Source organism: Streptomyces sp. NPDC058671, assembly GCF_042716475.1.
Lineage (GTDB): Bacteria > Actinomycetota > Actinomycetes > Streptomycetales > Streptomycetaceae > Streptomyces.
Map to the genome: position 1 here is coordinate 56,099 of NZ_JBHXSA010000009.1, position 56,020 is coordinate 112,118.

Consider the following 56,020-nt stretch of genomic DNA (forward strand, 5'->3'; position numbering starts at 1 on the left):
CGCGACCTCGCCGCCTGGCAGGGCGACGGCGGCATGCGCGCCCCCGACGGCCGCTGGCTCGCCCGTACGAACGCCGAGGCCGCCGCCGCGCGCTTCGGCGGGCCGCTGGTCCTCCTCCACCGCGCGACCCTCGTCGACATCCTCACCTCCGCCCTCCCCGAGGGAACCGTCCGCACCGCGGCCGCGGCCTCCCTCGTCGACCCCGGCGACGACCACCGCCCCGCCCGCGTCGCTACCCCCCACGGCGAGACCGAGGCCGAACTCGTCGTCGGCGCCGACGGCATCCGCTCGGCGCTGCGACACGCGCTCTTCCCCGAGCACCCCGGCACCCGGTACGCGGGCTGCACCACCTGGCGGGTCGTCGTACCCGCCCCCGCGCGGCCCTTCGCCCCGCACGAGACCTGGGGAGCCGGACGACTCTGGGGCACCCAGCCCCTCAAGGACGGCCGGATCTACGCGTACGCCATGGCCACCGCCCCCGCCGGCGGCCGCGCCCCCGACGACGAGAAGGCCGAACTCCTGCGCCTCTTCGGCGACTGGCACCACCCCGTCCCCGAGATCCTCGCCGCCGTCGACCCCGCCCAGGTCCTGCGCCACGACGTCCACCACCTGCCCGACCCGCTGCCGGCCTTCCACCGCGGCCGGGTCGCCCTCCTGGGCGACGCGGCGCACGCGATGATGCCGAGCCTCGGCCAGGGCGGGAACCAGGCCATCGAGGACGCCGTCGTCCTCGCCCACCACGCCCGCTCCGCACCCGGCCACGCCCTCGCCGCCTACACCGCCGACCGCCTGCCGCGCACCACCGCCATCGTCCGCAAAGCCGCCCGGACCGGAGCGGTCACGATGCTCTCGGCCCGTCCCGCCGTCGCCCTGCGCTCCACGCTCGTCGGCGCCGTCGCCCGCTTCGGGCCCGGCCTCGTCCTGCGCGGCTTCGACGGCATCGCCGACTGGCACCCGCCGGTGGCCCACGCCCCCCGCGTAAGCTGACCAGCGCGAACGACCCGCGCGAGCGGGCCGCTGGACACGACAAGGGAGACCCCGTGAAGGTTGGCTGCATCGGACTCGGCGACATCGCGCAGAAGGCGTACCTCCCCGTCCTCGCCACCCTCCCCGGGGTCGAACTCCACCTCCAGACCCGCACCGCCACCACCCTCGACCGGGTCGCCGACACCCTCCACCTGCCGGACGCCCAGCGCCACCGCGACCTCGACTCGCTGCTCGCCGCCGGACTCGACGCGGCCTTCGTCCACGCGCCGACCGCCGTCCACGCCGAGATCGTCGGCCGCCTCCTCGAAGCGGGCGTCCCCACGTACGTCGACAAGCCCCTCGCCTACGAGTACGCCGAGTCCGAGCGGCTCGTGGAACTCGCCGAGAAGCGGTCGGTCTCCCTCACCGTCGGCTTCAACCGGCGCCTCGCGCCCTCCTACGCCCAGTGCGTCGAGCACCCGCGCGAGCTGATCCTGCTGCAGAAGAACCGGGTGGGCCTGCCCGAGGACCCCCGCACGCTCGTCCTCGACGACTTCATCCACGTCGTCGACACCCTGCGGTTCCTGCTCCCGGGCGAGGTCGAGCACGTCGACGTACGGGCCCGGGTCCGCGACGGGCTCATGCACCACGTCGTGCTCCAGCTCTCCGGCGACGGCTTCACCGCCATCGGCATGATGAACCGGATGAACGGCTCCACCGAGGAGATCCTGGAGGTCTCGGGCCAGGACACCAAGCGCCAGGTCCTCAACCTGGCCGACGTCGTCGACCACAAGGGCCAGCCCACCCTGCGACGGCGCGGCGACTGGGTGCCGGTGGCCCGCCAGCGCGGCATCGAGCAGGCCGTCCTCGTCTTCCTCGACGCCGTACGCGATGGGCGGGTCCTCAGCGCCCGGGACGCCCTCCTCACCCACGACCTGTGCGAGCGCGTCGTACGCGAGGCCCTGGCCCAGGCCTCCTGAAGGCCCGCGCGCCCTCGGCGGCGCACACCGCCCCCACCACGACGAGCGCACCGTACGACGGCCAGTCGCCCCACCGGACGTAGCCCGTCGTCGTCACCGCGCGCGGCAGTTCGCGGACGGCGACGGCGCTCGCGTCCGTACCGAGGACAGGCCCGATCCGGCGCCCGTCCGGACCGTACGCGGCACTGACACCGGTGAGCGTCGCGTGGACGATTGGCCGGCCCGTCTCCGCCGCCCGCAGCGCGGCCAGGGAGGCGTGCTGCGCCGGCGCCCAGCTCTCCTGGAAGGTGCTGGTCGCCGACTGGACGACCAGCAGCCCGGCACCGTCCCTCACGAGGCGCCGGCTCATGTCGGGGAAGGCGGACTCGAAACAGATCAGCGGCCCGACCCGCAGGCCCCGGGCCGCGTCGGAGCCGGACGCGGGCAGCGTCATCACGACCGGCGCCGTACCCCGCCGCCGGTCCTCCCGCGCCGCCTTGCCGACCGAGGTGACCCAGCCCAGGACCTCACGTGCCGGGACGTACTCGCCGAAGGGCACGAGCCGCATCTTGTCGTAGCGCTCTCCCGCGAGCCCCGCGGGCACGACCAGGACGGCGCTCTTGAAGATGCCCGGCCGGTCGGCGCGGCGGGCGTCCACGTTCACCAGGAGCGGCGCGTCGACCGCCCGCGCCAGGGCGGCCAGCCGGGCGGCGAGTTCGGGACGCCCCGCCGGATCGACGCCCACACCGCTCTCGCCCCAGACGACGAGGTCGAGCCGCTGCCCCGCGAGCGACCGGGTCAGCTCCTCGGCCCGGGCCAGCCGCCGCTCCGGAGCGTCAGGACCGCCGTACACCCCCGGCTGTACCAGGGCCACCCGCACCGTCCCGCGCTCGCCCGGCGCACCGACGCCCCAGGCGGCCGTGCCCGCGACCAGCGCGCAGACCGTGAGCCCCGCGACCCCGACGGCCCGCCGCCCCGGCACCGTGACGAGCAGGACCACGGCGGTGTTGACCGCCACCACGAGCAGGCTCACCAGCCAGACCCCGCCGACCGAGGCGAGCCGCAGCGCCGCAGGCACCTCCCACTGGCTCGCCCCGAGCAGCCCCCACGGACCGCCGAGACCCTCCCAGGAACGGACCAGCTCGATCAGCAGCCAGCCGGACGGCACCGCGAGCAGCGCCGCGGCGGCCCGTGAAGACGAGGGCGCGCCGCCGAGCAGCGACCGTACGAGCCGGCCCCACGGCAGCCACAGCACACCCACCAGCGCGGCGAGCGGCAGCAGGAAGACGTGCAGGCTGGGCAGCAGCCAATGGTGGACGGCGAGCACGAAACCGGCACCGCCCAGCCAGCCGTCGAGGCCGGCACGGCGCGCCCCCGGAGCCGTACGGATCAGGAGCAGCCACGGGACGAGCGAGAGATACGCCCACCACCACAGGCCGGGGGCCGGGAAGGCCAGCGCGGGCAGCGCACCACAGCCGACGGCGCACAGGGAACGGGCGACCCCGCGCCGCCGTCGCGCCCGGTCGTGGTCCGAGCCACCGCGCGGCCGGGCCGGGCCCCGGCGCGGCCCGGAACCCTCACCCTCGGTCCGGGTCCGGCCGCGCTCCCGTTCCCGCGCCCGCTCCCGGCTCCCGAACGGAATCCGCATGGCATGCCTCCCGCCCTCGCCTTCAGTGTCGGGCGTGACGGAGCGGGGCGCGGCCCACGGGACCCGGGAGTTCGGCCCGGCCCGAAGGATCCACGGCGCGGGCGGGCTCACGGGTGCCGGCGCCAGCGTTCGTCGACGACGACCGAGCGCAGACGCCAGCCTTCGGCGGTCCGCAGGGCCGTGAACGCGTAGCGCCCGCCGCAGACGAAGTCCTCGCCGGAGGCGAACCGCATGGGGTTGACGTAGTCGGCACGGACGTCGGCCGCGTCACCCGCTTCCGGATACCCGGGCGGCTCCCGGAAGCTGACCCGCCGGTTCACGATGAGGTGCTGGCGTACGGGAAAGAGCGTCATCGTCTCCGCGAGCCAGCCGGCCACCTCGGCGGCCGGCCCCTCGATCCCGCCCGACCCCCGGTAGTCGGCCCGGCCGTCCGGGACGAACAGCTCCCGGTACGCGCTCCAGTCGGCGTCGTCCACGGCTGCCGCGTACCCGGTGATCAGGTCGTCGACGGCGATTCGGTCCATCACGGTCGCGAGGTCCACGCGCTGCGTCATCGGCTCAGTGTCGGGCAGCGGGCGCTCGGGGCCAAGAGGCGTGCGGGGTCCGCGCGGCCGTGGCGGGGAAGCGGGACGGCACCGGGGCGCGGGAGCCCTGGGCTGACGTTCGGTCAGTCGGCGGACTCGCCCGCGTGGGGGCTCAGGACGTCCGTGCCGACCAGGAAGAAGAGCAGGATGCCGAGGAGGATGCGGTAGATCACGAAGGGCATGAAGCTCTTGGTGGTGATGAACTTCATGAACCACGCGATCACCGCGTAGCCGACGACGAAGGCGATGATCGTGGCGAAGATCGTCGGCCCCCAGGAGACATGGCCCTCACCCGCGTCCTTCAGCTCGAAGACGCCGGAGGCGAGGACCGCCGGGATCGCGAGGAGGAAGGAGTAGCGGGCGGCCGCCTCGCGGGTGTAGCCCATGAGCAGGCCGCCCGAGATCGTCGCGCCCGAGCGCGAGACGCCCGGGATGAGGGCCATCGCCTGGCAGAGGCCGAAGATCAGGCCGTCCTTCACGCCGAGCTCTTTGAGCGTCTTGCGCTCGCGGACCACCCGGTGACGGCCGCCGGCCTCGTCGCGCGCGGCCAGCCGGTCCGCGATGCCGAGGACGACGCCCATGACGATCAGCGTGGTGGCGATCAGCCGCAGGTCGCGGAAGGGGCCCTCGATCTGGTCCTTGAACGTGACGCCGAGGACACCGATCGGGATCGAGCCCACGATCACCAGCCAGCCCATCTGGGCGTCGTGGTCCGAGCGCATCGCCTTGTTCGTGAGGGAGCGGGACCAGGCCGAGACGATCCGGGCGATGTCCTTGCGGAAGTAGATCAGGACCGCTGTCTCCGTGCCGATCTGGGTGATCGCGGTGAAGGCCGCGCCCGGGTCGTGCCAGCCGGCGAACGCCGCGGTGAGCCGGAGGTGCGCGCTGGAGGAGATGGGAAGGAACTCCGTCAGCCCCTGGACGAGTCCGAGGATGAACGATTCGAACCAACTCATGGGGCTAGGGCCGTCCCGTTATGTACGTGTGCGGTCAGAAGGTCGTGCGCAGCGTACCGTCCCGAGGTGAATCGCCCGTGCTCAGGCCTCCTGAGGGTCCGTCGGACCCGCCTGCCGTCCGACAGCCCGGTGTCCGGAGGTGCGCGCCGAAGATCTCGCCGTCGCCAGGGCGCCGCCCCGAGGGACCCCCTGTCGAGGCGCTCTGCCCGATCGTCAGCGGGCGATGCCCACCGGCTCGGGCTCCGGCGCGCCGTCCGGCGCCGTGGAGGGAACCGGGTTCCGCGCGGGGGCCCGCAGGGCGTGGCGCTTGCGCCAGGCCACCACCGCCGCGGCCAGACCGGACAGGACGATGAAGCCCGCGGAGAAGAGGAAGGCCGGCGAGCCCGGCTCACCGGCCTGGGCACCCGCCACCACGTACGCCGCCGTGTTCGGCACCGAGCCCATCGCCGTCGCGAGGAGGAACGGCGCGTACCCCATCCGGGAGACCGCGGCGCAGTAGTTGGCCGCCGCGAACGGCACCCCGGGGAACAACCGGATCGCCAGCATCGAACGGAATCCGTGCCGGCTCAGCTGGCCGTCCGCCGCCGTCAGCCAGCGGCCCCGCACCAGCGGCCGCAGCGCGTCCTGCCCGAGGAGCCGCCCGAGGGTGAACGCGATCCCGGCGCCCAGGACCGTCCCCGCGATCGCCGACGTCAGACCCGCGGCGGAACCGAACAGCGCGCCCGCCGCCAGATTGAGCACCGGCCGCGGCACGAACGCCGCCGTGCACACCCCGTACCCGAGGCCGAAGAGCAGCACCGCCCCGGCGCCGCTCGTCCGTGGCGGCCAGCCCGATGAGAGGAACCGCTGCGGCTCGTACAACACCACGAGGGCCGCCGCCGTGAGCAGCAGCAGGGCGAGCAGGGAGAGCCGCGCGCGGGGCGAGAGCAGAACCCGGGAGCAGCGGACGGCGAGGGAGCCCGGCGGCCGGGGCACGGGAGCGAGCATTCGGGGAGACTAACGGACGCGTCCGTATGATCGCCGTAATGTGCGTCATGTCCGTCCGGACCGGGGAGCCCGGCGATCCGTGCGGCATGTCCGTCCGGTCCGGGGAGTTCGGTGGCCCGTGTGGCATGTCCGGCCGGGGACTCGGCACCCGCGCCGTCCTGTTCCGTTCGGATCCGGAGCTGGACGCCCCACGGCAGGGAGACCCATGACCGACATCACGCCGCCGGACGACGGCCTCGCCGACGGGCCCCGCAGCGCCCTCGCCGACACCGTGCTCGCTCGGCTCACCAGCGTCTACCCGCCCGCCGGAAACCCTTTCCGGGCGCAGGAGATGGTCGCGTACATGAAGGGCGTCGCCCCCTTCCTCGGCGTGCGCACCCCCGAGCGCCGGGCCCTGTCCCGTACCGTCCTCGACGGCGTCCCGGTCCCCGACGAGGACGACTGCGCCGCCGTCGCCCTGCGCTGTTTCGCACTGCCCGAGCGCGAGTACCACTACTTCGCCGTCGACTACCTCCGCCGCCATGTGAGGCGCTGCTCCTCCGGTTTCCTGCCCGTGGCCTGCCGGCTCGTCACCACCGTCCCGTGGTGGGACACCGTCGACCACCTCGCCGCCCATGTCGTCGGCGGTCTCGTCGCGGCCGACCCGGCCCTGGGCGACCGCATGGACGAGTGGATCGAGGACGAGGACCCGTGGGTGGCGCGCACCGCGCTCCTCCACCAGCTCCGCTTCAAGGGGGCCACGGACGCCGACCGGCTCTTCGCCCACTGTCTGCGCCGGGCGCCGGACACCGACTTCTTCCTCCGCAAGGCCATCGGCTGGGCCCTGCGCGAATACGCCAAGACCGCCCCCGACGAGGTCCGCGCCTTCGTCACCGCGCACACCACCCGTCTCGCTCCCCTCTCCACCCGCGAGGCCCTCAAGCACCTCTGAGCCCTCAAGCACCTCCGAGCCCCCAAGCACCTCCGAGCCGCCGGCCCCGGCAGGCCGGCCGACTCGCTCCGTCCCCACCCCCGGCACAATGACCACGTGAACGAGCAGATCCCCGTCATCCGCGAGGTCGACCAGGGCACCGCGCGCCTCATGCCCGATGTGGACCGGGAGCGGGCCTGGCTCCTGACGGTCGACGGCGCGCCCCAGTCGTACGTCGACCTCGACGACCCGGCGTACCTGGAGTTCGAGTACGCGCGCCGGCTCGCCCACGTCGTCGACGGCGCCGCCGCCGACGGGACGCCGCTCGACGTCCTGCACCTGGGCGGCGGGGCGCTCTCCCTGCCCCGGTACGTCGCCGCCACCCGGCCCGGGTCACGCCAGGACGTCGTGGAGGCGGACCGGGGACTGCTCGCGCTCGTCGCGGAACACCTGCCGCTGCCCCCGGGCTCCGGGATCACCGTGCACGCCGCCGACGCCAGGCGGTGGCTGGAGACGGCCCCCGCGGCCTCGGCCGACCTGGTCGTCGGAGACGTCTTCGGCGGCTCGCGGGTGCCCGCCCACCTCACGTCCGTCGAGTACGCGCGCGAGGTCCGGCGCGTCCTGCGAGCCGACGGGATCTACGCCGCCAACCTGGCCGACGGGGCGCCCTTCGCGTTCCTCCGCTCCCAGCTCGCCACCTTCGCCGCCGTCTTCCCCGAGCTCGCCCTGGTCGCCGAACCGTCCGTACTGCGGGGCCGCCGCTTCGGGAACGCGGTCCTGGTCGCCTCCGGCCGGGAGATCGACGTCGCGCACCTCGCGCGCCGGGCCGCGGCCGACGCCTTCCCCGCGCGCGTGGAGCACGGGAAGACGCTCGTCCGGCTCACGGGAGCCGCGGAACCGGTCCTCGACGCGGGAGCCGTACCCTCACCCGTCCCGCCGGACGGCGCCTTCGGGATCGGCTGAGGCGGACCCGGAACCGGAACCTGGCGCAGGCGCGGGCACATGGGCCGGGCCCGGTACGGGCGCGGGGACAGGAGCCGGGCCCGGGATCTCCTTCGTGTGCGGACGCCGGGTCAGATTCCGTACGTCCGGCACCACCAGGACCAGGGCCGTGACGAGGACCATGAGCGCCGCCGCGCCCCACAGCGCCTCGCTCCGGCCGAACGCGCTCTCCGCCGGGCCCGCCAGCGCCGTCGTCAGCGGCAGCAGGGCGGTCGAGCCGAACCAGTCGTAGGCCGAGACCCGGGACAGCTTCTCCTCCGGGATCTCCTGGTGCAGGGCCGTCATCCACGAGACGCCGAAGACCTCGATGGCAACGCCGCTCACGAACATGGCGGTCGCGAGCCCCACCGCGTCGAGGGGGACGGCGAGCGCCGCCGACGGCAGGGCGATCGGGAACACGCACAGCGTCCCGACGAACAGCATCCGCCGCGGCCTCCACCGCGCCATCAGGACGGCGCCCGCGAGGGTCCCCACGCCGTACGCGGCGAGCGCGAGACCCCAGGGTCGCGCGCCGCCCAGGTCGGCGCGGGCGACCAGCGGCCCGTACACCGACTCGACGGCCCCGATCAGCCCCACCACCACGGAGAACTGGGCGACGATCGACCAGAGCCAGGGCCGGCCGACGAACTCGTGCCAGCCCTCCCGGAGATCGGCGAAGAGGCCGCCGCCCGGAGCCCGCTCGGGGATGCCGCTCACGTCGAGGAAGGCGCGCAGCCCGGCCGCGACGGCGAAGGCGACCGCGTCGATCAGCAGCACCCAGCCGGGTCCGACGAAGGCGACGAGGGCGCCGCCGAGCGCGGCGCCGCCGATGGTCGCGCTGTGCATGGCCATCCGGTAGACGGCGAAGGCACGGCTCGCCTGTTCGCCGCTGACGCTGGACAGCAGCATGCCCTCCGCCGCAGGGTTGAAGAACGCCTGGCCGGTGCCGCAGAGCGCGGTGAGCACCATCATCTGCCAGATGCGGGCCTCGCCGGCGAGGACGAGGGCGGCGAAGACGGCCTGTGAGACGCAGTTGAGGGCGTTGGCGGCGACCATCACCCGGTGCCGGGGCACCCGGTCGGCGACGGCGCCGCCGATCAGCAGGAAGAGGACGAGCGGCAGGAAGCGCGCCATCGCCACGAGCCCCACGTCGCCCGCGCCTCCGTCGGCTTCGAAGACCGCCCACGTCGTGGCGATCAGGGCGCCGTGCGTGCCGAGGTTGGTCACGATCGTGGCGGCGGTGAGGAGGACGTAGTTGCGGCCGGCCCACTCGGGGCGGCGGGAACCGAGCGGGGTGCGGCGGGCGGCGGCGGGACTGGTCACCCCGGGACTATCCCCGCTGACCTGCCCCGATGCCAAGCCGTTATCGGTGGACCCGACCCGCTGCCCGAGCCCCGACCCGGCTGCCGGGCCCGTCGGCATCCACGCCGCTCCCTGGCTGCCCGGCCCGAGTCGCCGTCCGGTTCGGCGGACCGGTCCCTCGGCCGGTCCGCCGAACCGGCGGGTCAGGACTCCGGTGCCAGGCGGACCGTCGAGAGGATCTGCCGGATGGTGGCGTCGGGCAGTTCGCCCGTGACCCCGTCGACCGCGTAGAGCACCCAGGTCGTGAAGTCGCCCGCGGCGTTCTTGAAGGTGAAGGCGATCGACTTGCCGTCGGTCTCGCACTTGTTGCGCTTCTTGACGCCCGGGGCCGTGGCGGTCGCCATGCTGCCGGTGAGCCCGGAGGCCGTCTTGTAGGGAACGGCCTTGGTGATCTTGATGGTGTTCTTGGGCATGTGCTGCGCGTAGCCGCCCCACACCCACGAACCGGCCTCGCCGTACGCCGCGTCCGCGGTGTTCTTGGCGCCCTGGCCGCCCTTGGTGCCCGCGGTGCTCAGGCCCCAGGTCTCGGGGGTGCCGTTCTTGTCGACGTCGTACGTGCACCACTCGCTCTTGAGGCGGGTCGGTGACGTCATCGTCATCAGAGGGCTGCCGTCGTTCTTCTTCTCGTCCTCGAACGCGGTGATCATCCCCGACTTCATCACCTCCCACTCCGGCGGTACGTCGAAGAGGGTGTTGTACTTCGGGTTGTAGACGACCTTCCAGCCGGGGATCGTCGGCTGATGGGCGGCGCCGTCGCGTGGGTTGGCGATCGACGGGGTGCCGCTCGGGTCCGTCGACGGGCTCGCCGGCGCGGAGGGCGGTGCGGACGGGTTCGTGCCGTCGGCGGTCGGCTGCTTCTCGTCGTCCTTGCCGAGCACCAGGAAGCCGGTGACACCGGCCGCGACGACCACGGCGAGGGCGGCGACGATCGCCACCAGCGTCGTCTGCTTCTTCTTCCCGCCGTCGGGACCGCCGGGCACACCCGGGCCGGGCACCGCGTACTGCTGCGGCACGGTCGGCTGCTGGTACGGGTTCGGCAGGCCGTAACCGGGCTGCTGTCCGTACCCCTGCTGCGGGTGCCCCGGCTGCGCCGGCGGCTGTTGCGGGTAGCCGGGCTGTGTCGGCGGCTGCTGGTACCCGGGCTGGGCCGGCGGCTGCTGATACGGGTTCGGCTGCTGGTACCCCGACTGCTGGTAGGGGTTCTGATTCTGGTCCTGCGGGTTCTGCTCGCCCCCGGGCGGCTGCTGTCCTGGCCACATGGCCAGTAACCATAGAGGTGCCCGGGTCCCGCGACCACGCCCGCCCCGGCACCGGGGGACCGCCGGGGTATGGCCAAGGGTGCTACCCGTGGGTAACATCACGGTCATGAGCGCAGACCAGATGTCCGTCGGCGAGATGCTCGCCGCCACGGTGCCCATGGCCGGAACCCTGAACCTGGAGTTCCTGGAGACCACCGCCGAGCGCGCCGTCGTGCGCCTGCCGGACCAGGCCGCCTACCACAACCACCTCGGCGGTCCGCACGCCGGAGCCATGTTCACGCTCGCCGAGTCCGCCAGCGGCGCCATCGTGCTCGCCGCGTTCGGCGACCAGCTGAGCCGCGCGGTGCCGCTCGCCGTCAGGGCCGAGATCGGCTACAAGAAGCTCGCCATGGGCGTCGTCACCGCCACCGCCACCCTGGGCCGCCCGGCCGCCGAGATCGTCGCCGAGCTCGACGCCGGTGAGCGGCCGGAGTTCCCGGTGCGGATCGACATCACCCGTGAGGACGGCGCCGTGACCGGCGAGATGACCGTCGTCTGGACCCTGCGCCCGAACGCCTGACCCCGGACACCGCGCGCCGCCCCCGTACCCCCGTGGGTGCGGGGGCGGCCGCGCTCCGGGCGGCCCGCCGCGACCGGGTAGGCTGCCCCGGCGTGCCCGCCGCGGTGCGCGTCTGCGCCGTATACCCGACCACGGGCCGGCGCGGCAGGGCAGTCGAAACGGGAGGAAGCCGCGTTGCACGTCCAGGAGTGGCTGGAGACGATCCCCGCGGTCGCCGTCTACGTCCTTGTCGGAGTGGTGATCGGGCTCGAGAGCCTGGGCATCCCGCTGCCGGGCGAGATCGTGCTGGTGAGCTCGGCGCTGCTCGCCTCGCAGCACGGCGACATCAACCCGTGGGTGCTCGGCGCCTGCGCCATCGCCGGCGCGATCATCGGCGACTCGATCGGCTACGCCATCGGTCGCAAGGGCGGGCGGCCGCTGCTCGCCTGGCTGGGCGGGAAGTTCCCGAAGCACTTCAGCGAGGCGAACATCGGCCTCGCCGAGCGCTCCTTCCAGAAGTGGGGCATGTGGGCGGTCTTCTTCGGCCGCTTCGTCGCGCTGCTCCGCATCTTCGCCGGGCCGCTCGCGGGTGTGCTCCACATGCCGTACTGGAAGTTCCTCATCGCCAACGTCTTCGGCGGCATCCTCTGGGCCGGCGGCACGACGGCCGTCATCTACTCGGTCGGGATCGTCGCCGAGGCGTGGCTGAAGCGCTTCTCGTGGCTCGGCCTCGTCCTCGCCGTACTGATCGGCGTCGCCTCGATGCTGATCATCAAGAACCGCGCGAAGAAGGCGGCGGCGGAGCACGCGGAGCGTGCGCAGGCCGTCGAGGCCGCGCCGGAGCCGGTCGGGGTCGCGGACTGACGTCCCCAAGGCGCAGGGGAGTTCACGCGCGTACGTGAAGGAGGGCGGCACCCGCCGACGGGTGCCGCCCTCCTCCGTGTCCCCGGGCCGGACGTCTCCGTCCTCCCTCGGATCGGCTCAGTCCTGCTCAGTCCTGCTCAGACATGCTCAGTCGTCGAAGGCTTCGGCGTGGCTCCTGGCGAGGTGGAGGTACATCTCGGCGTTGAGCCGGATGCCCGCCTTCTCCTCGTCGGTCAGCGGACGACGCACCTTCGCCGGGACGCCGGCGACCAGCGACCCCGGCGGGACCTCCATCCCCTGCGGGACGAGCGCCTGCGCGGCGACGAGTGAGCCGGCGCCGATCCGTGCCCCGTTGAGGACGGTCGCCCCCATCCCGACGAGGACGTCGTCCTCGATGACGCAGCCGTGCACGGTCGCGTTGTGACCGACGGTCACACGGGCCCCGATCGAGACGGGGAAGCCGGGGTCGACGTGGACGGTGGTGCCGTCCTGGACGTTGGCGTCCTCGCCGATCTCGATGGGACCGCAGTCCGCCCGAAGCACCGTGTGGTACCAGATGCTGGCGCGGGGGCCGAGCGTCACCTCGCCGAGGATCACGGAGGTGGGGGCGGTGAAGGCGGTCGGGTCGATGAGCGGCTCCTTGCCGCCCACACCCTTGATCAACGCCTCTGTCATGGTTCGCTCCTGATCGTCAGCCGTCGTGCCACGCCCGGGGATGCCCCCGGCCGCACCCTATGCCGTGCTCATGACGGACATCACAGCGCACCGCACCGATCAGGCACGACGGCGCCGACTACGGTGTCCGGGTGCCCAGGAACAGAAACACGTTCTCCTCTCTCGCCGCCTGGCGGCGCCGGGTCCTCGCGCGTGCCGTGCAGGGTGGGTGGCGCTGGGTGCAGGAGGCCGGTTCCGTCACCGCCGAGCACCCCGGGAAGCTGCGCTTCCGCAGGCTCGGCGCCGGCACCCGGCTCGCCTTCCCGCAGGGCACGGTCTTCGGCGAGCGTTGGATCGAGATCGGCGAGTGCTGCATCGTCGCGGAGCAGGTCACGCTGACGGCGGGCATGCTGCCGGGCCTCGACCTCGGGACGGACACGGTCCTGACCCTCGGTGACGGGGTCGTCCTCGGCCGGGGCAGCCATGTCATCGCCGACGCGAAGGTGACCATAGGCTCCGACACCTACTGCGGCCCGTACGTCTACATCACCTCGACCAACCACAGTTACGACGACCCGGACGAGCCCGTCGGCCGTCAGTGGCCGCGCTCGGCGCCGGTCACCATCGGCCCCGGCTGCTGGCTCGGCACGGGCGCGGTGATCCTTCCCGGCGCCCGGCTCGGCCGCAACGTGGTCGTCGCGGCGGGCGCGGTGGTACGCGGTGAGGTGCCCGACCACTCGGTCGTGGCGGGCGCCCCGGCCCGGGTCGTCCGCGGCTGGGACCCGGAGAAGGGCTGGCAGCCGCCGCTGCGCACCCCGGCCCCCGTCCCGATCCCGGAACATGTCACCGCCGCACAGCTGGAGGCGCTCGCGGCCTGGGAGGCCGGGCGTACGGGCAGCTCCGAGACCGTCTCCCCGTGAGCCGCCGGGGACTTCCCGGGAAGTAGAGCCGGGCGGGACTCCCGGACGGGCGCTAGCCGGTCGCGAGCAGGACCGTGCCGACCAGGGCGAGGCCCGCGCCGGCCGCCTGGACCGCCCGGAGTCGTTCCTTGAGGACGCCACGGGCCGCGAGCGCCGTCACCACCGGGTACAGACTGGCGAGGACGGCGGCGACGGTGACCGGACCCTGCTGGGCGGCGATCGCGTACGTACCGTTGGCGGCGACGTCGGCGAGGCCGACGAAGGCGAGGGCCGGGAGGGCCGCCCGGATCACCTGCGGGCCGCCCGCGGGGAGGGCCCGGCCGCCGCGCTTCACCGAGGCGTACAGGGCTCCGCCGCCCACCAGGACGTTGGTGACCCGCTGGACGAACAGGGCGAGGAAGAGGCCGGTGACCGTCGTGGAGGCCTCCGCGATGAGCGCCATCACCGACCCGAAGCCGAAGGCCGCGACCACCGTCAGCAGGACCGCCCGGCGCTGGACGGGTGCCCCGCGCAGCTCGGGCCCGCCGGCCAGGACCACGCCGACGACCGCCACCGCGATCCCGGCGAACTGGAGCAGTCCCGGGCGGTCGCCGACGAGGAGGCCGACCGAGACCGGGACGACCACGCCGAGCGAACCGAGCGGGGAGACCACGCCCATGGGGCCGAGGGCCAGCGCCTTGTAGAAGGCGAGCATGGCCGCCGGGCCGACGACGCCCGCCCCCACGGCGTACCAGAGCTGCGGTCCCGCCTCCGACCAGGCGCCGGTCGCGAGGACGACGGCGCCGAGGACGAGGACCGCGAGGACCTGGGAGACCACGACGACCGTGAGGGCCGGGATCCGGCGGGTGAGGAGCCCGCCGCCGAAGTCGGCGAGACCCCACAGCAGGCTGGTGGCCAGGGCGAACAGGGCGGTCATGGGTCCTCGCAGTCTCGGACGGCAGTACAGTGCAGTGAACAATCGGGTGCACCCCACCGTAGTTCAGTGCATTGAACTCTGTCATCCAAAATATTGGACGGAATGTGTCGGACCTCGATCAGCTCACGCAGTCGCTCGCCCGGAACCTCAAGCGCTGGCGCAAGGAGCGGAGTCTCACCCTCGACGCCCTCGCCGCGCGGGCCGGCGTCAGCCGCGGCATGATCATCCAGATCGAGCAGGCGCGGACCAACCCCAGCGTCGGCACCACCGTCAAGCTGGCCGACGCCCTCGGTGTCTCCATCACCACCCTCCTCGACTACGAGCAGGGCCCCCAGGTCCGGCTCGTCCCGCCCGACCAGGCCGTCCGCATGTGGTCCACCTCCACCGGCAGCCACACCACGCTCCTCGTCGGGACCGAGGCCCGCGGCCCCCTGGAGCTCTGGTCCTGGACCCTCATGCCCGGCGACGGCAGTGCCTCCGACCCGCACCCGGAAGGCACGGTCGAACTGCTGCACGTCACCGCCGGCGTCCTCACGCTCGTCGTCGACGGCGAGGAGCACACCCTTCCGGCCGGCACCTCCGCCGCCTTCGAGGCCAACACGACGCACGCCTACCGCAACGACGGCGCCGAACCCGCCGAGATGACGATGGCCGTCTCCATCCCGCCCGTACGCTGAGACCGGCGACCGCGGCCCGCGCGCCGGTTGTCGGCGTGCGACGCATGCGCGCACCCCTCGGAGACCTCGACGACGCCACGCCCGCCCCCGACGGCCTCGACCTCCTGACCGGACCCGTCGCCGCCGCCGTCCGCGCCTGGACCGGGCCCGTACCGGCGGATCAACTGCTGTACGTGGACACCGATCCGGCCGTCGCCGACACCGCCGGTTTCGTGGAGCACCACGGGTCCGCGCTGCTCGGCCGGTCCGCCCACTGCGTGATCGTCGCGGGCAGACGTGGCGAGGCGCCGACCCTGGCCGCGTACGTCGTGAGGTCGGCGGACCGGGTCGACGTCAACGGGGTCGTGCGCAGGCATCTCGGCGCCCGCAAGGCCTCGTTCGCTCCGATGGACACCGCGACCGGCGAGACCGGCATGGAGCACGGAGGCATCACCCCCGTCGGCCTCCCCGCCGCCTGCCCCTCCTCGTCGACGCCGCCGTGGTGGACACCGACTCGGTCCTGATCGGCAGCGGCCGCCGCCGCGGCGAGCTCATCCTGCCGCGCGAGGCCTTCGCCCAACTCCCGGACGCCGTCGTCCTGAAAGGCCTCGGCGTCCCCGTCGACTGAGACAGGGTGGGGCCCGGTGGGGTGCGACCAGGACCGGGTCGGCCTCCGCCGACGGCGGCACTCCGGGGCCGGCGCCGATCAGCCGAGGCCGAGGCGCGGGATCTCGATCGCGGGGCAGCGGTCCATGACCATGTCGAGCCCCGCCGCGCGGGTACGGGCGAACGCCGCCTCGTCGATCACGTCCAGCTGGAACCAGACCGCGCCGACGCCGATCGCGACGGCCTCGTCGGCGATCCCGCCCGCCTGCTCGCTGTTGACGAACACGTCGACGACGTCGACCGGGAAGGGGATGTCGGCGAGCGAGGCGTACCCCTGCTCGCCGTGGACCGTCTCCGCCTTCGGGTGGACCGGGACGATCCGCTTCCCGAAGCGCTGCAGGACGGCCGCCACCCCGTACGCCGCCCGCCCCTGGTTCGAGGAGAGTCCCACCACCGCCCATGTGTCGCCCGCGGTCGTGAGGATCCGCCGTACGGTCTCCGACGCGGAGTACTCGATGGGTTCGGTGGTCGTGGTGTCGACGCTCATCGTCACTGCTGCCCTTCCTCGGCGCGGTCCGTCCACCCGGTCAACGAGCCGCCCCCCGCCCTGATTCCCCCCAGCGGCGATCAGCTCTCGGGGCGAGACGGTGCGGAGTCCGTCAGAGCACCGGGCCGGACGCGCTGTGCAATCGCCCATCACGCGGCGCGTCCGGCCGTCCCGTGGCCCCGCCGACCCGCACGAGCCGTGGCATCCGCCAAATCCCGGCGCTACGGTGCCAGCCATGACGCACAGCTCGCCGGACGGCTCCGGCGGAACCCCCACGCCCCTGAGCGGCTCCGCCACGCCCCTGAGCGGCTCCGTAGCGCTCCGCCGTTCCCTGGCCACCGCGCTGCTCGCCGACATCGACCGGCTCACCGACCGCGCTGTCGACGACATCCGCGCCCACTCCGGTGCGTACGCCTCCGACGCCCCCGTCACCCGCGAGGACCTCCGGGCGATCTGCCGCGACAACCTGCTGCGCGCCCTGGAGGACTTCGGCGGCCTCACCGCGACCGGCGGCGACTTCGAAGGGGCGGCGCGCGAGACCGGCCGCCGCCGCGCCGAACAGGGAGTGCCGCTCGACACCGTGCTCCGGGCCTACCGGCGCGGCGGCCGCGTGCTCTGGCAGGTCATGGCCGAACACCTCCGGGGCCGGACCGGGCGGGACGCCGACAGCCGGGACACCGAGCTCGACATGGCGAGCGGGGTCTGGGAGACCATCGACCGCTATTCGGTCGCGATGGCCGACGCGTACCGGATAGCCCAGCTGGAGCTCCAGCGGCGCCAGGACACCCGGCGCGTCGCCGTCTTCGAGGCGCTGCTCGACGGCCGCGCCGACGATCCCGCCGTCGCCGCCGCCGCCGCGGCCGCGCTCGGTGTCCCCGTGGTCGACCGGTACGTCGTCGTGGTCGCCGCCCAGGACCCGGCCGCGCAGCCGCATCCCTCGCCCTTCCTGGAGGCCCAGGGCCTGTGGTCGTTCTGGCGGCCCCGCTCCGGCCGGTACGCCGGCATCGTCCGGCTGCCCCGCCGCGACGCGCCCACCGCGAGACCCGCGGGGGCCGGGCCGGGAGCCGACCCCGCCACGCGCGCGCTCCTGGCCGCCCTGCGCGAACGGACCGGGGCCACCGCGGGGGTCTCCCCGGAGTTCGAGCGCCTCTCCCAGGCGGGCCGCGCCCTGCGACTCGCCGAACAGACCCTCCGTACCCTCCCGGCGGGCAGCGGTGAGATCGCCGCCTTCGACGACCGGCTCCCCCAGGTGCTGCTCAGCGGGCGCACCGACATCGCCGAGCGGATCGTCACCGTCCACCTCGGTCCCGTGCTCGCCACGGGCGGCGAACGGGCCGCGCTCCTCTCCACGCTCCGGGCCTGGCTCGACCACGGCTGCTCGGCGTCCCGAGCCGCGGACCAGCTCTACTGCCACCGCAACACCGTGCTCAACCGCATCGGCCGGGTCGCCGAGCTCACCGGCCGTTCCAGCGAGTCCGGCGAGGCCCGCCTCGACTGGGCCCTGGCCCTGCGCGCCCTGCCGTACGCCGGCCCGGCGTCCGCTCCCGGCCCGCCCGACGCCCCGGCCGGCGGAACGTAGGCTGGCCGGATGCAGGAGCAGTACCGCACGGTGGCCCGCGAGGGTGTGCACGAGACCGAGATCAACCGCTCGCGCTTCCTCTGCGCGCTGGCGCCCGTCGCCGACGAGCGGGAGGCGCAGGAGTTCGTCGCGCGCATCCGCAGGGAGCACCCGACGGCCGGCCACCACTGCTTCGCGTACGTCCTCGGAGCCGACGCCTCCGTCCAGAAGGCGAGCGACGACGGCGAGCCGGGCGGCACGGCGGGCGTCCCCATGCTCCAGATGCTCCTGCGCCGCGACATGCGGTACGTCGTCGCCGTCGTCACCCGCTACTACGGCGGCGTGAAGCTCGGCGCGGGCGGCCTCATCCGCGCGTACGGCGGCGCGGTCGGGGAGGCGCTCGACGCGGTGGGCACGGTGACCCGGCAGCGTTTCCGGCTCGCCACCGTCACGGTCGACCACCAGCGCGCGGGCAGGCTGGAGAACGACCTGAGGGCGACCGGGCGGACCGTCCGCGACGTGCGGTACGCCGACGCCGTCACGATCGAGATCGGCCTCCCCGACAGCGACGTCCCCGCCTTCCGGGCCTGGCTCGCGGACACCACGGCGGGCACGGCCACGTTCGAACCGGGCGGCGAGGCCTACGGCGACGTGTGAGGCGCACCGGGCGGGTCGACCACGCGTGCGCGTGCGGTCGGCGCGTGTGGCGCACCGGGCGGGTCGACCACGCGTGCGCGTGCGGCGCGTGACACGCGACACCTGGCCCACGAGCACCGGCCGCCGCGCGGCCGCCGCCGCCCCACCCCTCCGGCCCGGCCCGCACGGCCCGTTCGCCGCGCGCGGGCTCCTGACCGGTGCGCGGGAGCGGGCCCGACCACACCTCCCGGCGGGATAGCGTGGAGGCCGCACACGACGGGGACGAGCGGCGAGGAGCGGCGCACATGCGGGGTGGGACGGCATCGTGAGGCTCCTGCACACCTCGGACTGGCACCTCGGCCGTTCCTTCCACCGTGTCGGGCTCCTCGGCGCCCAGGCCGCCTTCCTCGACCACCTCGTCGCCACCGTCCACGAGCACCGCGTCGACGCCGTCCTCGTCGCCGGCGACGTCTACGACCGTGCGGTGCCCCCGCTGCCCGCCGTCGAACTCTTCGACACCGCGCTGCACCGCCTCGCGGAGGCCGGGGTGCCCACCGTCATGATCTCCGGCAACCACGACTCGGCCCGCCGCCTCGGCGTCGGCGCCGGCCTCATCGCGCGGGCCGGCATCCACCTGCGTACCGACCCGGCAGGCGTCGGCACGCCCGTCGTCCTCACCGACGACCACGGCGAAGTCGCCCTCTACGGCCTGCCCTACCTCGAACCGGCACTCGTCAGAGAACGCCTCGGCGCCGAGAAGGCCGGTCACGAGGCCGTGCTCGCCGCCGCCATGGACCGGGTCCGCGCCGACCTCGCCGGACGGCCCGCAGGCACCCGCTCCGTCGTCCTCGCCCACGCCTTCGTCGCCGGTGGCGCGCCCAGCGACAGCGAGCGCGACATCACCGTCGGCGGCGTGGCCGCCGTACCCGCCGGGGTCTTCGACGGCGTCGACTACGTCGCTCTCGGCCATCTCCACGGCAGCCAGACCCTCACTCCGCGCGTGCGCTACTCCGGCTCCCCGCTCGCGTACTCCTTCTCCGAGGCCGACCACCGCAAGACGATGTGGCTGATCGATCTCGGCGCGGACGGTGCCGTGCTCACCGCCGAGCGGATCGACTGCCCCGTCCCGCGCCCCCTCGCCCGGCTCAGGGGCCGGCTCGACGACCTCCTCGACGACCCCGCGCTCACGCCCCACGAGCAGTCCTGGGTCGAGGCCACGCTCACCGACCCGGTGCGCCCCGCCGAACCGATGGCCCGCCTCGCCGGGCGCTTCCCGCACACCCTGAACCTGGTCTTCGACCCCGACCGGACCGGCGACGACCCCACCGCCTCCTACGGCCAACGGCTCCGGGACCGCACCGACCAGCAGATCGCGGAGGACTTCGTGGCGCATGTGCGCGGCGGCGCGACCCTCGACGGCGCCGAGCGGACGGTCCTGTACGGGGCTTTCGACGACGTACGGGTCGACACGGCCGAGCGCGAGGTGGGCCGGTGAGGCTGCACCGCCTGGAGATCACCGCGTTCGGACCCTTCGGCGGCACGCAGACCGTCGACTTCGACGCCCTGTCGTCCGCCGGACTCTTCCTCCTCCACGGCCCGACCGGCGCCGGCAAGACCTCGGTCCTGGACGCCGTCTGCTTCGCCCTGTACGGGAGTGTGCCCGGCGTCCGCCAGAACCCCGGCACGTCCCTGCGCAGCGACCACGCCCCCGTCGGCACGTCCACCGAGGTCGTCCTCGAACTGACCGTGGGGGAGCGGCGTCTCGAGATCACCCGGCGCCCCGCCCAGCAGCGCCCCAAGAAGCGCGGTGACGGTTTCACCACCGAGAAGGCGCAGACCTGGCTGCGCGAGTACGACCCCGCCACCGGCACGTGGGCCGGCCTCAGCCGCTCCCACCAGGAGATAGGGGAGGAGATCACCCAGCTCGTCGGCATGAGCCGCGAGCAGTTCTGCCAGGTCGTCCTCCTCCCGCAAGGCGACTTCGCCCGCTTCCTGCGGGCCGACGCCGAGGCCCGCGGCAGGCTCCTCGGGCGCCTCTTCGACACCCGGCGCTTCGCCGCCGTCGAGGAGCGCCTCGCCGATCTGCGGCGCGCCGCACAGCGGCAGGTCGAGGACGGGGACGAGCGGCTCCTCGCCCTCGCCCACCGGATGGGCCAGGCCGCCGGCGGCCTCGGCGTCGCCCGTACCTCCGTCGAAGGACGGCCGGGCGACCCCGGACTCACCGACGCGGTCCTCACCTGGGCCGCCGTCGCCCGCACCGAGGCCCGCGAGGCCCTCGACATCGCGCGCGTGTGGCTCGACGCTGCCGAGGCCCGGCAGGGCGCCGCGCGCGCCGCCCTCGACGCGGAGAACGACCTCGCCGCCCGGCAGGCCCGGCACGCCGACGCGCTCCTCCGGCACGAGCGGCTCACCGCCCGCGCCCCCGAACGCGACCGCCTCCAGGCCGCCCTTGACCGCAGCCTCAAGGCGGACCGGGTGGCACCCGCGCTCGGGCTGCGCGAGGACGCCGAGCGCGAGCACGCCACCGCCCGGACCGCGCGGGAACGCTCCCGCGCCCTGCTGCCCGCCGACCTCGCCGACGCCGGGGCCGACCACCTCTCGGCGCTCGAACACCGGCTCCGCGAGGAGCTCGGCGGGCTGGAGGCCGCCCGCCGCGCCGAGCGCCGCGCCGCCACGGTCGCCGAGGAGCGCGCCGTCCTCGCCCGCGAGGCGCGCGCCGACGACGACGTCCTGCGGGACGCGGCCGACTGGCTCGCCGGCTGGGAACCGCGCCGTGCCGCGCTCACCGAACGCGTCGAGGCCGCCAGGGACGCCGCGGCCCGTGCCGAACACCTCGCGGGCCGCCTGGAACCCGCCCGCCGCCGGCTCGCCGCGGCCCGCCGCCGTGACGGCCTCGCCGAGGACGTCAGGACGGCCGAGACGCGCCTCGCGGACGCCCGCGAGCGACGGAACACCGCCCACGAGAGCTGGCTCGACGTCAAGTCCCGCCGCCTGGAGGGCATCGCCGCCGAGCTCGCGGTGACCCTCAGCGACGGCGACCCCTGTCAGGTCTGCGGCTCCACCACGCACCCGGCCCCCGCCCGCACCACCGCCGACCACGTGGATCGCGCCACCGAGGAAGCCGCCTACGCGGCCTACACCCGCGCCGAGGAGACCCGCACGGCCGTCGAACGCGAGCTGGCCGTCCTCCGCGAGTCCTGGTCCACCGCCCGGACGGAGGCCCTTGCAGGTGCCACGCCCTCCGCCGTGGCCGACCCTTTCGTCCGTGAACTCGCCGGCGAGGTGGAGGAGTTGACACGTCTGCACGCCGAGGCCCACGCGCTCGCCGGGCAGAGCCACGGCGCGCGGGAGGCCCTCGCGAGGGCGGAGCGGGAGTACGAGGAGCGGGTCGGCGTCCAGCGGGAGGCCGAGCGGCGCGTCGCCGCCCGGACCTCGCGGCGGGAGGCCCTGGAGCGGGAGCAGACCGCGCTCGACGAGGAACTCGCCCTTGGACGGGGCGCCTTCGGCACCGTGGCCGAGCACGCCACCCGTCTGGAGCGGCGGATCGGCCTCCTGGTCGACGCCGCCGGAGCCGTACGCTCCGCCGAACTCGCCGCCCAGCGGCTCAAGGAGGCCGACGACCGGCTCGCCGACGCCGCCTACCGCGCGGGCTTCACCACCCCGGCCGAGGCGGCCGCCGCGCTCCTCCGGGAGAGCGACCGCAGGGACCACCAGCACCGCGTGGACGCCTGGCAGGCCGAGGCCGCCGCGGTCGCCGACCGGCTCGCCGAGCCCGGTACCGTCGCCGCCGCGGCCCTCCCGCCCGCCGACCCCGTCGCCGCCGCGGCCGCCCACACGGCGGCCGAACGCGCGCTCCGCGCGGCCGCGTCCGCCCTGGCCGCCGCCCGCGAACGCGTGACCGACCTCGTCGGCCTGTCCCGGCAGGCCGTGACCGAGGTGCGCCGACTGGGGCCGCTCCGCGAGGAGTACGACCGCGTGGCCCGACTCGCCGCTCTCACCGCCGGCACCTCCGCCGAGAACGAGCGCAGGATGCGCCTGGAGTCGTACGTCCTCGCCGCCCGCCTCGAACAGGTCGCCGCCGCCGCGACCGCCCGCCTCCAGCGGATGTCCTCCGGCCGCTACACCCTGGTCCACTCCGACGCACGCTCCGGCGGCAAGCGGGCCGGACTCGGGCTGCACGTCGTCGACGCCTGGACCGGCAACGAGCGCGACACCGCCACGCTCTCCGGCGGCGAGACCTTCTTCGCCTCGCTCGCCCTCGCCCTGGGCCTCGCCGACGTCGTCACGGACGAGGCCGGCGGCGTACGGCTCGACACCCTCTTCATCGACGAGGGCTTCGGCAGCCTCGACGAGCAGACCCTCGACGAGGTGCTCGACGTGCTCGACTCGCTGCGCGAGCGGGACCGCAGCGTCGGCATCGTCAGCCACGTCGGCGATCTGCGCCGGCGGATCCCGGTCCAGCTGGAGGTCGTCAAGGCGCGGCGGGGCTCCGCGGTGCGGCTGCGCACCGGTGGCGACGCGCTCAGCGGCTGAGCGGACGCCGGGGAAGCGGCGAGGAGTAGACGATGCTGGTCGTCACCGCGCCGAGGGTGGCGATCTTCCCGGTGATCTCCTCCAGGTGCCTCATCGAACGGGCGGCGACCTTGAGGACGAAGCAGTCGTCGCCGGTGACGTGGTGCGCCTCCAGGATCTGCGGCGTGGTGCCGAGCAGGTCGTGGAACGGCTTGTAGTTGCCGTGCGGGTAGCGCAGCCGCACGAAGGCGAGGATGGGAAGGCCGAGCCGGTCCTGGTCGACGATGGCCGTGTACCCCGCGATCACCCCCGCCTCCTCTAGGCGCCGCACCCGCTCGGTCACCGCGGACGGCGACATCGACACCGTACGGGCGAGGTCGGCGAAGCTGGCGCGTCCTTCGGCCTGGAGGGCTTCGAGGATGCGCCAGTCGGTGGCGTCGGGGGTGTGGTCGGTGGTCATGGACGAGGATTAGCAGGGGATTCCCCGGCCGATCAAGCGATCAGCCGGGGAATCTCATGGCCGGCGTTCTCGAAGGCGGCGTGCTCGGAAGCGGCGTGCTCAGAGGCGTGAGAGTTCCTCGACCAGGTCGTCGAGGCCCAGCGGCCCCTGCGAGAGTGCCGCCATGTGCCAGGCCTTCGCGTCGAACGCGTCGCCGTGCGCCGCCCGCGCGTTGGCGCGGCCGAGCAGCCAGGCGCGCTCGCCCAGCTTGTAGCCGATGGCCTGGCCGGGCATCGACAGATAACGGGTCATCTCGCTCTCCACGAACGACGGCGGACGGCTGCTGTGCCGCTGGAAGAAGTCCTGCGCCAGCTCGGGCGTCCACCGCTCACCCGGATGGAACGGCGAGTCCGCCGGGATCTCCAGGCCCAGGTGCATGCCGATGTCCACGATGACCCGACACGCGCGCATCATCTGGCCGTCGAGGTAGCCGAGCCGCCGCTCCGCGTCGGACAGGAAGCCGAGCTCGTCCATCAGGCGCTCCGCGTACAGCGCCCAGCCCTCCATGTTGGCGCTGACCTTGCCGATGGTCGCCTGGTAGCGGGAGAGCCGGTCGGCGACGTGCACCCACTGCGCCATCTGCAGGTGATGGCCGGGGACGCCCTCGTGGTACCAGGTCGACACCAGGTCGTACACCGGGAAGCGGGTCGTGCCGTCCACCGGCAGCCAGGTGCGGCCGGGGCGTGAGAAGTCCTCGGACGGGCCGGTGTAGTACGGCGCCGCGGCGCCGCCCGGCGGGGCGATGCGGGACTCCACACGGCGGACACGGTCGGCCAGTTCGAAGTGGGTGCCGTCGAGGGCCTCGATGGCCTCGTCCATCAGCCGCTGGAGCCAGAGCCGGACCTCCTCCACCCCCTCGATGTGCGTGCCGTGCTCGTCGAGGTGGGCGAGCGCCTCCCAGGGGTCGGCGCCCGGCAGGATCCGCTCGGCCTCGGTCCGCATCTCGTCGAGCAGCCGGTGGTACTCGGTCCAGCCGTACGCGTAGGCCTGGTCGAGGTCCAGGTCGGTGCCGTTGAAGTAGCGGGTCCAGCGCTGGTACCGCTCGCGGCCCACCGTGTCCGGGGCGTCCGCGACGGCCGGGGCGTAGACGTCGCGCATCCAGTCCCGCAGCGCGGTGACGGCGTCGGTGGCGCTCCGGCCCGCGCGCGCGAGTTCGGCGCGCAGCTCCTCGGGCAGGGTGTCGGGCCGCGCGGCGGCGAACTGCTCGAACCAGCCCGGCCTTCCGCTCTCCGCGCCGGACCACTCGGTGAGCTGGTCGACGAAGGTGGCGGTGGGCCGCGGTCCGCCGAACAGCTTGCGCTCGAGACCGAGCTCCAGCGAGGCCCGGTACCCCTCGAGGGCCGCCGGGACGGCGCGCAGCCGGGACGCCACCGCCGTCCAGTCCTCCTCGGTCTCCGTGGCCATCACGGTGAAGGCGATGCGGACGCTGTGCGCGGGCGAGCGCATGTTGCTGACCGCGCAGAGCCCCTCCTCGGCCTCGTGCACGGCGAGTTCCGCCGTCAGGCGCTCCCGGAGCAGCCGGGCGCACCGCCGCTCGGCCTCGCTGTCCGCGCCGGGCGCGCGCTCGGCCTCGTCGAGCCGGGCGAGCGTGCGGCGGGCGAGGTCGGCCACGGCCCGCTGGCCGGCGGGCGAGAAGTCGGGCAGCAGTCCGGCGCTCTCCTTGACTCCCAGGTACGTACCGGTGATCGGGTCGAGGGCGATGAGTGCGTCGACGTGGTCGTCGGCGACCTGGCGGGGCAGCGTGCTGCTGGAAGTCTCTGGCATGGGGGCCATCCTGGACTCTCCGGCGGCCCCCCGTCACCCTCGTCCGGCCTCAGTCGGCTGACAAGGAAGGGCCCGGGGAGGGCGGCAGGAGAGGGCCGCACTCCCACTCCTGGAAGATCAGCCGGGTCTCGACGCGGGCGACCTCGCGGCGCGAGGTGAACTCGTCGAGGACGAGTCGTTGCAGGTCGGCGGGGTCCGCCACAGCCACGTGCACCAGGTAGTCGTCGGGTCCCGTCAGATGGAACAGCGCACGGGACTCCGGCAGGGCCCGGATCCGGTCGACGAACGGACCGATCAGTTCCCGCCGGTGCGGGCGGACCTGGACGAGAAGGAGCGCTTCAAGCCCCCGGCCGAGTTTGGCCGGATCCAGTCGTAGCTGGTGTCCGAGGATGACGCCTGTGCGGCGGAGCCGTGACACCCGGTCCAGGCAGGTGGAGGGCGCCACCCCGACCTCGGCGGCGAGTTCCCGGTAGGTGGTCCGGGCGTCGTTCTGCAGGAGGCGAAGAATGTGCAGATCGACCGCGTCCAGTACGACAGAATCGGCCATCGGTCGAACGTAGCACGGCCTTTTCCCCCTACTTCCCGGTATCCGTTCACAGTGCGGCCATGGACGCCATGGACTACGGCCCCTCGGCCACCCCGAGGGCCCTCGCCACCGAAGCCGTGCACGCCGGCCGCGAAGACCTCGCCTCGCTCGGTCTGCACGCCCCGCCGCTCGACCTGTCCACCACCTACCCCTCGTACGACGCCCGGGCGGAGGCCGCGCGGATCGACGAGTTCGCCACCACCGGCGCCCGGCTCGACGGGCCGCCCGTCTACGCCCGGCTCGACAACCCCACCGTCGCCCGCTTCGAGGAGGCCCTCGCCCGCCTGGAGGGGACCGAGTCCGCCGTCGCCTTCGCCAGCGGCATGGCCGCCCTCACCGCCGTGCTCCTCGCCCGGGCGAGCCAGGGCCTGCGGCACGTCGTGGCGGTCCGCCCGCTGTACGGCTGCAGTGACCACCTCCTCGACGCCGGACTGCTCGGCACCGAGGTGACCTGGACCGATCCCGCGGGCATAGCCGAGGCGATCCGGCCCGACACCGGCCTGGTCATGGTGGAGTCGCCCGCCAACCCGACGCTCGCCGAGGCGGACATCCGCGCCCTCGCCCACTCCTGCGGTTCCGTGCCGCTCCTGGTCGACAACACCTTCGCCACGCCGGTGCTCCAGCGTCCCGTCGAGCAGGGCGCCCGCATCGTGCTGCACAGCGCCACCAAGTACCTGGGCGGGCACGGCGACGTCATGGGCGGAGTCGTCGCCTGTGACGAGGAGTTCGCCCGTACCCTCCGCCAGGTGCGCTTCGCCACCGGCGGCGTGCTGCACCCGCTCGCCGGCTATCTGCTGCTGCGCGGCCTCTCCACCCTGCCCGTACGGGTACGGGCGGCGTCCACCACGGCCGCGGAGCTCGTACGCCGACTGGCCACCGACCCCCGGATCGCCCGGGTCCACTACCCGCGGATCGGTGGCGCGATGGTCGCCTTCGAGGTGTACGGCGACCCGCACGACGTCATCGCCGGCGTCCGGCTCATCACCCCCGCCGTCAGCCTCGGCAGCGTCGACACCCTCATCCAGCACCCGGCCTCCATCAGCCACCGGATCGTGGCCGAGGGCGACCGGCGCTCGGCGGGCGTCAGTGACCGGCTGCTGAGGATGTCGGTCGGTCTCGAGGACGTCGAGGACCTGTGGCGGGATCTGACCGAGGCGCTCAGCGCCCCGGCCGCCGCACTCCCTCGTGCCGCTGCTCCTGCTGCCGTTCCCGTGTCTGTTCCTGCGGCTCCGGGCGGTCGGCCGGTCGCGGTGCCGAGGCCAGCCGGGCAGTGATCACCAGCGTGCCCTCCTCGATCTGGTAGTCGAGGGGCAGGTTCAGTGCCCGCATCGCGGCCACCATCGCCGTGTTGGACGACTGGGTCACGGCGTACACGCTCGCGCAGCCGGCCTCCTCCGCCATCGCGACGAGCCGGCCGAGGAGCTCCGAGCCGATGCCACGGCGCTGCCAGTCGTCCTCCACCATCAGCGCGACCTCCGTCTCGTCGCCGTCCCAGAGGAGATGCCCGAGGGCGACGAGACGGCCGGAGGTCGTCTGCACGGCGAGGGTGCGCCCGAAGCGAGGGCTGAGCAGGTGGTCGAGGTAGCGGTCGGCGTCGCCGACCGGACCGTGGTAGCGCAGGCCGAGGGTGCGGGCCGAGCAGCGGTCGTGCATGGCACGCGCGGCGGGCAGATCGCGCTGGTCGGCGCGGCGGACGGTGATCTCGTTGCCCTCGGGCAGGGTCAGGACGTCATGGCTGCGCGGAACGCGCGGGCCGAGCCGGGCGTCGAGCTCGACGAGGGCGCGGGCACGGGCGAACTCGGTCGGGGTGAAGGGGAGATAGGGCCTCTCCACGATGAGGGTGCCGCCGTCGGGGTCGCGCAGCCGCATCACGGTCTCCTCCAGGACGCCTTCGACCGGGGCGGGTTCACCGGTCGGGCGGCCCGTGAGCGAGACGGCGGGCACGGAGTGCAGGGTGCAGCGGCCGAGGAGCTGGCGCAGTGCGAGCGGCAGTTCGGCGGCGTCGAGCGCGGTGCGGGTGGCGAGGCCGAGGACCCGGGTGGGGGTGTCCACCAGATCGTGGGCGTCGGCCCGCTCGGTCCAGGTGTCACGGCCGCCGGCCGCCGCGGTCTCCCGGGCGAGGGCGTGGGCGGAGAGGTCGGCGGGGGCGCGCAGCAGGAACTCGTCGACCGTGCCGTCGGCGAGCGGATGCGTCTGGAGGGTGAGGATGTCCACGCCCATGCGGGCGAGGACCGTGCACAGGGCGGCGAGGCTGCCCGGGGTGTCCGCGACGGTGGTGCGCATCCGCCACAGCGCGGTCTCGACCGGCACGCCGGGCTCCTCCGGCTGCTCCCTTGCCTCCGCCCGGGGCGCCGCCCCGGCCGGGCGGGTCGCGGGGGAGTGCCCGCCGACGGGGCCGGCGGGCGGCGCATGGCTGTGCCTCCGCGCCCACCAGGTGTGGAAGGCGGCGGTGGCGACCAGCGCGATCGCGGAGAAGACCAGCAGGTAGTGGCCGTCGGGGCCCTTGACGATGGTCTTGGCGATCGTGTCGGCCACCACCACGGCGGTGAACAGGGCGGCGAGTTCGATCAGGTCGTGCCGCCAGTGGTGGGGGCGGCGGGCGCTCTTCGAAGACGTCACATCGGTCATGACCTCACTGTGACCCAGTGGTGTTGCGTGATCACGAACGCTTTGTGACTGACGGGTTAAGCGCCCGTCTGGCAGCTTAAAGGCTGATTGAGGCCGTTTCTGTCGGGATCTGATCGGCCCTCTGACGGAGTGCGTTCCGCAGGCGCCTGGCCTGCACCACCAGCTGCGAGGAACCACGACCCGAGGCCACCGTGTCGAGCCCGGCCACCTCCCCCCGGGCCCCGCACCGCTCCACGGAGTCCGCCGCGACCGCCAGCACCTCGCCGAGCCCGCGCACCGGTACCCGAGCGGAGAGCAGACCCGGCAGCATCGCCGCCAGGACCGCCCACACCGTCCCGTACGCCCCGGTGACCGCCGCCGTCCGGGCCGCGTCCGCCAGCCGGTTCGGCTTCACCGAGCCTTCCGCGACCAGCCACCCCAGCTCCTCGCCGAGCCGCCGGGCGTCCAGCTCGCCCCGCGAGGCCAGGACGAGAACGGCGTCCACCGCGCGCAGCCGGTCGTCGGCGTCCACGCAGCCGAGACCGAACGCCACGGCCAGATGGACCGCCCGGCCGACCGGGCCCTCGGCCTCTGCCAGCGCGGTCAGGGGTTCGGTCAGGCCGCGCGTGTCCCCCTCGACGCAGCCCGCGAGGGTCGGCAGAAGACAGGCCGCGAGGACCTCCCGGTCGGCCGGAAGCACCGGGGACCAGTGCGCGCGGCTGTTCTCCCCGTGGTGGCAGCGGCGCGGGTTCGCCTCCAGAGTGCCGCCCAGCCACCGGAAGGGGGGTGGGAACTCCTCGCGCACGGCGGGGCGGTCGGCGATGTCGACCACGATCCGGTCGATCAGCCACCACGGCATCGAGGACCGGTCCTCGCCCCGCGGGAGGAACCGCACCGACGCGGCCACGGGCGCCTCCTCCCGTAGCCGGGCGGCGAGCCGCCGACCGCCCGTGGTGCCGAGCGCCGCCGCCTCCTCGGCTGCCCGCCCCGCAGAGGGGTCGGTCCGAAGGACCCGGAGCAGAGCCTGCGCGAAGTCGGCCGGAGCGGGCTCGACGTCCGCGTCCCGGTAGCCCCGCAGCCGCTCCACCAGGACCAGCGGATCGATGGCGCCACTGTGCCAGGTCGGCGCGGCCAGGAGGGACGGCAGCGCGGCCGTGCCGATCAGGTCGGCGGCCTCCCACAGGCGCGCGTCGAGGACCCCGGACAGAGCCCGGTGGAGACAGCAGGCCGGGCCGCGCCCGTTCGCCCGGCCGAGACCGACCCGCGTCCGGTCCAGCAGACCGAGCAGCCCCGCGAGCACCACCTCGACCCCGTAGGTGTGGTGCGCGAAGTAGTACGTCTCGTGCCACTCCGGCCGGGGGAAGGTCTGCCGAACCGCCTCCACCACCGTCGCGCGGTCCCGGTGTGCGAGCCGCACCAGCCCGTCGAGCGCCCGCTCGAACGCCACGGGATCCTCGACGAGCCCCTTCGTCACCAGCTCTTCCATCAGCGCCTCGACCGTCGTCGCCGGGGGCGCGACAAGGAGGCGTTCGGGCATCGGCGGCAGGATCTCCTCGTACGGAGCCCCGGCCTCCTCCTCCAGGTCCGTCCCGAACAGGGCCACGGCGGCCGGCCGGTGCGTCGGGCTCAGCAGCCCGGCGGCCTCGGCCAGCTCACGCCGCGCCTGAGGCCCCACCGACGGCAGATGACGGCCCACCAGCTTCAGGGCCCGTTCCTGGACACTTGTGTCCTCGTTCCCGAAGGCCTCCGTCACGGCGGGCAACAGCTCGCCCGCCGCGCCTGGCTCCCGCGCCAGCGCCTTGCCCGCCAGCGTCAACTGCGCCCGCACCAGCTTCTTCTCGGTCCGGAAGAGGACGCCGGCCGTCATCTCGGCCAGAGCCCCGACCGGCAGCGCCCCCACGGCGGCGAGTTCTCCCAGGACGTCCTGGGCGTACCCGGCGACGAGCGACGGCGCGTCAACCGCGATCCCGATCCAGTCCGGGATCCGCTCCCGCAGCTCGGCGGGGGAGGGTTCGAGCAGCCGTACCATCTCCAGCGGGAAACGCAGGTTCCGGACGGGGCCGCCGCGCAGCAGCCGGGACACGCACAGGTCCAGGACCTCACCCCGGTCGAGGACCCCTTCCGCGACGAGCGTGAGCAGCGCCGTGGGCCAGTGCTTCGGCGAGCCGGGACGGACCGTCCGCGTGAACCGCTCAGGGGTCTCGGCCATCGCGAGCGCGTGGGCCACCAGGACGGGCGTCTGCGGGTCCTCCCGGAGCCGCTCCACCAGCAGGTCGTCGGTGATGTGCCGGATCCACCCGAGGACGTAACCGTCCGTCGGGGGGACCGTGTAGCCGGATCGGACCACCAGCCCGTGGAGCAGCGGGTAGCCGTTCTCCGCGACGGCCTGCCTCCTGGCCAGGCGCCCGGCCAGGTCCGCCGCCCACGCCGGGTCCCGCTCGCCCAGCGCGGCGAGGGCGAGAAGGCCGTCCGTCCGCCACATCATCAGATCGCGCGCGCCGAGCCAGCTCGCGGCCGCGGCGACCCCCGTCAGACAGCCGGCGCCCGCCACGTACAGCGCGCTGCGGATGCGGTTCGCCAGGTACGGAGGCGTCCCCCACTGCCCGGCGCGCACCTCGGCGCGCAACACCCTCAGCCGCGCGAGGGCGGCCTTGCGGTCGGCGTCGTCCAACGGTCCCAGAAGAGCCGGCACCTCCGCGGCCAGGCCCGCGCGCACCGCCGCGAGCAGCTTCTCGACCCCGGAGGCTGCCTCCGTGGCGCTGCCCGGGCCTGTCTCCGTGCCGACCTCCGCGCCGTCACCCGTCACGATCCCCACGCCCCGTCCCGTCCCGTTGTCCACGCCGCCCCCCCCATGGTGTCCTCCGCCCCCTGCCGCCCCGACCGGGCCCTGTCATCGCACCGCACCGGCGTTCGTCGCGCCCGCTCCGGCGCCCGCCCCCGTGCTGCTTCCGCCCGCTCCGGCGCCCGTCCCTGTGCCTCCCCCGGCGCCCGCCGCCGCCGTCCCGCCGCCTGTCCCCGTGCCGCTTCCGCCCCCTCCGGCGCCCGCCCCCGCGCCTGCCCCGGCGCCCGTCCCCGTGCGCCGCCCTCGCCGGAGAAGCCCCGCGCGGGGTCGGGGGACAATGACAGCGTCAGCCGCATACCGGGGAGGACCGCCTCCCAGGCGCTCGCCGTCGCCGGCGTGCCGTCCTGCACCGGGGGGCCGTACACCCGCAGGCCCGTCGCGTGCCGGAGCACCCGCTCCAGGGCGATCAGCCGGTCGTGCCCCGGCAGGCACACGGCGCCGGGGCCCGGCCGGGTCGTCGGACGGCCCACCGGCAGGTGCAGCGGATCGTCCCCCGTCATCCGCGACAGCGCCTCCCGCGGCGGATCGTCGACGTCGGCTTCGGTGGTGCCGTGGCCCGTCTCCGTACCCCCGAGTCGCTCGGCGAGCACGTCCAGGCGCGCGTACACCCCGCCGCAGCCGGAGAAGGACCCGAACCGCAGCCGGTCCCCGCTCCCCGTCACCACCGGGTCCAGCGACCCGGGCCGCATCCGCTGGTGGTAGCGGGCCGCGGCCACGTCGGCGACCCCGAGCAGCCCTCGGGCCGCGACCTGCGGAGAGGCCGGGAAGCCCGAGAAGAAGCGGGGTTGGGCCTCGGCACCCCGGGGCGTGAGGCCCCCCGCCGTCTGCGGACCGAGCAGCCGGCCGGCGCCCGCGGACTGCAGCGCGGACGGGCGGACGTAGGCGAGCGCCTGCACGGATCGGGTCATGGATACGACGGTAGGACCCGCCACTGACAACCACCCGGACCGAAGCCTCCTCGCCGCCTCCGACCAGGCGTTACGGTCCTGGCGCCGCCCGTCGCCGGCCCGCTGTCACTGCCCGACGCGCCCCGGCCGCAGCACCTTGCTGAACAGCACCGCTCCGCCCTCGGCCCGCAGGCGCACCGTCAGCTCCCCGCTGTGGCCGTCGATGTCGACCTCCCCGAAGTACTGCGGGCTCTCCATCGGAGACAGGTTGGCCCGCTCCGGCGCCCGGACGAACACCCGCTCCGGGCCGAAGGTCGCGTCGAGGGCGTTCGCCGGGAAACCGCCCGCCGCCAGCGGCCCCGACACGAACTCCCAGAAGGGTGCGAAGTCCTGGAAGGCCGCCCGCTCGGGCGCGTAGTGCTGCGCCGATGTGTGGTGCACGTCCGCCGTCAGCCACAGCGTCCCGGTGATCCGCCGGTGCTTGACGAACCGCAGCAGTTCCGCGATCTGCAGTTCACGGCCCAGCGGCGCGCCCGGGTCACCCTGCGCGATCGCCTCGAAGTCCGCCGCGCCGTCCGGTACGACCAGGCCCAGGGGCATGTCCGCCGCGAGGACCTTCCACACCGCGTTCGACGCGGCCAGCTCCCGCTTGAGCCAGGCCAGCTGGGCGGCGCCGAGAATGCCCGTGGTGTCGTCGGCCTGCCGGCCGGGGGAGTTGGCGTTCCGGTGGGAGCGCATGTCGAGCACGAACACGTCGAGGAGCGGTCCGTACCGCACGACGCGGTGCATCCGGCGCTCGCGACCGTCCCCGCGCGCGTGGAGGGTGGAAACCGGCGTGTACTCGCCGAAGGCGCGCAGGGCCCGGGCGGCCAGGACGTCCACGTCCTTCTCCGTGTAGCGCGCGTCGTCCAGGATCTGGCCCGGGTACCAGTTGTTGCGCACCTCGTGGTCGTCCCACTGCACCACCGACGGCACCTGCGCGTTGAACGCCCGGACGTTGTGGTCGAGCAGGTTGTAGCGGAAGTTGCCCCGGTACTCGTCGAGCGTCTCCGCGACCTTGGACTTCTCCGGCGTCGTCACGTTCCGCCAGATCCGGCCGTCGGGCAGCGTCACGCTCGGCGGGATCACCCCGTCCGCGTAGATCGAGTCGCCGCTGCACAGGAAGAAGTCCGGGTCGAGGCGGCGCATCTCCTCGTACGCGCGGAAGCCGCCGATGTCCGGGTTGATGCCCCAGCCCTGCCCGGCGATGTCGCCCGACCACAGGAAGCGCACCCCGTCCCGGCGACGGTCGGGGGCCGTGCGGAAGGTGCCGGTCAGGGGCTCGCCCGTACGTCGCGGATCGTCCGGGTCGGCGAGGGTGACCCGGTAGTGGATCTGCTCACCCGCCGGCAGGCCGCGCAGCGCGGTGGTGCCGGTGAAGTCCGTGCCCGAGCCGATCAGGGGCCCCCGGTGGCGGCGGACACGGCGGAACGACTCGCTCGCGGAGGTCTCGACGAGCATCCGCGCCGGGCGGTCCGACCTCACCCACACCAGACCGGAGGACGTCGTGACGTCGCCGGTCTGCACCCCCCACCCGGCGCGGGGGCGGCCCGAAAGCGCGAACGCCGGGGCGCCGAGACCGGTGCCGCCGAGGGTGAGCGCCGCCGAGGCGGCCAGCGAGCCGCGCAGCACGCTGCGGCGGGCGGGGGAGGGGGAAGGTCCGGGTGCGGACTGGGACATGGAGGGTCCTCCGAGGCGGTGTCCGGGCGGGGGCGGTGCGTCGCCCCATGCCTAACGGCCGGGGACGGCGCCCACACGAACCCCGCGTGAACAGATCATCGGGCACCCGCACCGGATCCCGCGCGCACGCCGCACCTCATGGCCCTGAGCCCACCGTTCCCGTACCCCGCCGGCCCCCGCAGCCCCTGAGCAACCACCCGCCGTTCCCGTACCCCGCCGGCCCCCGCAGCCCCTGGGCTCCCGCACCCCAGCCCCGCTCGCACGCCGCACCCCGCCCCGTTCCCCGCACGCCTCACTCCCGCCCGACCGCCTCCGCCACCAGCCGGATCCCGGTCGTCACCGCCGACGCCGTCAGGTGCGCGTACCCGATGACCAGCCGTACGTCCTGATCGGCCCGCCGCCCGGTCCCGTAGTCCTCCAGGGGCCGCAGCGCCACCCCCCTCTCCGCCGCCCGCGCGAGGAACCGCTCCGGCGGCCCGAAATCAGCCGGCACGCGCGCGATGACGTGCAGTCCGGCAGCGATGCCGCTCACCCGGGTGCCGGGCAGGTGCTCCGCGAGCGCGGCGAGCAGGGCGTCCCGCCGCTCCCGGTAGGCGCGTTGGCTGCGCCGCAGCTGACGGTCGTACCCGCCCCGCGTCACGAACTCCGCGAGGACCGCCTGGTCGAGTACGGGGTTGCCGAGGTCCATCGTCCGCTTGCGCTCGACCACCTCCCCGAGCAGCGCCTCGGGGACGAGCATCCAGCCGAGCCGCAGACCGGGCGCGAGTGACTTGCTGACCGAGCCCGCGTAGGCGACCCGCTCCGGATCGAGGCCCTGGAGGGCGCCCACGGGCGTCCTGTCGTACCGGTAGTCGCCGTCGTAGTCGTCCTCCAGGACGTATCCGTCCACCGCCCGCGCCCAGTCGAGGAGTTCCGCGCGGCGCTCGGCCGACCAGCTGATCCCGGACGGGAACTGGTGCGAGGGCGTCACGACCACGGCCCGCACTCCGGAGGCGGTGAGCGGCCCCGTCCGCAGCCCTTCCCCGTCCAGGGGCAGCCACACCGTGCCCAGGCCGGTCGAGGCGAACAGCCGCCCGTGCTCCGGGCTGCCGGGATCCTCGATTCCGACCGTGTCGAACCCCCGTGCCCGCAGGACGAAACCGAACAGCGTCGACGCCTGCGCGACGCCGGAACAGACCACGAGCCGCTCCGGATCGGCCACCACGCCCCGGCGCCTGATCAGCATCCCGGCCAGCGTCTCCCGCAGCTCCGGCAGCCCCCGCGGGTCCGGATACCCGAGCGCCTGGTGGGGGAGCCGCGCCAGGACGGCACGCTGCGCCGCCGCCCACCCGGCCCTCGGGAAGAGCGAGAGGTCGGGGGTCCCGGGGCGGAAGTCCACCCGGACCCGGGACGCCCCCGGGGCCAGGTCGTAGGCTCTGCTCACGGCCGCCCTCGCCGCCTCGCCCACCCAGGTGCCCGCGCCCCGGTCGCTGCGCAGGTACCCCTCGGCTGTGAGCTGCTCGTACGCCTCGGTGACGAGGCCACGGGAGACGCCCAGGTCGGCCGCGAGTTCACGCGTGGACGGCAGCCGGGTCCCGGCCACGAGCCGCCCCGCACGCACCGCCTCCCGCAGCGCCTCCTGAAGGGCACGGCCGCGCCGCCGCGCCGGGGCGCCGACGGCCGGCAGAAGCAACTCCCAGGCCGCCTGCCCGCGCCCGCCGCCCTCGCCGCCGCTCCCGACCCCGACGCCATCGATCCCGCCCCCGGTCCCACCCTGGCCGTTCATACCGTGGCCGTCCCTTTCGCCGTCCGCCTCGGCGGGCCGGCCGAAGTGGTCCCCGATGACGTGACAGGAGTGGACCTTAACCGGGGCCGCGCCTCTTCCTAACGTCGGAGTCATGAATGTGAACGCCCTGCGCGGGGTCCTCCTGGTCACCCTTGCCTACGCCCTCGTCGGCGCCTCCTTCACCGCGAACAGCCTCCTCGGCGCGTACCCGTACGCGGGCGGTCAGGCGCTCCGCTACGGCGCCGCCTGCCTGCTGCTGCTCCCCCTGCTCGGTCGCGGCGGGCTCGCCCCGCTGCGCACCCTGACCATCCGTCACTGGCTGCGGCTCGCCGCCCTCGCGGGCGTCGGCATGGTCGGCTTCAACATGGCGGTCCTCGCCGCCGAGCGGACGGCCGAGCCGGCTGTCCCCGGTGTCCTGGTCGGCTGCGCCCCCGTCGTCGTCGCCGTCCTGGTCCCTCTGATCGAGGGGCGCAGGCCCGCCCCCGCCGTGCTGTACGGGGCGCTGCTCGTCGCCGCCGGTGCCTTCACCGTGCAGGGCTGGGGCCGGACGGACCTCGCCGGGATCGGCTGGTCGGTGGCGGCGCTCGTGGGCGAGGTGGGGTTCACGGTGCTGGCCGTCCCGGTGCTCCGGCTGCTCGGCCCGAAGCTGCTGACGGCCGCTGTCTGCGGGATCGGCGCGGCCGAAGCGGCGCTCGTGGGGCTCGTGGTGGACGGGGCCGCGTGGGTGCGCATGCCGACGGGCGTGGAAGCGGGCGCTCTGGTCTGGCAGGCGGTCCTGGCCACGGTGGTCGGCTTCGTCCTCTTCTACATGGGTGTCCAGCGGGTCGGCATGGAAAGGGCCACGCTCTTCACCGGCGCGATCCCGGTCGCCGCCGCGCTGAGCGCCGTGCTGGTCGCGGGCGCCGCCTTCGGACTGCCGCAGGCGGTCGGGAGCCTGCTCGTGGGGGCCGGCGCCGCCGTCGGCACTGGCCTGTTCACCCGTACGTCCCGGCGGCTCTCAGACCCGGCTGCCGTCCAGGACCACGCGCGCGACGAGCGCCGGATCGTCGCTCATGGGCACGTGGCCGCAGCCGGGCAGCCGGACGAGTCGCGCGCGGGGCAGGGTGTGCTTGGCGCGGACGCCCTGGCGGGGAAGGAGCAGCCGGTCGCGGGTGCCCCAGGCGACGGTGACGGGGACCTCGGGCACGTCGTCGCGGAAGCGCACGGACCCGCCGGCCGCCAGGGTCTGCCGGAAGCCGTCGGCGCCCCGCAGCGCGAGCGTCTCGGCGTAGACCGCCTCGGGTGAGCGGCGTCCGGGGCGCGCGTAGATGCTGCTGGTGAGGGCGGTGCGTCCGGCGGGGGTGCGGGAGAGGCGCTCGATCACCGGCACCGGCAGGGACCGGGCCGCGCCCCGCATCGCCCGGAGCGTCACGAAGGCGTACCGCCGCTCGCCCTCCGACCAGAAACCGGCGGGGGAGAGCGCGGTGACGGAGCGCACCCGCTTCTCCCGGCCGAGTTCCAGGGCGAGCAGTCCGCCGAGCGAGTTCCCCGCCACGTGCGGGCGTTCGACGCCGAGGGCCGCGCAGAACGCGTCGAGCACGCGGCAGACGGTGGACAGGTCGTACGGGGAGCCGTCGGGCAGTTCGTCGGAGGCGCCGAAGCCCGGCAGGTCGACGGCGATCACGTCCCGTTCGGCGGCCAGGAGGTCCAGGACGGGTTCCCACGCCTGCCAGTGGTGTCCGATCCCGTGCAGGAGCAGCAACGGTTCCCCCGCACCCCGGCGTTCGTAGGTGAGGGACGCCGAGCGGGGACCCGCGGGGGTCGCGATCGGGAACGTGATCCGTGCGGGCATGCGGACTCCCAGTCCTGGAGCTTGTCAGACGTCCTGTCAGTAAGAATTACCGGTCAGTAGCCCGGAGTTCAAGACCCCGTCCGGAACTGGACAGAGGGGGGAAGGTGGGCTGGGATGGAGCGGTGCCCACCGACATGCAGACCGACGCCCTGACCGAACTCTTCGAGGAGCACCGCCCGATGCTCCTCGGCGTCGCCTACCGGATGCTCGGCCGCGCCGCCGACGCCGAGGACGTCGTCCAGGAGGCCTGGCTGCGCTGGACGGCCGAGGACCGGGCAGCCGTCCGCGAGCCCCGCGCCTTCCTCGTCCGCATCACGGCGAGGCTCGCCATCGACCGGCTCCGACAGGCGCAGGCACGCCGTGAGGCCTACGTCGGCCCGTGGCTTCCCGAGCCCGTCGTCACCGACTTCGGCCCGTCCGCCCCCGACACCGCCGAGCGCGCCCTGCTCGCCGACTCCGTCTCGCTCGCCGTCCTCGTCGTCCTGGAGTCCCTCTCCCCGCTGGAGCGGGCCGTCTTCGTGCTGCGGGAGGCCTTCGGCTTCCCGTACGGGGAGATCGCCACCGCCCTCGACCGCTCCGAGGCGGCCGTGCGGCAGCTGGCGGGGCGCGCACGGCGCCACGTCGACGAGAGGAAACCGCGCTACGACGTCGATCCGACCGAGCGCCGAAACCTGACCGAACGTTTCCTCGCCGCGGCGTCGGGCGGCGATCTCGGGGGACTCCTCGCCCTGCTCGCCCCGGACGTGCGCCTCGTCGGCGACAGCGGCGGCAAGGCCAGGACACCTCGGCGGATCATCGAGGGCTCCGACAAGGTCGGGCGCTTCCTCGCCGCCACGTCCCGGCGGGCCGACGAGATGTACGAGCTGCGGTTCATCGAGAGCAACGGTGCTCCCGCCGTCCTCGTCCTCGCCGAGGGGCGGCCCGACACCCTGGTGCAGATCGAGGCGCGCGACGGACGCGTCCAGTGCGTCTACATCGTCCGAAACCCCGACAAGCTCCAGGGCCTCGCCGTCCCCGACGGACGCTGACCCCCGCGCGGCACGTGGCCCCGCCTTCCTCTCCGGGAGGCGGGGCCTTGTGCTGCGCCGGGCTCACGGGGGCGCGAACGTCCTGTGAACGATCTAGGTCAGAGGGTCACATTCGGGGGCGTTCGACGGAGGATTGGTCTTGACCAAGGGGGTGGCTCGCCTTATGGTCGCAGAGTTAGTGCAGGAACCTTTAATAAACAAGGGCGCGGAAACGCCGCGGGACACGGCGAAATGCGGAGGATCAGGGTGGGGACCACGCAGCTGGCATCGGTACCGGAGCCGAAGTACCAGCACCTCAAGACAGTGATCGGCGAAGCGCTCGACTCGGACTTCGCGGTCGGGGAGATCCTCCCCAACGAGCGCGAGCTGGCGGCACGCTTCGGCGTCGCCCGTGCCACGCTCCGTCAGGCCCTGGAGCAGCTGGAGCTCGAAGGCCGGCTCCAGCGCCGCCGCGGCGTCGGCACCACGGTCGCCCCGCCGCGCGTCGGCGTCGACGTCTCCACCACCCAGCACACGTGGCCGGGCGTCGGTGACGAGGCCTGGCAGTCCCTGGACTCCGCCTCCGACGTGGCCCCCGCGGCCGTCGCGCGCGTCCTGGAGACGAGCGCCGAGGACCGGGTGCACATCGTCCGCCGCCTCCGCGTCAGCCAGGGCCAGCCCGTCGCCGCCGAGCTGCTGTACGTGCCCGTGGGATCCGTCCCCGGCCTCAGCGCCATCGACGCCCCCGCCGGGGCGGCGCGCGCCCGCGCGGTGCTGCGGGAACTCCAGCACCTCGCCCTCGACGGCCAGGACCGCTCCGTGGAGCTCGGTTCCGCCCGTGCCGACGACGCCAAGGAGCTCGACCGGCTGCCGGGCGCGCCCGTGCTCGTCGTGACGACCCGCTACCTGTCCGCGGGGCGAACCGCAGCCGTTTCCGTGGCCACCTACCGCGCCGACACCTGCCGTCTGACCTTCGGCGACTCCGGCGACCTGGTCATGGCCTCGTAGGGCCCACGCCCGGCGCTCCCCGCGGGAGCACCCCGCGGTCCGGCGCGCCCACGCCCGAGTGCTCGCCGCCCGAAGCACCCGCGGCCGGCGCGCCCACGTCGAAAGCGCCCACGCCCTGAACGCCGCCCGGCCCGGCGGCCCCCGGCCGAAGCGCCCCCGCCCGTCGGCCCGTCGGCCCGTCGCAGGACAGACCGTGTCTAGCGGCGGGCCGTCACCGTGCCGTCGACCGCGAACAGCTGCTCCTCGACGTGGTCGAGGGCGAGCCGCAGCGCACCCGTGCCCACCGCCGCCTCGCCGAGCAGGGACAGCACCACCCGCGGCGGCCGCAGACAGAACCGGGCCAGTTCGTCCCGGAGCGGCTGCAGCACCCCGTCCAGGCCGGCCGCCCAGCCGCCGACGACCACCAGCTCGGGGTCGATCGCGAGCACCAGCGCCGCCACGTCGTGCACGAGCCGCTGGATGAACCGCTCCACCGCGGCCTCCGCGCGCGCGTCGCCCTCGCGGGCCAGCGCGAAGACCTTCGCGACCGCCTGCTCGTCCAGCGGGTGCAGCGGCTCGTCCGTGGTCGAGAGCAGGTGCTCGGGGGTGACGCCACGGCCGAGGAGGTGCAGGGCGCCGATCTCCCCGGCCGCGCCGCCGAAGCCCCGGTGCAGCCGCCCGCCGATCAGCGAACCGGCCCCCGGGCTCAGTCCGGCCAGGACGAAGACGATGTCGTCGGAGTCGGTCGCGGCACCCTTCCAGTGCTCGGCGACGGCCGCCGCGTTCGCGTCGTTCTCCACGATCACCGGGCAGCGGAAGGAGCGCCGCAGTCGCTCGCCGAGCGCGAGGCCGGTCCAGCCGGGCAGGGCCGTACCCAGGCGGACGGTTCCGTCGGCCTCCACGATGCCGGGGGTGCCGACGCCGACGGCCCGCAGATTGGACCGGGCGACCCCGGCCCTGCGCAGCACGTCCGCGACGACCGTACGGACCCGGTCGAGGCGCTCGTCCTCGGGTGCCGTCTCCGACACCTCGCGCGATCCGGCGCCGATGATCCGCCCGTCCAGACCGGAGAGCAGGGCGGCCACCCGGTGCGGGCCGATCTCGATACCGAGCAGATGACCGGCCTCCGCACGGAAACGGAACCTCCGCGCCGGACGTCCCTGCCGCCGGGCCTCCCCCTCCTCGGGGGCCGACTCGACGACGAGACCGCCTTCCATGAGCCCTTCGACGACGCCTTCGACCGTGGGCCGCGAGAGGCCCGTGATCCGGGTCAGATCGGTCAGCGTGGGCGCGTCGGCGCCACGCAGCGCATGGAGTACCACCGCGGAGTTGATCCGCCGCAGCAGAGACGGATCCCCGCCGGTCAGCCGCCCCACAGTGTGTCCTTCCAGCTCGTGCACCTCTTCGGGCGGATGGTACTCAATGGGCCCGGTCGCGGCGAGTGCCGCCCCGGCCGGGGGACCGCCGCGGCTCGCGCCCTCCTCCTGACGGAACGCCAACTGTCAGTGGGGGCCGCTTTACTGGTCCCATGACCACGGCACAGCACCTGGCGACGATCGACTTACTCCGCTCCCGCGCCTTCCCGGCGGGACCGGAGCGCTCCGGCCCCGTCGGCAGCGGTCCGGGCTTCCACGTCGGGGAGCTCGCGACGAGCGAGGAGTTCTGGGAGGACGACGGCACCCGCCGCGAGCTCGTCGAGGAGCAGTTCGAGGCGGAGCGGGACGGGCTCACCGCCCTGCTCTCGGCCCGCTGGGGCCCGCCGGACGAGCTGAGCCTGTGGTCCGTCCTCGAGCGGAGCATGGAGGGCGAGGAGATACCGGAGCCGTGGTCCACCCTCAGCTGCCACACCCCGCGGGTGACGCTGTGGCGGGCCGAGGGGCGGTGGATCGGCGTCGGCGTCTCCCAGTGGGACAAGGAGCTGCCGTTCCAGCTCCTCGCCGTGATCACCGACGTCGATCTCCCCTGAACACCGGGCAGGCCTACGGGAGGTCGGCCGCCTCCCGGAGGCGGGCGTACTCCTCGGCCATCGTCGCCGCCGTCCAGTGCGCGTTCAGACCGCTCGGATTGGGCAGCGCCCAGACCCGGGTGGAGCCGATCACCCGCTCCTGCGGCCCGATCGCGGCCTTCGGCTCGCCGAAGGCCGTCCGGTACGCGGTGACGCCGACGACCGCGAGCCAGCGCGGCGCGAGCCGCTCCACCTTCTCGACGAGCAGCCGCCCGCCCTCGCGGTACTCCTCGCGGCTCAGCTCGTCGGCCCGCGCGCTCGCCCGCGCCACCACGTTCGTGATCCCGAGGCCGTACGACAGGAGTTCCTCCTGCTCGTCCGGCCGCAACTGCCTCGGGGTGAAGCCGGACAGATGGAGCACCGGCCAGAACCGGTTGCCCGGCCGGGCGAAGTGGTGGCCCGTCGCCGCGGACACGAGACCCGGGTTGATCCCGCAGAACAGCACGGAGAGGCCGCCCGCCACCACGTCGGGAACGACGCGGTCGCGGGCGGCCTCCAGCTGCTCCGGGGTGAACCGGGTCAGAGGATCGCCCCCGGCGTGTAGGCGGCGGCCTCCGGGTGCTGCTTGAGGATCTCCTCGATGCGGGAGACCACGGAGGCGACCTGGTCGGCGGCGGCGCCCGTGAAGGACAGCTTGTCCGCCATCAGCTCGTCGAGTTGCGCCCGGTCCAGCGGGATGCGCTCGTCGGCGGCCAGCTTGTCGAGCAGCTCGTTGCGCTCGGCGCCCTGCTCGCGCATGGCGAGGGCGGAGGCGACGGCGTTCTCCTTGATCGCCTCGTGCGCGACCTCACGGCCGACCCCGGCGCGCACGGCGCCCATGAGGACCTTGGTGGTGGCGAGGAAGGGCAGGTAGCGGTCGAGCTCACGGGCGACGACGGCAGGGAAGGCGCCGAACTCGTCGAGCACGGTCAGGAAGGTCTCCAGGAGACCGTCGAGCGCGAAGAACGCGTCGGGCAGCGCCACCCGGCGGACCACGGAGCAGGACACGTCGCCCTCGTTCCACTGGTCGCCCGCCAGCTCGCCGGTCATCGACGCGTAGCCGCGCAGGATCACCATCAGGCCGTTGACGCGCTCGCAGGAGCGGGTGTTCATCTTGTGCGGCATCGCGGAGGAGCCGACCTGGCCGGGCTTGAAGCCCTCGGTGACCAGCTCGTGGCCCGCCATCAGACGGATCGTCTTGGCGACCGACGACGGGGCCGCCGCCAGCTGCACGAGCGAGGTGACCACGTCGTAGTCGAGCGAGCGCGGGTAGACCTGGCCGACCGAGGTGAAGGCGTGCGCGAAGCCGAGGTGACCGGCGATGCGCTGCTCCAGGTCGGCGAGCTTGCCGGCGTCGCCGCCGAGCAGGTCCAGCATGTCCTGCGCGGTGCCGACCGGGCCCTTGATGCCGCGCAGCGGGTAGCGGGCGATCAGCTCCTCCAGGCGGCCGTAGGCCACGAGCAGCTCGTCCGCCGCGGTCGCGAACCGCTTGCCGAGGGTCGTCGCCTGGGCGGCCACGTTGTGCGAGCGGCCCGCCATGACCAGCTCCGCGTACTCGGCGGAGAGCTTGCCGAGCCGGCCGAGGACGGCGACCGTACGGTCCCGCATCAGTTCGAGGGAGAGCCGGATCTGGAGCTGCTCGACGTTCTCGGTGAGGTCGCGCGAGGTCATGCCCTTGTGGACGTGCTCGTGGCCGGCGAGGGCGTTGAACTCCTCGATGCGGGCCTTCACATCGTGGCGGGTGACCTTCTCGCGCTCGGCGATGGATCCGAGGTCGACCTGGTCGAGCACGCGCTCGTAGTCGGAGAGCGCCGCCTCGGGGACCTCGATCCCGAGGTCCTTCTGCGCGCGCAGCACGGCGAGCCACAGCCGGCGCTCCAGCTTCACCTTCTGCTCGGGGGACCAGAGGACGGCGAGCTCCGCGGAGGCGTAGCGGCCGGCCAGAACGTTGGGGATGCGGGGCTTCGCAGTCACAGCAGTCACGTGGAGAGATTCTACTGGCGGTTTCTGCAGGCCAGCGCCACGGTTCCGACTGGAGCTTGCTACGAGACCCAGCTCACGCGGAACGGGAACGGCAGGGCCCCGTCGGGGTCATGGACCCGCCGACGGCTCGTACGGGAGCAGTTCGGGGCGCTTGGGGGCACGCCCGTCGCCCGACGAGCGGCCGGTCAGCCGGCGCCCGATCCACGGGCCGAGGTGCTCCCGTGCGAAGCGGGCGTCCGCGGCCCGGCGGCTCGCCCAGCCGGCCGGGGAGGACGGGGCCAGGGGCACCCGCCAGTCCTCCTCGGGTGCCAGCCCGAGCGCCTGCCACACGGCCTCGGCGACCCGGCGGTGCCCCTCGGTGGTGAGGTGGAGCCGGTCCACGTCCCAGAGCCGGGGGTCCCCGAGCGAGGGGGCCGCGTACAGGTCGACGACGAGCGCGTCGTGCCGGGCGGCCAGTTCGTCGATGTGTGTGAAGAGCTCCTCCATGCGGGGGCGGAAGCGCTCCATGACCGGGCCGTTGCGGCCGGGGCTGCGCATCAGGACCAGCCGGCCGCAGGAGGGGGCGAGCTGTTCGACGGCCTCGGTGAGCAGGCCGCGGACCCGGCCCATGTCGACCTTGGGCCGCAGGGTGTCGTTGAGCCCGCCGACGAGGGTGACGACGTCCGCCTTCATGGCGGCGGCCGGCTCGACCTGTTCGTCGACGATCTGGCGGATGAGCTTGCCGCGGACGGCGAGGTTGGCGTACCGGAAGCCGGGGGCGCGGGCGGCGAGACGGTCCGCGAGGATGTCGGCCCAGCCCCGGTAGGAGCCGTCGGGCCTCAGGTCCGACATGCCCTCGGTGAAACTGTCGCCCAGGGCGACGAAACTGTTGTATGTGGCATTGATGTGCATGGCGGCTCGATCATACCGTGCGGTATGCGGGGGACGCCCGACGCGCGGGAGGGCCCCGGGACACACCCGGGGCCCTCCCTGCGTCGTACGAGCCGTCACGAGGCCGCCGGGCGGCCCACCAGCTCCCGCAGCACGTCCTCCATCGCCACGAGCCCGGCGGGCCTGCCGTCCTCGTCGAGCACCGCCGCCAGGTGCGTCCGGCTGCGTCGCATCGCGGTCAGGACGTCGTCCAGCGGCGTGACCGCCCGGACCCGGGCGATCGGCCGCAGCGCGGACACCGGGAACGGCAGATCGCGCGGGACGACGTCAAGGGCGTCCTTGACGTGCAGATAACCGAGGATCCGGCGCTCCGCGTCCGCGACCGGGAAACGCGAGAAGCCCGTGAGCGCCGACAGCGCCTCCAGCTCCTCGGGGGTGGTCCCGACCTGCGCGTACACCACCTTGTCCGGCGGCATCACGACGTCCCGCACGGGACGGCGGCCCAGCTCCAGGGCGTCGTGCAGCCGCTCGGCGGCCCGGTCGTCCAGGAGCCCCGCGTCGCCCGCGTCCGTGACCATCCGCGCCAGCTCGTCGTCCGAGAACGTCGCCGAGACCTCGTCCTTGACCTCCACCCGCAGCAGCTTGAGCAGCGCGTTGGCGAAGGCGTTGATCGCGAAGATCACCGGCCGCAGCGCCCGCGCGAGCGCCACCAGGGGCGGGCCGAGCAGCAGCGCGGTCCGTGTCGGCTCGGCGAGCGCGATGTTCTTCGGCACCATCTCGCCGAGGAGCATGTGCAGATACGTGGCCACGCTCAGCGCGATCACGAACGAGATCGGGTGGACCAGACCGTGCGGCACACCGACCGCGTCGAAGACCGGTTCGAGCAGGTGCGCGATGGCGGGCTCGGCGACGATGCCGAGCACCAGGGTGCACAGCGTGATGCCCAGCTGCGCCGCCGCGAGCAGGGCGGAGACGTGCTCCAGGCCCCAGATGACGCTGCGCGCCCGCCGGTCCCCGGATTCCGCGAGCGGTTCGATCTGACTGCGGCGGACCGAGATCAGGGCGAACTCGGCGCCGACGAAGAAGGCGTTGACGATCAGGGTCAGCAGACCGATCAACAACTGGATCGCGATCATCGGCCGACCTCCCCGGTCCTGTCGTCGGTGGTGTCCGTCACGGGCGCGTGCAGCATGACGCGCGCGGCCCGGCGACCGGAGGCGTCCACGACGTCGAGCCGCCAGCCGCCCAGGTCCACACTGTCGCCGACGGCCGGGATGCGACCCAGCTCCGACGCCACGACACCCGCGAGCGTCTCGTACGGGCCGTCCGGCACCCGGAGGCCGATCGCCCCCACCTGATCCGTACGCGCGGCGCCGTCGGCGGACCACAGCTCGCGCCCGTCCGCGTCCTCACCGGCCCGTGCCAGGTCGGGCGTCTCGTGCGGGTCGTGCTCGTCGCGGACCTCGCCGACGACCTCCTCGACGATGTCCTCCAGGGTGGCGACCCCGGCCGTACCGCCGTACTCGTCGATGACGACCGCCATCGTCTGCTTCCCGGACAGCCGGTCCAGCAGCCGGTCCACGGTGAGCGTCTCCGGGACGAGGAGGGGTTCGCGGAGCATCTCGCCGATCCGGCGGCGCGGCCGCTCGTCGGCCGGTATGGCGAGCACGTCCTTGATGTGGGCGATGCCGACGACCGAGTCGAGACTGCCCCGGTAGACGGGGAAGCGGGACAGGCCGGTCGCGCGCGTGGCGTTGGCGACGTCCTCGGCGGTGGCCTGCACGTCGAGGGCGGTGACCTGGACGCGGGGCGTCATCACGTTCTCAGCGGTCAGCTCACCCAGGTTGAGAGTGCGGACGAACAGCTCGGCCGTGTCCGCCTCCAGGGCGCCCTCCTTGGCGGAGTGCCGGGCGAGCGCCACGAGCTCCTGCGGGGAGCGCGCGGACGCCAGCTCCTCGGTGGGCTCCATGCCCAGGCGGCGCAGGATCCGGTTCGCGGTGTTGTTGAGGTGACCGATCAGCGGCTTGAACGCGGCGGTGAAGACCCGCTGCGGGGTGGCCACCACCTTGGCGACGGCGAGCGGTGAGGAGATCGCCCAGTTCTTCGGGACCAGCTCGCCGACCACCATCAGGACGACGGTCGACAGGGCGGTGCCCAGGACGAGGGCGACGGAGGAGGCGACCGTGGGGGAGAGGCCCACGGCTTCGGCCGGACCCCGGATCAGCTTGGCGACCGAGGGCTCGGCGAGCATGCCGACGACCAGATTGGTGACGGTGATGCCCAGCTGGGCGCCGGAGAGCTGGAACGTCAGCGACCTGACGGCCTTGAGCGCACCGGCCGCCCCGCGCTCGCCGCGGCTCGCGGCGGCTTCGAGTTCGCCGCGCTCGACCGTGGTCAGCGAGAACTCGGCCGCGACGAAGGCGCCGCACGCGACGGAGAGGAGGAGCGCCAGGAGGAGGAGCAGCACTTCGGTCATCGGTTCACCTCCGTCCCATGATCGGCCAGGGCGGGAAGGATCGCTCGATGTCGGTCGTCGAAGCGGGTGCTGTCGGAACCAGTGCTACTGGGAGGCTCGCCCATGGGCGGACGCTCACACCTTTCGGTCGTCGGGATGAACAACCATGGTAAAGGACGGGCAAAGCGCGAGGTCGGTCACCCCGAACGCCTGTCACCGGTCCTCCGTCCCACGTCGCTCATCCCCGAGCGTTCCCCTCGACCGCGTTCTCACGCCGGCTCACCGCCGTCCCGTTCATGAGCGGTTTCACCCATCGGCGCCAGCGCTCCTCGCGCTCGTACCCGGCGGCCTTCCACAGGCTTCGCCCGGTCTCGTTCGCCTCCAGCACCATGGCGTCCGCACGCCGCCCGCCGAGCGCGACGAAACGTTCCTCGGCGGCACGCAGGAGCGCGGTGGAGATGCCACGCCTGCGGTACGAGGGCAGCACCGCGAGCCGGTACAGGGAGGCGCGCCAGCCGTCCCAGCCCGCGATCACGGAGCCCACGATCACCCCGTCGGCAACGGCGAGGATGAGCGCCTCGGGGTCACGCTCGACCAGCCGGGTCACCCCGTGCACGTCGTCGGATATGGACGTCCCCTCGGCGGACTCGCCCCAGAAGGCCAGCACGGCCTCCGCGTCGGCACGGGTGGCGGCACGTATCCGAAGATCGGTCATGGCCCGATCCCACCACACGCGTCCGAGCCGGTGCCACGGAGTTCCGGGCGGCGGACGGACGGCGGGGCGGGGGAGCGGCTACCGGCGGGCCACTCCGAGGACGCACGGGGACGCCGGCAGTCGCGGCCCCTTCTCCGGGAGGTCGAACGAGCGGTACGGCCCCAGGGCGAACCCGGCCGCCTCGACGGCCGCGAGCGGCGCGCGGGAGATGTGGCAGCCGCCGAAGAGCAACGGCCAGACCGTCCGGTCGAGACCCCGCTGCACCCGCGCGAGGCCGGGCGTGTCCGCCACGCCGTGCTCGAAGAACCGGAGCTCACCACCGGGACGCAGGACCCGGTGCAGCTCCGCGAGGGCCTGCGGCACGCTCCGTACCGTGCACAGGACGAGCGAGGCCACCGCCGCGTCGAAGGAGGCGTCCTCCAACGGCAGCGCCTCCGCCGTGTCCGGCAGCACGGTCACCGGCACGGAGGCCCGCCGCGCGCCCTCCTGGGCGAGCCTGCGCAGCCGCGCCTCCGGCTCGACGGCCACCACCTCACAGACCCCGGCCGGATAGTGCGCGAAGTTCAGCCCGTTCCCCGCGCCGATCTCCAGGACCCGGCCGGACAGCCCCGCGAGCAGCTCCGTGCGCAGGTCGCCGATGCCGCCCTTGCTGTCGGCGGACACGCTGAAGCGGGCGTAGAACCGGGCGAACAGCGGATGGTGGACGCGGTCCGACGGGGATCCGGTCCGAAGGGGGCGCGGCGGTCTCACGGCAATCACCTCAGCCGGTCACGAAGCAGAACTCGTTGCCCTCCGGATCCCGCATCACCTGGAAGGCACCCTGCTCGTCCGTCACCAGGCCGCCGACCCGGGCCGCGCCCAGGGACAGGGCCTCCTCGGCGGCCCGCTCGGGCTCCTCCGCCTCCAGGTCGAGATGGACCCGGTTCTTCACCGACTTGCCCTCCGGCACCCGCTGGAACGCGAGCCGCGCGAACCCCGGCGGGTCCACGTACGACCAGTCGCCACTCCGGTCGACCGGAGCGCCGCCGAGGAGCCCCGCCCAGAAGCGGACGAGGACGGCCGGATCGGCACAGTCGAACACGACCTCCTGCACGGAAACACGCATGCCTCCAGCCTACGGAGTCACACCCCCCGCGGCTGCCCCTCGAACGGCACGGGATCACCGAAGGCGGCGGCGAACCGCTCCGCGAACTCCTCCGCGTCCCAGGTGCCGCCCAGGGCGGGGCCGAGCCAGCCGCCCGCGGCCGCCCGGAACTCCGCGGGATCGAGCGACCCCGACCCCTCCGGCACGGCGCCGAGGAGCGGCGCGCCCGCCGCCTCCGGCAGGTCCGCCAGATTGCACCGCGCCGCCAGGTCCGGCGCGGCCGGCCAGCTGCCGACGACGACACCGAGCTGCTCGATCCCGCGCGCCCGCAGCGCCTCGGCGGTCAGAGCCGTCGAGTTGAGCGTCCCCAGACCGGCCGGGGCGACCACCAGGACCGGTGCGCCGAGCAGCGCCGCCGCGTCCGCGAGCGTGCCGCCCTCCGCGTCGAAGCGCACGAGCAACCCGCCGGCCCCCTCCACGAGGACCAGGTCGTGCTCGGCCGCCAGCTTCCGGGCGGCCTCGGCGACCTCCCCGGGCCCGACGGGCGCGAGCCCGGCCCGCCGGGCCGCCGTACCCGGAGCCAGCGGCTCGGGGAAACGGCCCAGCTCGGCGCGGCCCACGGCGCCGGAGAGCCGTACCACCTCCTCCGCGTCGCCGCGCTCCTGCGGCCCGACGCCCGTCTGCGCGGGCTTCAGGACGGCGACCGACCGGCCGGCGGCGGTGGCCACGGCGGCGACCGCCGCGGTCACGACCGTCTTGCCGATCTCCGTACCCGTACCGCTGACGACGACGATTCCCACCGCTGCTCCTCTTCTTCCGTTCAGGCCGCTGCCGCCGCCGCGCGCACGGCGGCGCAGATCCGGGCCAGGTCCTCGTCGCCCGTCACGTACGGCGGCATCGTGTAGATCAGGTCCCGGAACGGGCGCAGCCACACGCCCTCCCGGACCGCCGCGCGCGTCGCCGCCGCCATGTCGACGGGGTGGTCGAGCTGGACGACGCCGATCGCCCCCAGCACCCGCACCTCGCGCACCCCGGGGAGGTCGGCCGCCGGGGCGAGCCCCTCCCGCAGTCCGGTCTCGAGCCGCTTGACCTCGACCTGCCAGTCCCGCGACAGGAGCAGGTCGATCGAGGCGAGGGCCACCGCCGACGCGAGCGGGTTGCCCATGAACGTCGGCCCGTGCGCCAGGACCGGCACCTCGCCCCGCGAGATCCCGTCGGCGACCCGGCTCGTGCAGAGCGTCGCCGCCATCGACAGATAACCGCCGGTCAGCGCCTTGCCCAGGCACATCACATCGGGCGAGACGCCCGCCTGGTCGGCGGCGAACAGCGTGCCCGTCCGCCCGAAGCCGGTGGCGATCTCGTCGAGGACGAGCAGCACGTCGTGCGCGTCGCACGCCTCCCGGAGCACCCGCAGATACGCCGGGTCGTGGAAGCGCATGCCGCCCGCGCCCTGCACCACCGGCTCCACGACCACCGCGGCCAGTTCGTGCGCGTGCCTCCCGATCTCGGTCCGCAGCAGCTCGGCGTACGACTCCTCGTACGCCGCCGGGGGAGCGTCCACGAACACCTGCCGCTGGAGGACTCCCGTCCACAGCTCGTGCATCCCGCCCTCGGGGTCGCACACGGACATCGGCTGCCAGGTGTCCCCGTGGTAGCCGCCGCGCCAGGTGAGCAGCCGCTGCTTCTCCGGGCGGCCGAGGGAGCGCCAGTACTGCAGGCACATCTTGACCGCGACCTCGACGGACACGGAGCCCGAGTCGCTGAGGAAGACGTGCCGCAGCGGCTCGGGGGTGATCTCGACGAGCCGGGCGGCGAGCCGCACGGCCGGCTCGTGGGTGAGCCCGCCGAACATGACGTGGCTCATCCGCTCGAGCTGGCCGCGCACCGCCTCGTTGAGCACGGGGTGGTTGTAGCCGTGTACCGCCGACCACCAGGACGACATGCCGTCGACCAACTCGGCCTGTCCCTCGGAGGGTTCGGCGAGCTTCAGGCGCACACCGGACGCGGACTCCACCACCAGCGGGTCCGTACGTCCCGGCATGGGGCCGTACGGATGCCAGACGTGCGCCCGGTCGAGGGCGAGGAGTTCGTCGTTGCGCACGGACGTCACGCGTTCGGCGCGAGGTCCGTGCCGGCGCCCCGGCGCCGCACCGCGACCAGGTCGGTACGGGCGCCGTTCGCGGCGGTCTCCGTCTGCGGCTCCTCGGCGGGAGCGGGCACCGCGTGGCCGCCGCAGGGACCGCAGCCGCCGGAGTGCGAGCCGCAGCCCGCGCCCTCCTCCGCCTTCTCCGCGGACGAGCCGCAGCCCGCCGACACGGACGAGCCGCAGCCGCCGCCCGCCGCACCGGCGGCCGCGAGCGCGTCGGCGCGGTGCCGCGGCAGCGTCGTCGTGCCCGCGCCCTCCACCTCGAAGCCCGCGTCCGCGATCATGTCCAGGTCGGCCTGACCGGCCTGGCCCTCGCTCGTCAGGTAGTCGCCGAGGAAGATCGAGTTCGCGATGTTCAGCGCCAGCGGCTGCATCGAGCGCAGGTGCACCTCACGTCCGCCCGCGATCCGGACCTCGACGTCGGGGCAGACGAACCGCACCATCGCGAGGATCCGCAGGCAGCGCTGCGGGGTGAGGTTCCACTCCTTGGCGAGCGGGGTGCCCTCGAAGGGGATGAGGAAGTTGACCGGCACCGAGTCCGAGTCCAGTTCCCGCAGCGCGTACACGACGTCGACGAGGTCCTCGTCGGTCTCGCCCATGCCCGCGATCAGGCCGGAACAGGCCGAGAGACCCGCGGCGTGCGCCTTCCGCACGGTGTCGACGCGGTCCGCGTAGGTGTGGGTCTTGGTGATCTGCCCGTACGTCCCCTCGGACGTGTTCAGGTTGTGGTTGTACGCGTCGGCGCCGGCGTCCCGCAGCCGCTCGGCCTGCCCGTCCGAGAGCAGACCGAGACAGGCGCAGACCTCGACGCCCTCGTTCTGCTCCTTGATGGCCTCGATGGTCCGGCCGACGCGTTCCACGTCCCGGTCCGTCGGACCGCGCCCGCTCGCCACCAGACAGACCCTCTTGGCACCGCCCGCGACACCCGCCGCGGCGGCCTGGGACGCCTCGTCCGGCTTCAGCCAGGTGTACTTGAGGATCCCCGCCTCGGAACCGAGTCGCTGGGAGCAGTACGAGCAGTCCTCCGGGCACAGCCCGGACTTCAGGTTCACCAGGTAGTTGAGCTTCACCCGGCGCCCGAACCACTGGCGGCGCACCTTCCCGGCCGCCGCCACCACATCGAGCAGTTCGTCGTCGGAGGTCGCCAGGACGGCGAGCGCTTCTTCACGGGTCGGCAGCTCGCGCCGCAGCCCCTTCTCCACCAGCGTGTTCAGCAGGTCCATAACCGCTGATCCTGGCCTACCGCGCACCCCCGGGCCAAGGAGGATCCGAACAAACGCCTCCGTTCGAGGTGTGTGGATGGCCACATCCCGACCCCGGCACCCTGCGGTTAGGGTCTGTGCGCTGCCTACAAAAGGATCGCCGCATGCCACAGGCCGACGCCGCACGGGCCGAGGGCCCGCGCCGCACCGCGTTCGACTGGACCGACGCCGAGGCGCGCCGCCGGGCGGAGGCCGGTCTTGTCCGGACGCTGCGGCCCCGGGCGGCGGAGTCGGACCTGCTCGACCTGGCGAGCAACGACTACCTCGGCCTCACCCGCCGTACGGAGGTCACCGAGGCGGCGGCCGACGCCGCCCGGCGTTGGGGCGCGGGCTCCACCGGCTCACGGCTCGTCACCGGCACCACCCGCCTCCACACCCGCCTCGAACGCGAACTCGCCGCGTTCTGCGGCTTCGAGGCGGCCCTCGTCCTCTCCTCCGGCTACACCGCCAACCTCGCCGCGCTGACGGCGCTCGGCGTCCGGGACTCCCTGATCGTCTCGGACGCCTCCAACCACGCATCGATCGTCGACGGCTGCCGACTCGCACGCGCCGAGACGGCCGTCGTCCCGCACACCGACCCCGAAGCCGTACGCAAGACCCTCGACGCGCACCCGGGGCGGCGCGCCCTGGTCGTCAGCGACTCCGTGTTCTCCGTCGACGGCGACAAGGCCCCGCTGCCGGAGCTCGCCGCCGCCTGCCGCGTCCACGGCGCCGGGCTCGTCGTGGACGACGCCCACGGCCTCGGCGTCCTCGGCGAGGGGGGCAGGGGCGCCCTCCACGAAGCCGGGCTCGCGGGCGACGAGGACGTCGTGGCCACGCTGACCCTGTCCAAGTCCCTCGGCAGCCAGGGCGGCGCCGTCCTCGGCCCCGCCCGGGTGATCGAACACCTGGTGAACGCGGCCCGTACCTTCATCTTCGACACCGGGCTCGCCCCGGCCGCCGTGGGCGGCGCACTGGCGAGCCTGCGGCTGCTCGTGGCCGAGCCGGGCCTCGCCGGGCGGGCCCGTACCGTCGCCACCACGCTGCACTCCCTGCTCACCGGGGCGGGCCTCACGGCGGCCCGGCCCGACGCGGCCGTGGTGTCGGTGCGCGCCCCCTCCCCGGAGGCGGCGCTGCGCTGGGCGGCGGACTGCCGTGAGCAGGGTCTCGGGGTGGGCTGTTTCCGGCCCCCGTCCGTGCCCGACGGCATCTCGCGGCTGCGCCTCACGGCCCGCGCCGATCTGACGGACGCGCAGATCGAGCGCGCGGTGGAGACGATCCTGAGGACCGCACCCGTGGCCCCGCAGGAGTGATCGCGGGGTGGCACCGGGCCGGGGCGGCGGCCCGAAGGCGGGGGCCAAGGGCGTTCCCGGTCACCACAGTTCACCGCTTCGGGCGACAGATGGGGACATATCTTGGTGGAACGCCGCCCGGCGCGGCACGATCGGTGGCAATCTGACGCGAAGCGCGATCCGGGGCAGCCGCCCCGGCGGGAAAGGGACAGCGTCGCCATGGCAGACCACCAGGAAGCATCCGTCACGCTGCCGAGCGACCCCGCCTCGGTCCCCACGGCCCGGCGGTACGTCGCGGACGTCCTCACCGACTGGGGACTGGACGGCGCCGCCGACATCGCGGACTCGATCCGTCTGATCGTCTCCGAGCTGGCCACCAACGCCGTCCTGCACACCCTCGGCCAGTCACCCACCTTCACGGTGGAGGTCCGGCTGGAGCGCGAGGAACGGCTCCACATCGGGATCACGGACAGCCACCCCCGCAGGCCCCGCCGCCTCCCGGCGGCGGTCCAGCAGGACAACGGCCGGGGCATGGTCATCGTCCGTGTCCTGGCGGCGCAGGCGGGCGGCCGTCTCTCGGTCACACCGACCGAGGACGGCGGGAAGACGGTCTGGATCACGATCCCGTGGACCGCGGCCCCCCTGGCGAGTCGCTAGGGCGGCCTGAGCCGCACGAGAGGGCCCAGGAGTGTCCAGGGCAGGTCCGGCGGAGCAGAGGGTGCGGCGGCGCCACCGCACCCCCCCAGGACGGACCGTCAACCCCGTCGTGTCACCGGACGCGGCCGTAGTAGACCTTCGACGACCAGATCTTGTCGAGCTTCACCCAGGAGCCGGTCTTGGGCGAGTGCCAGATCCTGCCGCTGCCGGCGTAGATGCCCACGTGGTACACCCTCCCGCCGGAGTGGAAGAAGACCAGGTCCCCCTTCTGCCTGGTGGAGGCGGAGATGTGCCGGGTCTTGTTGTACTGCTGCTGCGCGGTACGTGGCAGCGACTTGCCCGCCTTCTTGTACGCGTAGAGCGTCAGGCCGGAGCAGTCGAACCTGGAGGGCCCGGCGCTCCCGTACCGGTACGGGGCCCCCTTCTTGGCGGCGGCGATGCTCAGTGCCTTGTTCGCGTGCGTGGTGGCCGCCTGGGCCTCCGACGCTGCTCCGGGTGCGAGCAGCGTGCCGCCGACGGCGGCGAGGGTGAGAGCCGAGACGGCTCCGGCCCGGGACAGCAGGGACGGGACGTGCATCTGCGCAGTCATGCGCAACCCTTCGTCAGCCGCCTGTGAAGGATGACCTGTCGGGTTCGGGCAGGCGAAGATGCCCGGCCGCTGGCGCGGCTTCACCCCAAGGGACGGCCCCGCTGTCGGAACAGCGCGTACGCCCCGTAAAAATCGGGTCCTCCACTCCTGCCGATCCAATCCTGTCGACCAGACGTCCGGGACAGCGGCAGGACTCGGCGTCCGCCCGGACCGCCCCGCCGCGGCGGCGGGGGCTTGTCGTCGACAGGGATCTTGACCCATGTCCGGGGTGAAATCCGAGCTGAAACAGCGATATGTGAGGCTACTCACGACTGATCCGTTCGGGTGGACAGGACGCTTTCGTGATCTCCGGAGGTGCGGCCAACGAGCCCCGCACCAGGGGTGGAACGTCCCGTTCCGCTAAATGTGTACACCTGTCGCGCAACTTGCCCGGGTCATTTATCGACTCGTCGACTACGCCGAACGAGCGAGAGTTTCTGCGCCACATGTGGGCCGTACGGACCTGGACACGACACGACGGAATGTCAACTCTCCCGTGGCTCGCGGACGGTGACCCGACCGGCTCTGCGCTCCCCGTCCAGCACCCGCAGCGCACGCGCCAAGGTGTCGGCGTGCACCTCGCTCTCGCCCCGCGCGTGCATGCGCGTCAGGGCCTCGCGCAGCGCCTCGGCCCGGCCCACCAGGGCTTGTGCCGCCCGTAGCGCCCCATAGGTGTGCGTACCTCTGGATGGATTGATCTTCCCGAGCAGGTCGACGACTTCGAGGTACGCGTCGACGAGTTCACCCTCGGCCCGGGTCAGGGCGGGCAGCGGCGGCAGTTCGGGAACCACGGCCGGCTCACCGCGCCGGGCCGCCGACGGCCGCACGCCGACTGGTGATCACATGATCCACCAGTCCGTACGCGACCGCCTGGGGGGCGTCCAGGACCGTCAGCCGGTCCAGGTCGGCGTCGATCCGGGCCCGGGGCTGCCCGGTGTGCTCGGCGAACGCCGTGGCCATCAGGGCGCGGAGGCGGAGCAGTTCGCGCGCGTGGAGGTCGAGGTCGCTCGGCTGCCCCCGCAGGGGCTCGTCGAGGGCGGGCTGGCGGAGCGTGACCCGCGCGCCGGGGAGCATCAGCCGCTTGCCCGGGGTGCCGGCGGCGAGCAGGAGCGCGGCGGTGGACGCGGCCTGCCCCAGACAGGTGGTCTCCACGTCGCAGTGGAGCGAGCGCATCGTGTCGTGGATGGCGGTCGTCGCGGTGATCGAGCCGCCCGGGGAGTTGAGGTAGAGCGAGACGTCCTGGCCCGGCGCCGCGTGGTCCAGATACAGGAGCTGGGCGATGACGTCGTTGGCCGAGGTCTCGTCGATCGGTGCGCCGAGGAAGACGATCCGGGACGCGAGGAGCCTGGAGTAGGGGTCCAGGGTCCTGATTCCGTGGGCGGTCCGCTCCGTGAACTCGGGGAGGACGTGGCGACCGTGCATGGCGGTACCTCCAACGTAAGAAATGTACAG

General features: G+C 74.0%; 50 protein-coding genes, 3 pseudogenes and 1 riboswitch (1 of these 54 only partly in view). Of the genes and pseudogenes, 20 read left to right on the forward strand and 33 right to left on the reverse strand.

All coding sequences use genetic code 11. From position 1 onward, the window contains the following. Together ACFWV2_RS13560 and ACFWV2_RS13565 are read left to right on the forward strand one after the other, a co-directional pair. Positions 1-987, forward strand: partial view of an FAD-dependent monooxygenase gene (locus ACFWV2_RS13560; RefSeq protein ID WP_384405149.1) — the 3' portion only. The gene continues 192 nt to the left of window position 1, outside the view; only the last 987 of its 1,179 coding nucleotides appear in the window; the start codon falls outside the window, past its left edge; it ends in the stop codon at positions 985-987. A 53-nt stretch (positions 988-1,040) separates the two neighbouring features. Further along, the gene (locus ACFWV2_RS13565; protein ID WP_384405150.1) at positions 1,041-1,946 is read left to right on the forward strand and encodes a Gfo/Idh/MocA family protein; all 906 of its coding nucleotides are present in this window, start codon (positions 1,041-1,043) and stop codon (positions 1,944-1,946) included. Here ACFWV2_RS13565 and lnt read toward each other — a convergent pair. From lnt to ACFWV2_RS13585, 4 genes are all read right to left on the reverse strand, one after another. Continuing rightward, positions 1,891-3,573, reverse strand: a complete 1,683-nt coding sequence (gene lnt, locus ACFWV2_RS13570) for an apolipoprotein N-acyltransferase (RefSeq protein ID WP_384405151.1) — start codon at positions 3,571-3,573, stop codon at positions 1,891-1,893. The genes ACFWV2_RS13565 and lnt overlap by 56 nt on opposite strands. A 107-nt stretch (positions 3,574-3,680) precedes the next feature. Beyond that, the gene (locus tag ACFWV2_RS13575; protein WP_384405152.1) at positions 3,681-4,127 is read right to left on the reverse strand and encodes a nuclear transport factor 2 family protein; all 447 of its coding nucleotides are present in this window, start codon (positions 4,125-4,127) and stop codon (positions 3,681-3,683) included. 113 nt (positions 4,128-4,240) lie between these two features. Then, on the reverse strand, positions 4,241-5,113 hold the full coding sequence (locus ACFWV2_RS13580; protein ID WP_360791536.1) for an undecaprenyl-diphosphate phosphatase: 873 nt from the start codon (positions 5,111-5,113) through the stop codon (positions 4,241-4,243). Positions 5,114-5,326: 213 nt separating this feature from the next. After that, positions 5,327-6,100, reverse strand: coding sequence for a TVP38/TMEM64 family protein (locus ACFWV2_RS13585; protein WP_384405153.1), 774 nt, complete (start codon positions 6,098-6,100; stop codon positions 5,327-5,329). Between the two features lie 205 nt (positions 6,101-6,305). Between ACFWV2_RS13585 and ACFWV2_RS13590 the strand changes: the two genes are divergently transcribed. Both ACFWV2_RS13590 and ACFWV2_RS13595 read left to right on the forward strand, forming a co-directional pair. Continuing rightward, positions 6,306-7,031: a DNA alkylation repair protein gene (locus ACFWV2_RS13590; RefSeq protein WP_384405154.1), complete on the forward strand. Its 726-nt coding sequence runs from the start codon at positions 6,306-6,308 to the stop codon at positions 7,029-7,031. Positions 7,032-7,127: 96 nt separating this feature from the next. After that, entirely contained in the window at positions 7,128-7,973 is an 846-nt protein-coding gene (locus ACFWV2_RS13595; RefSeq protein WP_384405155.1) for a spermidine synthase, read from the forward strand. On the opposite strand, the gene ACFWV2_RS13600 is transcribed toward ACFWV2_RS13595, so the two are convergent. Next, entirely contained in the window at positions 7,935-9,314 is a 1,380-nt protein-coding gene (locus ACFWV2_RS13600) for an MFS transporter (protein WP_384405156.1), read from the reverse strand. The genes ACFWV2_RS13595 and ACFWV2_RS13600 overlap by 39 nt on opposite strands. Positions 9,315-9,496: 182 nt before the next feature. Further along, positions 9,497-10,612 (reverse strand): hypothetical protein, encoded by a 1,116-nt coding sequence (locus ACFWV2_RS13605; RefSeq protein ID WP_384405157.1) that lies wholly within the window; start codon positions 10,610-10,612, stop codon positions 9,497-9,499. A gap of 106 nt (positions 10,613-10,718) precedes the next feature. On the opposite strand from ACFWV2_RS13605, the gene ACFWV2_RS13610 reads away from it, so the two are divergent. Continuing rightward, a complete protein-coding gene (locus ACFWV2_RS13610; RefSeq protein ID WP_384405158.1) occupies positions 10,719-11,171 on the forward strand; it encodes a DUF4442 domain-containing protein in 453 nt (150 codons plus the stop codon). 174 nt (positions 11,172-11,345) lie between these two features. Beyond that, positions 11,346-12,014, forward strand: coding sequence for a DedA family protein (locus tag ACFWV2_RS13615; protein ID WP_384405159.1), 669 nt, complete (start codon positions 11,346-11,348; stop codon positions 12,012-12,014). A 147-nt stretch (positions 12,015-12,161) separates the two neighbouring features. Here ACFWV2_RS13615 and ACFWV2_RS13620 read toward each other — a convergent pair whose 3' ends face one another. Beyond that, the gene (locus ACFWV2_RS13620; protein WP_384405160.1) at positions 12,162-12,689 is read right to left on the reverse strand and encodes a gamma carbonic anhydrase family protein; all 528 of its coding nucleotides are present in this window, start codon (positions 12,687-12,689) and stop codon (positions 12,162-12,164) included. Positions 12,690-12,820: 131 nt separating this feature from the next. Between ACFWV2_RS13620 and ACFWV2_RS13625 the strand changes: the two genes are divergently transcribed. After that, complete coding sequence (locus ACFWV2_RS13625; RefSeq protein ID WP_360791514.1) at positions 12,821-13,588, forward strand: acyltransferase; 768 nt, start codon at positions 12,821-12,823, stop codon at positions 13,586-13,588. Positions 13,589-13,640: 52 nt separating this feature from the next. Here ACFWV2_RS13625 and ACFWV2_RS13630 read toward each other — a convergent pair whose 3' ends face one another. After that, the gene (locus ACFWV2_RS13630; RefSeq protein WP_384405161.1) at positions 13,641-14,504 is read right to left on the reverse strand and encodes an EamA family transporter; all 864 of its coding nucleotides are present in this window, start codon (positions 14,502-14,504) and stop codon (positions 13,641-13,643) included. 104 nt (positions 14,505-14,608) lie between these two features. Between ACFWV2_RS13630 and ACFWV2_RS13635 the strand changes: the two genes are divergently transcribed. Further along, positions 14,609-15,181, forward strand: a complete 573-nt coding sequence (locus tag ACFWV2_RS13635) for a helix-turn-helix domain-containing protein (RefSeq protein ID WP_384405162.1) — start codon at positions 14,609-14,611, stop codon at positions 15,179-15,181. A 44-nt stretch (positions 15,182-15,225) separates the two neighbouring features. After that, a pseudogene (locus tag ACFWV2_RS13640) lies at positions 15,226-15,788 on the forward strand (YbaK/EbsC family protein). A 78-nt stretch (positions 15,789-15,866) separates the two neighbouring features. On the opposite strand, the gene ACFWV2_RS13645 reads toward ACFWV2_RS13640, so the two are convergent. After that, the gene (locus ACFWV2_RS13645) at positions 15,867-16,313 is read right to left on the reverse strand and encodes a CoA-binding protein (protein WP_384405163.1); all 447 of its coding nucleotides are present in this window, start codon (positions 16,311-16,313) and stop codon (positions 15,867-15,869) included. Between the two features lie 235 nt (positions 16,314-16,548). Here ACFWV2_RS13645 and ACFWV2_RS13650 point away from each other — a divergent pair, with 235 nt between their 5' ends. The 4 genes from ACFWV2_RS13650 (at position 16,549) to ACFWV2_RS13665 (ending at position 23,040) form a co-directional block, all read left to right on the forward strand. Then, positions 16,549-17,892: a PucR family transcriptional regulator gene (locus tag ACFWV2_RS13650; RefSeq protein WP_384405164.1), complete on the forward strand. Its 1,344-nt coding sequence runs from the start codon at positions 16,549-16,551 to the stop codon at positions 17,890-17,892. A gap of 9 nt (positions 17,893-17,901) precedes the next feature. Next, the gene (locus ACFWV2_RS13655; protein ID WP_384405165.1) at positions 17,902-18,528 is read left to right on the forward strand and encodes a YigZ family protein; all 627 of its coding nucleotides are present in this window, start codon (positions 17,902-17,904) and stop codon (positions 18,526-18,528) included. A 304-nt stretch (positions 18,529-18,832) separates the two neighbouring features. After that, positions 18,833-20,002, forward strand: coding sequence for an exonuclease SbcCD subunit D (locus ACFWV2_RS13660; protein ID WP_384405166.1), 1,170 nt, complete (start codon positions 18,833-18,835; stop codon positions 20,000-20,002). Continuing rightward, a complete protein-coding gene (locus ACFWV2_RS13665; RefSeq protein ID WP_384405167.1) occupies positions 19,999-23,040 on the forward strand; it encodes an AAA family ATPase in 3,042 nt (1,013 codons plus the stop codon). The genes ACFWV2_RS13660 and ACFWV2_RS13665 overlap by 4 nt, the downstream gene beginning before the upstream one ends. Here ACFWV2_RS13665 and ACFWV2_RS13670 read toward each other — a convergent pair. The 3 genes from ACFWV2_RS13670 to ACFWV2_RS13680 all read right to left on the reverse strand — a co-directional run bounded on the left by ACFWV2_RS13670 (position 23,030) and on the right by ACFWV2_RS13680 (position 25,829). Continuing rightward, positions 23,030-23,479 carry an Lrp/AsnC family transcriptional regulator gene (locus ACFWV2_RS13670; protein WP_384405168.1) on the reverse strand — a complete coding sequence of 150 codons (450 nt, stop codon included), beginning with the start codon at positions 23,477-23,479 and terminating at the stop codon, positions 23,030-23,032. The genes ACFWV2_RS13665 and ACFWV2_RS13670 overlap by 11 nt on opposite strands. A gap of 99 nt (positions 23,480-23,578) precedes the next feature. Next, positions 23,579-25,282: a DUF885 domain-containing protein gene (locus ACFWV2_RS13675; RefSeq protein WP_384405169.1), complete on the reverse strand. Its 1,704-nt coding sequence runs from the start codon at positions 25,280-25,282 to the stop codon at positions 23,579-23,581. Between the two features lie 49 nt (positions 25,283-25,331). Beyond that, positions 25,332-25,829, reverse strand: coding sequence for an Lrp/AsnC family transcriptional regulator (locus ACFWV2_RS13680; protein ID WP_384405170.1), 498 nt, complete (start codon positions 25,827-25,829; stop codon positions 25,332-25,334). A 59-nt stretch (positions 25,830-25,888) separates the two neighbouring features. Between ACFWV2_RS13680 and ACFWV2_RS13685 the strand changes: the two genes are divergently transcribed. Beyond that, on the forward strand, positions 25,889-27,142 hold the full coding sequence (locus tag ACFWV2_RS13685; protein WP_384405171.1) for a trans-sulfuration enzyme family protein: 1,254 nt from the start codon (positions 25,889-25,891) through the stop codon (positions 27,140-27,142). On the opposite strand, the gene ACFWV2_RS13690 is transcribed toward ACFWV2_RS13685, so the two are convergent. The 5 genes and pseudogenes from ACFWV2_RS13690 to ACFWV2_RS13710 all read right to left on the reverse strand — a co-directional run bounded on the left by ACFWV2_RS13690 (position 27,027) and on the right by ACFWV2_RS13710 (position 35,688). Then, entirely contained in the window at positions 27,027-28,496 is a 1,470-nt protein-coding gene (locus ACFWV2_RS13690; RefSeq protein WP_384405172.1) for a GNAT family N-acetyltransferase, read from the reverse strand. The genes ACFWV2_RS13685 and ACFWV2_RS13690 overlap by 116 nt on opposite strands. Before the next feature lie 76 nt (positions 28,497-28,572). Continuing rightward, positions 28,573-31,290 carry a DUF6493 family protein gene (locus ACFWV2_RS13695; RefSeq protein ID WP_384405173.1) on the reverse strand — a complete coding sequence of 906 codons (2,718 nt, stop codon included), beginning with the start codon at positions 31,288-31,290 and terminating at the stop codon, positions 28,573-28,575. 44 nt (positions 31,291-31,334) lie between these two features. Beyond that, positions 31,335-32,225, reverse strand: a pseudogene (locus ACFWV2_RS13700) (hypothetical protein); the annotation flags it as partial. Between the two features lie 105 nt (positions 32,226-32,330). Beyond that, positions 32,331-33,923, reverse strand: coding sequence for an alkaline phosphatase D family protein (locus ACFWV2_RS13705; protein WP_384405174.1), 1,593 nt, complete (start codon positions 33,921-33,923; stop codon positions 32,331-32,333). 292 nt (positions 33,924-34,215) lie between these two features. Then, entirely contained in the window at positions 34,216-35,688 is a 1,473-nt protein-coding gene (locus ACFWV2_RS13710) for a PLP-dependent aminotransferase family protein (protein ID WP_384405175.1), read from the reverse strand. Between the two features lie 112 nt (positions 35,689-35,800). Between ACFWV2_RS13710 and ACFWV2_RS13715 the strand changes: the two are divergent. After that, positions 35,801-36,637: pseudogene (locus ACFWV2_RS13715) on the forward strand (EamA family transporter); the annotation flags it as partial. 48 nt (positions 36,638-36,685) lie between these two features. Here ACFWV2_RS13715 and ACFWV2_RS13720 read toward each other — a convergent pair. Further along, the gene (locus ACFWV2_RS13720; RefSeq protein ID WP_384405176.1) at positions 36,686-37,519 is read right to left on the reverse strand and encodes an alpha/beta fold hydrolase; all 834 of its coding nucleotides are present in this window, start codon (positions 37,517-37,519) and stop codon (positions 36,686-36,688) included. Positions 37,520-37,653: 134 nt separating this feature from the next. Between ACFWV2_RS13720 and ACFWV2_RS13725 the strand changes: the two genes are divergently transcribed. Both ACFWV2_RS13725 and ACFWV2_RS13730 read left to right on the forward strand, forming a co-directional pair. Then, the gene (locus tag ACFWV2_RS13725; RefSeq protein WP_384405332.1) at positions 37,654-38,547 is read left to right on the forward strand and encodes an RNA polymerase sigma-70 factor; all 894 of its coding nucleotides are present in this window, start codon (positions 37,654-37,656) and stop codon (positions 38,545-38,547) included. Positions 38,548-38,793: 246 nt separating this feature from the next. Further along, entirely contained in the window at positions 38,794-39,534 is a 741-nt protein-coding gene (locus tag ACFWV2_RS13730) for a GntR family transcriptional regulator (protein ID WP_384405177.1), read from the forward strand. A gap of 197 nt (positions 39,535-39,731) precedes the next feature. Here the strand turns inward: ACFWV2_RS13730 and ACFWV2_RS13735 are convergent, their stop codons facing one another. Continuing rightward, on the reverse strand, positions 39,732-40,889 hold the full coding sequence (locus ACFWV2_RS13735; RefSeq protein WP_360791458.1) for an ROK family transcriptional regulator: 1,158 nt from the start codon (positions 40,887-40,889) through the stop codon (positions 39,732-39,734). A 152-nt stretch (positions 40,890-41,041) separates the two neighbouring features. Between ACFWV2_RS13735 and ACFWV2_RS13740 the strand changes: the two genes are divergently transcribed. Then, the gene (locus ACFWV2_RS13740; RefSeq protein WP_384405178.1) at positions 41,042-41,479 is read left to right on the forward strand and encodes a hypothetical protein; all 438 of its coding nucleotides are present in this window, start codon (positions 41,042-41,044) and stop codon (positions 41,477-41,479) included. Positions 41,480-41,492: 13 nt separating this feature from the next. On the opposite strand, the gene mug is transcribed toward ACFWV2_RS13740, so the two are convergent. The 11 genes from mug to bioB all read right to left on the reverse strand — a co-directional run bounded on the left by mug (position 41,493) and on the right by bioB (position 51,973). Continuing rightward, on the reverse strand, positions 41,493-41,984 hold the full coding sequence (gene mug, locus ACFWV2_RS13745; protein ID WP_384405179.1) for a G/U mismatch-specific DNA glycosylase: 492 nt from the start codon (positions 41,982-41,984) through the stop codon (positions 41,493-41,495). A gap of 53 nt (positions 41,985-42,037) precedes the next feature. Next, positions 42,038-43,480, reverse strand: a complete 1,443-nt coding sequence (gene purB, locus ACFWV2_RS13750) for an adenylosuccinate lyase (protein WP_384405180.1) — start codon at positions 43,478-43,480, stop codon at positions 42,038-42,040. A gap of 108 nt (positions 43,481-43,588) precedes the next feature. Next, on the reverse strand, positions 43,589-44,371 hold the full coding sequence (locus tag ACFWV2_RS13755) for an SGNH/GDSL hydrolase family protein (RefSeq protein ID WP_384405181.1): 783 nt from the start codon (positions 44,369-44,371) through the stop codon (positions 43,589-43,591). 95 nt (positions 44,372-44,466) lie between these two features. Continuing rightward, positions 44,467-45,486 carry a hemolysin family protein gene (locus ACFWV2_RS13760; RefSeq protein ID WP_384405182.1) on the reverse strand — a complete coding sequence of 340 codons (1,020 nt, stop codon included), beginning with the start codon at positions 45,484-45,486 and terminating at the stop codon, positions 44,467-44,469. After that, the gene (locus tag ACFWV2_RS13765) at positions 45,483-46,826 is read right to left on the reverse strand and encodes a hemolysin family protein (protein ID WP_384405183.1); all 1,344 of its coding nucleotides are present in this window, start codon (positions 46,824-46,826) and stop codon (positions 45,483-45,485) included. The genes ACFWV2_RS13760 and ACFWV2_RS13765 overlap by 4 nt, the downstream gene beginning before the upstream one ends. Positions 46,827-47,043: 217 nt before the next feature. Next, positions 47,044-47,520 carry a GNAT family N-acetyltransferase gene (locus ACFWV2_RS13770; RefSeq protein WP_384405184.1) on the reverse strand — a complete coding sequence of 159 codons (477 nt, stop codon included), beginning with the start codon at positions 47,518-47,520 and terminating at the stop codon, positions 47,044-47,046. 78 nt (positions 47,521-47,598) lie between these two features. Then, a complete protein-coding gene (locus tag ACFWV2_RS13775; protein WP_384405185.1) occupies positions 47,599-48,270 on the reverse strand; it encodes a class I SAM-dependent methyltransferase in 672 nt (223 codons plus the stop codon). A 10-nt stretch (positions 48,271-48,280) separates the two neighbouring features. Beyond that, complete coding sequence (locus ACFWV2_RS13780) at positions 48,281-48,625, reverse strand: VOC family protein (protein ID WP_384405186.1); 345 nt, start codon at positions 48,623-48,625, stop codon at positions 48,281-48,283. A gap of 17 nt (positions 48,626-48,642) precedes the next feature. Next, complete coding sequence (gene bioD, locus ACFWV2_RS13785) at positions 48,643-49,404, reverse strand: dethiobiotin synthase (RefSeq protein ID WP_384405187.1); 762 nt, start codon at positions 49,402-49,404, stop codon at positions 48,643-48,645. A 20-nt stretch (positions 49,405-49,424) separates the two neighbouring features. Beyond that, positions 49,425-50,705: an adenosylmethionine--8-amino-7-oxononanoate transaminase gene (locus tag ACFWV2_RS13790; RefSeq protein ID WP_384405333.1), complete on the reverse strand. Its 1,281-nt coding sequence runs from the start codon at positions 50,703-50,705 to the stop codon at positions 49,425-49,427. A 5-nt stretch (positions 50,706-50,710) separates the two neighbouring features. Then, the gene (gene bioB, locus ACFWV2_RS13795; RefSeq protein ID WP_384405188.1) at positions 50,711-51,973 is read right to left on the reverse strand and encodes a biotin synthase BioB; all 1,263 of its coding nucleotides are present in this window, start codon (positions 51,971-51,973) and stop codon (positions 50,711-50,713) included. A 143-nt stretch (positions 51,974-52,116) separates the two neighbouring features. Here bioB and ACFWV2_RS13800 point away from each other — a divergent pair, with 143 nt between their 5' ends. After that, the gene (locus ACFWV2_RS13800; protein ID WP_384405189.1) at positions 52,117-53,304 is read left to right on the forward strand and encodes an 8-amino-7-oxononanoate synthase; all 1,188 of its coding nucleotides are present in this window, start codon (positions 52,117-52,119) and stop codon (positions 53,302-53,304) included. 198 nt (positions 53,305-53,502) lie between these two features. Further along, the gene (locus ACFWV2_RS13805; RefSeq protein ID WP_384405190.1) at positions 53,503-53,940 is read left to right on the forward strand and encodes an ATP-binding protein; all 438 of its coding nucleotides are present in this window, start codon (positions 53,503-53,505) and stop codon (positions 53,938-53,940) included. Positions 53,941-54,052: 112 nt separating this feature from the next. Here ACFWV2_RS13805 and ACFWV2_RS13810 read toward each other — a convergent pair whose 3' ends face one another. The 3 genes from ACFWV2_RS13810 to ACFWV2_RS13820 form a co-directional block, all read right to left on the reverse strand. After that, positions 54,053-54,529 carry a C40 family peptidase gene (locus ACFWV2_RS13810; protein WP_384405191.1) on the reverse strand — a complete coding sequence of 159 codons (477 nt, stop codon included), beginning with the start codon at positions 54,527-54,529 and terminating at the stop codon, positions 54,053-54,055. Positions 54,530-54,532: 3 nt separating this feature from the next. Beyond that, positions 54,533-54,714: riboswitch (cyclic di-AMP (ydaO/yuaA leader) on the reverse strand. Positions 54,715-55,053: 339 nt separating this feature from the next. Continuing rightward, complete coding sequence (locus ACFWV2_RS13815) at positions 55,054-55,359, reverse strand: hypothetical protein (protein ID WP_384405192.1); 306 nt, start codon at positions 55,357-55,359, stop codon at positions 55,054-55,056. A gap of 7 nt (positions 55,360-55,366) precedes the next feature. Continuing rightward, a complete protein-coding gene (locus ACFWV2_RS13820; protein WP_384405193.1) occupies positions 55,367-55,990 on the reverse strand; it encodes an ATP-dependent Clp protease proteolytic subunit in 624 nt (207 codons plus the stop codon). Between the last annotated feature and the right edge of the window lie 30 nt (positions 55,991-56,020).

What these genes read in the sequence shown, in the direction of transcription:
- ACFWV2_RS13805 (WP_384405190.1), top strand. Translation starts at nt 53,503, where the DNA reads ATGGCAGACCACCAGGAAGCATCCGTCACGCTGCCGAGCGACCCCGCC.
- bioB (WP_384405188.1), bottom strand. Translation starts at nt 51,973, where the DNA reads ATGGACCTGCTGAACACGCTGGTGGAGAAGGGGCTGCGGCGCGAGCTG.
- ACFWV2_RS13590 (WP_384405154.1), top strand. Translation starts at nt 6,306, where the DNA reads ATGACCGACATCACGCCGCCGGACGACGGCCTCGCCGACGGGCCCCGC.
- lnt (WP_384405151.1), bottom strand. Translation starts at nt 3,573, where the DNA reads ATGCGGATTCCGTTCGGGAGCCGGGAGCGGGCGCGGGAACGGGAGCGC.
- ACFWV2_RS13605 (WP_384405157.1), bottom strand. Translation starts at nt 10,612, where the DNA reads ATGTGGCCAGGACAGCAGCCGCCCGGGGGCGAGCAGAACCCGCAGGAC.
- ACFWV2_RS13650 (WP_384405164.1), top strand. Translation starts at nt 16,549, where the DNA reads ATGACGCACAGCTCGCCGGACGGCTCCGGCGGAACCCCCACGCCCCTG.
- ACFWV2_RS13670 (WP_384405168.1), bottom strand. Translation starts at nt 23,479, where the DNA reads ATGACCACCGACCACACCCCCGACGCCACCGACTGGCGCATCCTCGAA.
- ACFWV2_RS13655 (WP_384405165.1), top strand. Translation starts at nt 17,902, where the DNA reads ATGCAGGAGCAGTACCGCACGGTGGCCCGCGAGGGTGTGCACGAGACC.
- ACFWV2_RS13760 (WP_384405182.1), bottom strand. Translation starts at nt 45,486, where the DNA reads ATGATCGCGATCCAGTTGTTGATCGGTCTGCTGACCCTGATCGTCAAC.
- ACFWV2_RS13575 (WP_384405152.1), bottom strand. Translation starts at nt 4,127, where the DNA reads ATGACGCAGCGCGTGGACCTCGCGACCGTGATGGACCGAATCGCCGTC.
- ACFWV2_RS13585 (WP_384405153.1), bottom strand. Translation starts at nt 6,100, where the DNA reads ATGCTCGCTCCCGTGCCCCGGCCGCCGGGCTCCCTCGCCGTCCGCTGC.
- ACFWV2_RS13685 (WP_384405171.1), top strand. Translation starts at nt 25,889, where the DNA reads ATGGACGCCATGGACTACGGCCCCTCGGCCACCCCGAGGGCCCTCGCC.
- ACFWV2_RS13765 (WP_384405183.1), bottom strand. Translation starts at nt 46,826, where the DNA reads ATGACCGAAGTGCTGCTCCTCCTCCTGGCGCTCCTCCTCTCCGTCGCG.
- ACFWV2_RS13705 (WP_384405174.1), bottom strand. Translation starts at nt 33,923, where the DNA reads ATGTCCCAGTCCGCACCCGGACCTTCCCCCTCCCCCGCCCGCCGCAGC.
- ACFWV2_RS13780 (WP_384405186.1), bottom strand. Translation starts at nt 48,625, where the DNA reads ATGCGTGTTTCCGTGCAGGAGGTCGTGTTCGACTGTGCCGATCCGGCC.
- ACFWV2_RS13725 (WP_384405332.1), top strand. Translation starts at nt 37,654, where the DNA reads ATGCAGACCGACGCCCTGACCGAACTCTTCGAGGAGCACCGCCCGATG.
- ACFWV2_RS13800 (WP_384405189.1), top strand. Translation starts at nt 52,117, where the DNA reads ATGCCACAGGCCGACGCCGCACGGGCCGAGGGCCCGCGCCGCACCGCG.
- ACFWV2_RS13690 (WP_384405172.1), bottom strand. Translation starts at nt 28,496, where the DNA reads ATGACCGATGTGACGTCTTCGAAGAGCGCCCGCCGCCCCCACCACTGG.
- ACFWV2_RS13770 (WP_384405184.1), bottom strand. Translation starts at nt 47,520, where the DNA reads ATGACCGATCTTCGGATACGTGCCGCCACCCGTGCCGACGCGGAGGCC.
- ACFWV2_RS13610 (WP_384405158.1), top strand. Translation starts at nt 10,719, where the DNA reads ATGAGCGCAGACCAGATGTCCGTCGGCGAGATGCTCGCCGCCACGGTG.
- ACFWV2_RS13680 (WP_384405170.1), bottom strand. Translation starts at nt 25,829, where the DNA reads ATGGCCGATTCTGTCGTACTGGACGCGGTCGATCTGCACATTCTTCGC.
- ACFWV2_RS13740 (WP_384405178.1), top strand. Translation starts at nt 41,042, where the DNA reads ATGACCACGGCACAGCACCTGGCGACGATCGACTTACTCCGCTCCCGC.
- ACFWV2_RS13630 (WP_384405161.1), bottom strand. Translation starts at nt 14,504, where the DNA reads ATGACCGCCCTGTTCGCCCTGGCCACCAGCCTGCTGTGGGGTCTCGCC.
- ACFWV2_RS13580 (WP_360791536.1), bottom strand. Translation starts at nt 5,113, where the DNA reads ATGAGTTGGTTCGAATCGTTCATCCTCGGACTCGTCCAGGGGCTGACG.
- ACFWV2_RS13620 (WP_384405160.1), bottom strand. Translation starts at nt 12,689, where the DNA reads ATGACAGAGGCGTTGATCAAGGGTGTGGGCGGCAAGGAGCCGCTCATC.
- ACFWV2_RS13710 (WP_384405175.1), bottom strand. Translation starts at nt 35,688, where the DNA reads ATGAACGGCCAGGGTGGGACCGGGGGCGGGATCGATGGCGTCGGGGTC.
- ACFWV2_RS13820 (WP_384405193.1), bottom strand. Translation starts at nt 55,990, where the DNA reads ATGCACGGTCGCCACGTCCTCCCCGAGTTCACGGAGCGGACCGCCCAC.
- ACFWV2_RS13755 (WP_384405181.1), bottom strand. Translation starts at nt 44,371, where the DNA reads ATGCACATCAATGCCACATACAACAGTTTCGTCGCCCTGGGCGACAGT.
- ACFWV2_RS13675 (WP_384405169.1), bottom strand. Translation starts at nt 25,282, where the DNA reads ATGCCAGAGACTTCCAGCAGCACGCTGCCCCGCCAGGTCGCCGACGAC.
- ACFWV2_RS13720 (WP_384405176.1), bottom strand. Translation starts at nt 37,519, where the DNA reads ATGCCCGCACGGATCACGTTCCCGATCGCGACCCCCGCGGGTCCCCGC.
- ACFWV2_RS13810 (WP_384405191.1), bottom strand. Translation starts at nt 54,529, where the DNA reads ATGACTGCGCAGATGCACGTCCCGTCCCTGCTGTCCCGGGCCGGAGCC.
- ACFWV2_RS13645 (WP_384405163.1), bottom strand. Translation starts at nt 16,313, where the DNA reads ATGAGCGTCGACACCACGACCACCGAACCCATCGAGTACTCCGCGTCG.